Annotated in this window: 54 protein-coding genes and 1 pseudogene (2 of these 55 running past the window's edge); 27 read left to right on the plus strand and 28 right to left on the minus strand. The window is 57.8% G+C overall.

The features are described 5' to 3' along the window. The 8 genes in view from GOW48_RS12695 to GOW48_RS12730 are tightly spaced (at most 36 nt apart) and all read left to right on the plus strand, a layout consistent with a single transcriptional unit that may run on beyond the window. A protein-coding gene (locus tag GOW48_RS12695; protein WP_170754283.1) for a sulfatase-like hydrolase/transferase crosses the window boundary here: on the plus strand, positions 1 to 17 show its 3' portion. Its footprint begins 1,597 nt before the window's first position; the window shows 17 of its 1,614 coding nt (coding positions 1,598-1,614); the start codon falls outside the window, past its left edge; the stop codon is at positions 15 to 17. Then, the gene (locus GOW48_RS12700) at positions 14 to 916 is read left to right on the plus strand and encodes a lysylphosphatidylglycerol synthase transmembrane domain-containing protein (RefSeq protein WP_170754285.1); all 903 of its coding nucleotides are present in this window, start codon (positions 14 to 16) and stop codon (positions 914 to 916) included. The genes GOW48_RS12695 and GOW48_RS12700 overlap by 4 nt, the downstream gene beginning before the upstream one ends. Continuing rightward, on the plus strand, positions 913 to 1,986 hold the full coding sequence (locus tag GOW48_RS12705) for a glycosyltransferase family 4 protein (RefSeq protein WP_174821891.1): 1,074 nt from the start codon (positions 913 to 915) through the stop codon (positions 1,984 to 1,986). The genes GOW48_RS12700 and GOW48_RS12705 overlap by 4 nt, the downstream gene beginning before the upstream one ends. 12 nt (positions 1,987 to 1,998) lie before the next feature. Further along, positions 1,999 to 2,394, plus strand: coding sequence for a 6-pyruvoyl trahydropterin synthase family protein (locus tag GOW48_RS12710; RefSeq protein WP_170754287.1), 396 nt, complete (start codon positions 1,999 to 2,001; stop codon positions 2,392 to 2,394). Then, a complete protein-coding gene (locus GOW48_RS12715) occupies positions 2,378 to 3,157 on the plus strand; it encodes a methyltransferase domain-containing protein (RefSeq protein WP_170754289.1) in 780 nt (259 codons plus the stop codon). The genes GOW48_RS12710 and GOW48_RS12715 overlap by 17 nt, the downstream gene beginning before the upstream one ends. Positions 3,158 to 3,193: 36 nt before the next feature. After that, on the plus strand, positions 3,194 to 4,015 hold the full coding sequence (locus tag GOW48_RS12720) for a RibD family protein (RefSeq protein WP_170355214.1): 822 nt from the start codon (positions 3,194 to 3,196) through the stop codon (positions 4,013 to 4,015). Positions 4,016 to 4,039: 24 nt separating this feature from the next. Beyond that, complete coding sequence (locus GOW48_RS12725; RefSeq protein WP_170754291.1) at positions 4,040 to 5,020, plus strand: zinc-dependent alcohol dehydrogenase; 981 nt, start codon at positions 4,040 to 4,042, stop codon at positions 5,018 to 5,020. Next, the gene (locus tag GOW48_RS12730) at positions 5,017 to 5,838 is read left to right on the plus strand and encodes an inositol monophosphatase family protein (protein WP_170754293.1); all 822 of its coding nucleotides are present in this window, start codon (positions 5,017 to 5,019) and stop codon (positions 5,836 to 5,838) included. The genes GOW48_RS12725 and GOW48_RS12730 overlap by 4 nt, the downstream gene beginning before the upstream one ends. Before the next feature lie 29 nt (positions 5,839 to 5,867). On the opposite strand, the gene GOW48_RS12735 is transcribed toward GOW48_RS12730, so the two are convergent. Next, entirely contained in the window at positions 5,868 to 6,767 is a 900-nt protein-coding gene (locus tag GOW48_RS12735) for a LysR family transcriptional regulator (RefSeq protein ID WP_170754295.1), read from the minus strand. A 112-nt stretch (positions 6,768 to 6,879) separates the two neighbouring features. Between GOW48_RS12735 and GOW48_RS12740 the strand changes: the two genes are divergently transcribed. Together GOW48_RS12740 and GOW48_RS12745 are read left to right on the plus strand one after the other, a co-directional pair. After that, positions 6,880 to 7,500, plus strand: coding sequence for a glutathione S-transferase family protein (locus tag GOW48_RS12740; protein ID WP_170754297.1), 621 nt, complete (start codon positions 6,880 to 6,882; stop codon positions 7,498 to 7,500). An 80-nt stretch (positions 7,501 to 7,580) separates the two neighbouring features. Further along, complete coding sequence (locus GOW48_RS12745) at positions 7,581 to 9,209, plus strand: FAD-binding oxidoreductase (RefSeq protein ID WP_170754299.1); 1,629 nt, start codon at positions 7,581 to 7,583, stop codon at positions 9,207 to 9,209. 9 nt (positions 9,210 to 9,218) lie between these two features. Here GOW48_RS12745 and GOW48_RS12750 read toward each other — a convergent pair whose 3' ends face one another. From GOW48_RS12750 to GOW48_RS12835, 18 genes are all read right to left on the minus strand, one after another. After that, a complete protein-coding gene (locus tag GOW48_RS12750; protein WP_170754300.1) occupies positions 9,219 to 10,127 on the minus strand; it encodes a carbon-nitrogen hydrolase family protein in 909 nt (302 codons plus the stop codon). A gap of 78 nt (positions 10,128 to 10,205) precedes the next feature. Next, on the minus strand, positions 10,206 to 10,619 hold the full coding sequence (locus tag GOW48_RS12755; RefSeq protein ID WP_170754302.1) for a GFA family protein: 414 nt from the start codon (positions 10,617 to 10,619) through the stop codon (positions 10,206 to 10,208). Between the two features lie 28 nt (positions 10,620 to 10,647). Continuing rightward, positions 10,648 to 11,358, minus strand: coding sequence for a glutathione S-transferase family protein (locus GOW48_RS12760; protein WP_170754304.1), 711 nt, complete (start codon positions 11,356 to 11,358; stop codon positions 10,648 to 10,650). Beyond that, positions 11,355 to 12,536, minus strand: a complete 1,182-nt coding sequence (locus tag GOW48_RS12765; protein WP_170754306.1) for a CaiB/BaiF CoA transferase family protein — start codon at positions 12,534 to 12,536, stop codon at positions 11,355 to 11,357. The genes GOW48_RS12760 and GOW48_RS12765 overlap by 4 nt, the downstream gene beginning before the upstream one ends. Before the next feature lie 88 nt (positions 12,537 to 12,624). Continuing rightward, positions 12,625 to 13,530, minus strand: coding sequence for a LysR substrate-binding domain-containing protein (locus GOW48_RS12770; RefSeq protein ID WP_170754308.1), 906 nt, complete (start codon positions 13,528 to 13,530; stop codon positions 12,625 to 12,627). 382 nt (positions 13,531 to 13,912) lie between these two features. Continuing rightward, positions 13,913 to 15,442, minus strand: coding sequence for an enoyl-CoA hydratase-related protein (locus GOW48_RS12775; protein ID WP_234900849.1), 1,530 nt, complete (start codon positions 15,440 to 15,442; stop codon positions 13,913 to 13,915). 48 nt (positions 15,443 to 15,490) lie between these two features. Then, the gene (locus GOW48_RS12780; RefSeq protein ID WP_170754312.1) at positions 15,491 to 16,411 is read right to left on the minus strand and encodes a helix-turn-helix transcriptional regulator; all 921 of its coding nucleotides are present in this window, start codon (positions 16,409 to 16,411) and stop codon (positions 15,491 to 15,493) included. Between the two features lie 64 nt (positions 16,412 to 16,475). Further along, positions 16,476 to 16,922 carry an acyl-CoA thioesterase gene (locus GOW48_RS12785; protein WP_170754314.1) on the minus strand — a complete coding sequence of 149 codons (447 nt, stop codon included), beginning with the start codon at positions 16,920 to 16,922 and terminating at the stop codon, positions 16,476 to 16,478. Next, positions 16,922 to 18,112 carry a benzoyl-CoA 2,3-epoxidase subunit BoxA gene (boxA, locus tag GOW48_RS12790; protein ID WP_170754316.1) on the minus strand — a complete coding sequence of 397 codons (1,191 nt, stop codon included), beginning with the start codon at positions 18,110 to 18,112 and terminating at the stop codon, positions 16,922 to 16,924. The genes GOW48_RS12785 and boxA overlap by 1 nt, the downstream gene beginning before the upstream one ends. Then, positions 18,109 to 18,276, minus strand: coding sequence for a hypothetical protein (locus tag GOW48_RS12795; RefSeq protein ID WP_170754318.1), 168 nt, complete (start codon positions 18,274 to 18,276; stop codon positions 18,109 to 18,111). The genes boxA and GOW48_RS12795 overlap by 4 nt, the downstream gene beginning before the upstream one ends. Before the next feature lie 80 nt (positions 18,277 to 18,356). After that, positions 18,357 to 19,808: a benzoyl-CoA 2,3-epoxidase subunit BoxB gene (gene boxB / locus GOW48_RS12800; protein ID WP_170754320.1), complete on the minus strand. Its 1,452-nt coding sequence runs from the start codon at positions 19,806 to 19,808 to the stop codon at positions 18,357 to 18,359. A 33-nt stretch (positions 19,809 to 19,841) separates the two neighbouring features. Continuing rightward, complete coding sequence (gene boxC, locus GOW48_RS12805) at positions 19,842 to 21,500, minus strand: 2,3-epoxybenzoyl-CoA dihydrolase (RefSeq protein ID WP_170754322.1); 1,659 nt, start codon at positions 21,498 to 21,500, stop codon at positions 19,842 to 19,844. An 80-nt stretch (positions 21,501 to 21,580) separates the two neighbouring features. After that, complete coding sequence (locus tag GOW48_RS12810; RefSeq protein WP_170754323.1) at positions 21,581 to 22,033, minus strand: DUF309 domain-containing protein; 453 nt, start codon at positions 22,031 to 22,033, stop codon at positions 21,581 to 21,583. Beyond that, positions 22,030 to 22,848: an alpha/beta fold hydrolase gene (locus tag GOW48_RS12815; protein ID WP_170754325.1), complete on the minus strand. Its 819-nt coding sequence runs from the start codon at positions 22,846 to 22,848 to the stop codon at positions 22,030 to 22,032. Before GOW48_RS12815 ends, GOW48_RS12810 begins: the two co-directional genes overlap by 4 nt. Next, positions 22,845 to 24,383, minus strand: coding sequence for a benzoate-CoA ligase family protein (locus GOW48_RS12820; protein ID WP_170754327.1), 1,539 nt, complete (start codon positions 24,381 to 24,383; stop codon positions 22,845 to 22,847). Before GOW48_RS12820 ends, GOW48_RS12815 begins: the two co-directional genes overlap by 4 nt. A gap of 228 nt (positions 24,384 to 24,611) precedes the next feature. Continuing rightward, the gene (locus GOW48_RS12825; RefSeq protein WP_170754329.1) at positions 24,612 to 26,108 is read right to left on the minus strand and encodes a TRAP transporter large permease; all 1,497 of its coding nucleotides are present in this window, start codon (positions 26,106 to 26,108) and stop codon (positions 24,612 to 24,614) included. Next, positions 26,105 to 26,665: a TRAP transporter small permease gene (locus GOW48_RS12830; protein ID WP_170355236.1), complete on the minus strand. Its 561-nt coding sequence runs from the start codon at positions 26,663 to 26,665 to the stop codon at positions 26,105 to 26,107. Before GOW48_RS12830 ends, GOW48_RS12825 begins: the two co-directional genes overlap by 4 nt. 82 nt (positions 26,666 to 26,747) lie before the next feature. After that, entirely contained in the window at positions 26,748 to 27,776 is a 1,029-nt protein-coding gene (locus tag GOW48_RS12835) for a TRAP transporter substrate-binding protein (protein WP_170355237.1), read from the minus strand. A gap of 249 nt (positions 27,777 to 28,025) precedes the next feature. Between GOW48_RS12835 and pobA the strand changes: the two genes are divergently transcribed. The 6 genes from pobA to GOW48_RS12865 are packed head-to-tail and all read left to right on the plus strand — an operon-like array spanning position 28,026 to position 32,859. Continuing rightward, positions 28,026 to 29,195, plus strand: a complete 1,170-nt coding sequence (gene pobA, locus GOW48_RS12840; RefSeq protein ID WP_170754331.1) for a 4-hydroxybenzoate 3-monooxygenase — start codon at positions 28,026 to 28,028, stop codon at positions 29,193 to 29,195. Between the two features lie 2 nt (positions 29,196 to 29,197). Beyond that, positions 29,198 to 29,602, plus strand: a complete 405-nt coding sequence (gene pcaC / locus GOW48_RS12845) for a 4-carboxymuconolactone decarboxylase (protein WP_170754333.1) — start codon at positions 29,198 to 29,200, stop codon at positions 29,600 to 29,602. Further along, positions 29,599 to 30,315, plus strand: a complete 717-nt coding sequence (gene pcaH / locus GOW48_RS12850) for a protocatechuate 3,4-dioxygenase subunit beta (RefSeq protein ID WP_170754336.1) — start codon at positions 29,599 to 29,601, stop codon at positions 30,313 to 30,315. The genes pcaC and pcaH overlap by 4 nt, the downstream gene beginning before the upstream one ends. Positions 30,316 to 30,317: 2 nt before the next feature. Next, positions 30,318 to 30,917 carry a protocatechuate 3,4-dioxygenase subunit alpha gene (gene pcaG / locus GOW48_RS12855; RefSeq protein WP_170754338.1) on the plus strand — a complete coding sequence of 200 codons (600 nt, stop codon included), beginning with the start codon at positions 30,318 to 30,320 and terminating at the stop codon, positions 30,915 to 30,917. After that, complete coding sequence (locus GOW48_RS12860; protein WP_170754340.1) at positions 30,910 to 31,761, plus strand: 3-oxoadipate:acetyl-CoA acetyltransferase; 852 nt, start codon at positions 30,910 to 30,912, stop codon at positions 31,759 to 31,761. The genes pcaG and GOW48_RS12860 overlap by 8 nt, the downstream gene beginning before the upstream one ends. 36 nt (positions 31,762 to 31,797) lie before the next feature. Then, positions 31,798 to 32,859 (plus strand): 3-carboxy-cis,cis-muconate cycloisomerase, encoded by a 1,062-nt coding sequence (locus GOW48_RS12865; RefSeq protein ID WP_170754342.1) that lies wholly within the window; start codon positions 31,798 to 31,800, stop codon positions 32,857 to 32,859. Between the two features lie 192 nt (positions 32,860 to 33,051). Here GOW48_RS12865 and GOW48_RS12870 read toward each other — a convergent pair whose 3' ends face one another. The 7 genes from GOW48_RS12870 to GOW48_RS12900 form a co-directional block, all read right to left on the minus strand. Then, positions 33,052 to 34,107, minus strand: a complete 1,056-nt coding sequence (locus GOW48_RS12870; protein WP_170754344.1) for an ABC transporter ATP-binding protein — start codon at positions 34,105 to 34,107, stop codon at positions 33,052 to 33,054. After that, complete coding sequence (locus GOW48_RS12875; RefSeq protein WP_331251809.1) at positions 34,107 to 35,354, minus strand: MGH1-like glycoside hydrolase domain-containing protein; 1,248 nt, start codon at positions 35,352 to 35,354, stop codon at positions 34,107 to 34,109. Before GOW48_RS12875 ends, GOW48_RS12870 begins: the two co-directional genes overlap by 1 nt. Before the next feature lie 5 nt (positions 35,355 to 35,359). After that, a complete protein-coding gene (locus GOW48_RS12880) occupies positions 35,360 to 36,568 on the minus strand; it encodes a carbohydrate ABC transporter permease (RefSeq protein WP_170754348.1) in 1,209 nt (402 codons plus the stop codon). Next, entirely contained in the window at positions 36,568 to 37,800 is a 1,233-nt protein-coding gene (locus GOW48_RS12885) for a carbohydrate ABC transporter permease (RefSeq protein ID WP_170754350.1), read from the minus strand. The genes GOW48_RS12880 and GOW48_RS12885 overlap by 1 nt, the downstream gene beginning before the upstream one ends. 65 nt (positions 37,801 to 37,865) lie before the next feature. Then, entirely contained in the window at positions 37,866 to 39,221 is a 1,356-nt protein-coding gene (locus GOW48_RS12890; RefSeq protein WP_170754352.1) for an ABC transporter substrate-binding protein, read from the minus strand. Beyond that, positions 39,218 to 40,372 carry a LacI family DNA-binding transcriptional regulator gene (locus GOW48_RS12895; RefSeq protein WP_234899482.1) on the minus strand — a complete coding sequence of 385 codons (1,155 nt, stop codon included), beginning with the start codon at positions 40,370 to 40,372 and terminating at the stop codon, positions 39,218 to 39,220. Before GOW48_RS12895 ends, GOW48_RS12890 begins: the two co-directional genes overlap by 4 nt. Positions 40,373 to 41,440: 1,068 nt before the next feature. Then, complete coding sequence (locus GOW48_RS12900) at positions 41,441 to 42,718, minus strand: replication initiation protein (RefSeq protein ID WP_170754354.1); 1,278 nt, start codon at positions 42,716 to 42,718, stop codon at positions 41,441 to 41,443. Positions 42,719 to 43,299: 581 nt separating this feature from the next. On the opposite strand from GOW48_RS12900, the gene GOW48_RS12905 reads away from it, so the two are divergent. Continuing rightward, on the plus strand, positions 43,300 to 44,685 hold the full coding sequence (locus GOW48_RS12905; protein ID WP_170754356.1) for an AAA family ATPase: 1,386 nt from the start codon (positions 43,300 to 43,302) through the stop codon (positions 44,683 to 44,685). A 229-nt stretch (positions 44,686 to 44,914) separates the two neighbouring features. Further along, complete coding sequence (locus GOW48_RS12910) at positions 44,915 to 45,745, plus strand: ParB/RepB/Spo0J family partition protein (RefSeq protein WP_331251808.1); 831 nt, start codon at positions 44,915 to 44,917, stop codon at positions 45,743 to 45,745. 663 nt (positions 45,746 to 46,408) lie between these two features. On the opposite strand, the pseudogene GOW48_RS12915 reads toward GOW48_RS12910, so the two are convergent. Then, a pseudogene (locus GOW48_RS12915) lies at positions 46,409 to 46,648 on the minus strand (3-hydroxyacyl-CoA dehydrogenase NAD-binding domain-containing protein); the annotation flags it as partial. On the opposite strand from GOW48_RS12915, the gene GOW48_RS22725 reads away from it, so the two are divergent. Further along, positions 46,623 to 47,594 carry an AraC family transcriptional regulator gene (locus GOW48_RS22725; RefSeq protein ID WP_170754360.1) on the plus strand — a complete coding sequence of 324 codons (972 nt, stop codon included), beginning with the start codon at positions 46,623 to 46,625 and terminating at the stop codon, positions 47,592 to 47,594. The pseudogene GOW48_RS12915 and the gene GOW48_RS22725 sit on opposite strands and share 26 nt — an antisense overlap. 7 nt (positions 47,595 to 47,601) lie before the next feature. Here the strand turns inward: GOW48_RS22725 and GOW48_RS12925 are convergent, their stop codons facing one another. Continuing rightward, positions 47,602 to 48,489 (minus strand): LysR family transcriptional regulator, encoded by an 888-nt coding sequence (locus GOW48_RS12925; protein ID WP_170754362.1) that lies wholly within the window; start codon positions 48,487 to 48,489, stop codon positions 47,602 to 47,604. 329 nt (positions 48,490 to 48,818) lie between these two features. Here GOW48_RS12925 and GOW48_RS12930 point away from each other — a divergent pair, with 329 nt between their 5' ends. From GOW48_RS12930 to GOW48_RS12965, 8 genes are all read left to right on the plus strand, one after another. After that, a complete protein-coding gene (locus tag GOW48_RS12930) occupies positions 48,819 to 50,921 on the plus strand; it encodes a 3-hydroxyacyl-CoA dehydrogenase NAD-binding domain-containing protein (RefSeq protein WP_170754364.1) in 2,103 nt (700 codons plus the stop codon). A gap of 3 nt (positions 50,922 to 50,924) precedes the next feature. Then, positions 50,925 to 52,103, plus strand: a complete 1,179-nt coding sequence (locus GOW48_RS12935) for an acetyl-CoA C-acyltransferase (RefSeq protein WP_170754366.1) — start codon at positions 50,925 to 50,927, stop codon at positions 52,101 to 52,103. Positions 52,104 to 52,116: 13 nt separating this feature from the next. After that, complete coding sequence (locus GOW48_RS12940; protein ID WP_170754368.1) at positions 52,117 to 53,313, plus strand: acyl-CoA dehydrogenase family protein; 1,197 nt, start codon at positions 52,117 to 52,119, stop codon at positions 53,311 to 53,313. Between the two features lie 13 nt (positions 53,314 to 53,326). Then, positions 53,327 to 54,448, plus strand: a complete 1,122-nt coding sequence (locus GOW48_RS12945) for an acyl-CoA dehydrogenase family protein (protein WP_170754370.1) — start codon at positions 53,327 to 53,329, stop codon at positions 54,446 to 54,448. 2 nt (positions 54,449 to 54,450) lie between these two features. Then, positions 54,451 to 54,876: a PaaI family thioesterase gene (locus GOW48_RS12950; RefSeq protein ID WP_170754372.1), complete on the plus strand. Its 426-nt coding sequence runs from the start codon at positions 54,451 to 54,453 to the stop codon at positions 54,874 to 54,876. Beyond that, entirely contained in the window at positions 54,873 to 55,661 is a 789-nt protein-coding gene (locus GOW48_RS12955; RefSeq protein WP_170754374.1) for an oxepin-CoA hydrolase, alternative type, read from the plus strand. The genes GOW48_RS12950 and GOW48_RS12955 overlap by 4 nt, the downstream gene beginning before the upstream one ends. A 2-nt stretch (positions 55,662 to 55,663) precedes the next feature. Further along, positions 55,664 to 56,668: an NAD(P)H-dependent flavin oxidoreductase gene (locus GOW48_RS12960; protein ID WP_234899483.1), complete on the plus strand. Its 1,005-nt coding sequence runs from the start codon at positions 55,664 to 55,666 to the stop codon at positions 56,666 to 56,668. Positions 56,669 to 56,785: 117 nt separating this feature from the next. Then, positions 56,786 to 57,350, plus strand: partial view of an SDR family NAD(P)-dependent oxidoreductase gene (locus GOW48_RS12965; RefSeq protein WP_170754378.1) — the 5' portion only. Its footprint extends 137 nt past the window's final position; the window shows 565 of its 702 coding nt (coding positions 1-565); its start codon is at positions 56,786 to 56,788; its stop codon lies beyond the right edge, outside the window.

Consider the following 57,350-nt stretch of genomic DNA (forward strand, 5'->3'; position numbering starts at 1 on the left):
CGGGGGAACCGAGATGAGTGCCCGCCTGTTTCGCCTGTTCGGATCACTTGCGCTGTTGGGCGTCGTGTTGTGGTGGAGCGCGGCCGGAGAGGTCTGGGAAAGACTGCGCGAAGCTCAGCCGTTCTGGATTGTGATAGCAATCCTTGCCTTGAATTGCAGCACCCTATCAATGGCACGGCGATGGCAGCTAACCGCGCGGGCGTTGGAGCTGAAGATGACTTTCCGCGCAGCGCTAAAGGAATATTATCTAGCTCTTCTCGCCAATTCGCTGTTACCCGGTGGTGTCGTTGGCGATGTCAGCCGTGCAATCCGAACACGCCAGCATGGCGACCTGAAACGCGCAGCGCAATCCGTCGTGGCCGAGCGGCTTATGGGCCAGGTGGCTCTGTTTGCGGTCCTTTTTGCCGGTCTGTCCGTTAGTTTGTTGTGGCCGGGTGGAATCGAATGGCCCAGCGGGACAGGATGGATGCTGGGAGCTGGCGTTGCCCTGTCTTTCGGTGTGTTGATCTGGCTGGCGTCGGCTCAAAAGACAGCCCGTTTTACGAAGTTCTGCCTTGTGCTGATGGTCCGCCCAGAGATTTCGGCTCATGCCATGACGGCCGCTGCTCTGTTGATCTTCGGCCTCTATGCATGCGCCCGTGCTACTGGAACAGAACTATCGATTGAGGCAAGCGTGACAGTTCTGCCCTTGGTCTTGTGCGCCATGCTGGTTCCGTTGTCGATCGCCGGTTGGGGATGGAGAGAAGGCGCCGCCGCCGCGCTATTTCCCATACTCGGGGCATCGCCCGAAGCTGGGATCGCGATGGGTATCTGTTATGGTGCTGTGATGCTGTTGGCCGCCCTTCCTGCGGTTGCTTTTGTTTTTATGCTCTCCGAAGCTGAGTTGAACACAAATCCCTTGGAAAACGCATCATGAGCGCCGTTTTTGCGATACCCGGAGACAAAGACCAGCGCACCGGCGGTTATATCTATGATGCGACCGTATTGGATTTGTTGAACCAAATCGGCTGCCCAACCGCGCATCTGGAACTGCCCGGCAGTTTTCCGAATGCACCTGCGCATGACATGGAAACTGCGCTGAATGCTCTGCGGGCCGTTCCTGCCTCTACCCCGGTTATCGTGGACGGTTTGGCTCTGGGCGCCATGCCACCCGAAGGTGTCGCCAGTATTGCCGCACCTGTGATCGCGCTTGTCCACCATCCGCTTGGGCTGGAAACCGGAACAGATCCCGCCCGCGCACAGGATTTGATCCGCAACGAGGCCGCAGTGCTGGAACATGTCGCCCATGTCATCGTGACCAGCACCCATATCGGGGAGACGCTTTGGGCCGATTTCGGTGTGTCCCCTGATCGGATCACTGTGGCAAGCCCCGGCTTCCTGCGCCCCATGACTGGTTCAGCACCTGTTTCACCACCGCTGATCCTGAGTGTTGGATTATTGTCATCGCGCAAGGGCCACGACGTTCTGATCTCTGCTTTGGCGCAAATTGCCGACCTGCCTTGGCAAGCGGAAATTGTCGGCCGCCCGCAAGACCCAAACTATACAGCAGAATTACAATCACAGATCTCGAATGCAGGGTTAGCTAATCGTATCCAACTAAGGGGCGAGGTCGATGGTGCCGCCATCGAGGATGCATACCGACGCGCAAGTATGTTCGCTCTGGCCACACGATACGAAGGCTACGGTATGGTCCTGAGCGAGGCGATGCTGCACGGTCTGCCGGTTGTTTCCTGCGCAGTCGGCGCGGTCCCCGAAACGGTTGGCTATGCCGGGCGTCTTGTGCCCGCCGATCAACCGGATGCCTTTGCAGCCGAATTGCGCACCCTGCTGGAAGACCCGGATCAGTTGGCGAAAGCTGCGCAGGCTTCACTGGAACAGTCGGCAGGGTTGCCGAGCTGGCACGACACAACCCGGCATTTCGCCGATGTCATCAAACGGGTGGCCGAGTCACTTGCGCCGCCTTTCCCCTTTGGACCCACGAAATGAACTGGACTGCCTATGTTTGCTGTTGAAGTCCGCGACCATGTAATGATCGCGCATTCCCTACCCTCTCCTGTTTTTGGCCCCGCGCAAGGGATGCACGGCGCGACCTTCGTGGTGGATGCGGCGTTTTACACCGAAGATCTGGATGAAAACGGTCTGGTCGTTGATATCGGCTTGGCCACCGAGGCTCTGGCCAACACGCTTGCCCCGCTGCGCTACGCCAATCTGGACGAAGTCCCCGCGTTCAAGGGCAAGATCACAACGACCGAGTTTCTTTGCTATCACATTTGGGATCAACTCAAGGCGGTCGCAAAAACCAGCGGATTGGGCGACAATGGCCGCGTCAAACGCATTCGGGTGCAGCTGCACGAAAGCCATGTGGCGCGTGGGTGGCATGAAGCAGACATCTGAAACCAGCTTTGAACCGGATTGGCTGAATCTTCGGGAACCAGCCGATCACCGGGCCCGCGATCCAAAACTGCTCGCTAGTGCCGCAAGCTGCGTTCAAGATGGGTCCATTGTACTGGATCTGGGCAGTGGCACCGGATCAACGGCCCGGGCATTTGTTCAAGCAGGGTTCGGCAAGATGCGTTGGCGCTTTTTCGACAACGACGCGACCCTGTTGCGTATTGCAAGTGATCGCCATCCCGAAGCCGAATGCGTCGTCGGCAATCTCGGTGACGTAAAAAATCTGCCGCTCGGGGACGTCGGCCTGATCACGGCTTCGGCCTTGTTCGATCTTATGCCCGAAAGCTGGATCAATGCTCTGATCCTCCGTGCAGCCGAAGCGGACATACCAATCTACACGGCCCTGAACTACGATGGCCAAATGAGCTGGACGCCCAACGACGAACGTGACTGTGTCGTCACTCGGGCGTTCAACTGGCACCAGACGAACGACAAAGGTTTGGGACCAGCGCTGGGGCCGTTATCCGGGTCACGGTTTGCGGAATTGAGCGAAATAGTGGGCTACACTGTTGCTTCCGCACAAAGCCCGTGGCGGTTGGGGCCGCAAGAGACTCAACTGCATGACGCAGTTTTAGACGGAATCGCGCAGGCAGCCCACGAGGCGGGCGAGAAACACGCCCTCGATTGGGGAATAGACAGGCGGGGCGCGGTCGCAGAAACGCTTGGGACGATTGGGCACACTGACCACTTATCGGTACCACGATGACAGTCGCTCAACTCTATACAGAATGCGGAGAAACCAATGCACGACATTGACGTAACACCCAGGGTTTGGGACCGCATTCTTGCCGTTCGAGCGGGTCATGGTTGTCTGTGCGATCCGGATTGGACGGAAGGCGAAAAGCGGGCCATCTCTGTCTATGGAGCGTTAGCACAGCCGAATCCCTCGGGTCAGGTGATCGGGCAGATCGGGCAATCACTGGACGGACGGATTGCAACTGTTTCGGGCGATGCCAAAGACATCTCTGGTCGTGAAGGGCTGGTACATTTACACCGTCTACGGGCTTTGTCGGATGCGGTTGTGATCGGCGTTAAAACTGCACTGCATGACAACCCACGCCTCACCGTTCGCCTCGTAAAAGGACAAAATCCGGTCCGCGTGATCATTGACCCAAACGGGAGGATGCCAAACGATATCGGTCTGATGCAGGACATGAACGCCCGGTGCATAGTCATCCAATCGGTAGATGCACCGCGTCCTGACCATATCGAAGTGGTCAAGTTGCCCCGCACCCATTGGATTTCGCCGGCACAAATCCTGAGCGCCTTGCGTCAGCGTGGATTGAAACGCGTCTTGATCGAAGGTGGCGGCATCACGATTGCTCAGTTTCTTGAAGCAGGGCTGCTGACCCGGCTGCATGTCGCGGTTGCACCCCTATTGATTGGGGCCGGACCACAAGGGCTGACCACATCACCGGTCGCTAGCCTGGCGCAGGCCCTTCGGCCTAAGACGGACGTCTATGGTTTGGGTACTGACGTGCTGTTTGACTGCACACTGGAACCTCGACATGAACAAGTGGCTACCTACCCCTTACCCTGCCGGACCGCTGCTCATGCGTCCTAACGCGAATAAGTTGAACTATAAACAATGACCGCCAACCCAGAACCGCCAACACGGGCTTTATGGATTACTAAAGCCGCTAGCACTGAAATACGCGAAACGGACATCCTTGATGGCCCGGACCATATACAAGTGTCCACCCTGTTCTCGGGCATCAGCCGGGGCACCGAACGGCTTGTGTTTCACGGTCAGGTACCGCGCAGCGAACATGACACCATGCGTGCGCCGTTTCAGCAAGGCGATTTCACCTTCCCCGTCAAATATGGCTACTCGGCTGTTGGCACCGTTCAATCCGGACCGCGTGAGGGTGAGACTGTATTCGCGCTATATCCCCACCAGACACGGTTCAGCATACCCTCACATGCGGCCATTTCGATCAATCCATCCGTTCCTCCTGCCCGCGCCGTGTTGGCGGCCAATATGGAAACAGCATTGAACATCATGTGGGACGCGGGCGTTTGCGCAGGCAGCAAAGTGACCATTGTTGGCGGCGGTGTTGTCGGCGCGCTGACCGGATACCTGTGTGCCAGAACGCCCGGAACCGAGGTTTGCATAGTGGACATCGACCCGGACAAGGCCGCGCTTGCCGGACAGTTGGGTTGTGCTTTTGCCACCCCCGAAAACGTGCCCGAAGACGCAGACATGGTCATCCACACCTCAGCCACCTCAAGCGGATTGGCGACAGCAATAAACGCTGCCGGTGTCGAAGCAACAATCATCGAAGCCAGTTGGTATGGTGATCACCTCACGACCGTGCCGCTTGGTGCCCAGTTCCATCAAAGGCGGTTGCGGATCATCAGCAGCCAAGTCGGTCGTATCCCCGCACATATGGGAGCGCGCTGGGACTACAAAAAGCGGCTAACCAAGGCGGTTGACCTGTTGGCAGACCCAGTTCTGGACGTATTGATTTCGGGTGAAACTGATTTCGCAGATCTTCCCGAGAACTACGGGTCTATTCTGGAAGATCCATCGACCCTCTGCCATAGAATACGGTATTCCAACAGATGACGTTGCCGCAGGAAGTTACTCCTTGGCTGTCGCCCAAGGCGTCTGAACACATGCAAGCGATGGCACGGGCCGCGCTTTGCGCCGGGGCCGGGTTGCAACAAGCCTTCAAGACCCGCGACACGCTAAACATTTCGCAAAAATCCAAAGGCGATTTCGTATCCGACGCAGATCGCACGGCAGAAGCGGAAATCAATCTGCACCTGACCGCGACCTATCCCAAGTATGGTTGGCTCGGTGAAGAGACTGGCACGCGCGCGGGCATCGGAACGGCTTTGCAATGGGTGGTGGATCCGTTGGACGGGACGACGAATTTCCTCAAGGGTATTCCCCATTGGGCCATATCCATAGCGTTATGTGATGGCGACGATGTACTGGCTGCGTTGATCTACGATCCCCAGAAAGCCGAAATGTTCACAGCCGAACGCAGCTGCGGCGCATTTTTGAACGGGCGACAGATAACGGTCAGCGGCGAAGGTGATCTGACCGCAGCTTTGTTTGCCACTGGCGTCCCTGCCGGGGGGCGTGTGACCTATCTGAAACCTGCCCTTCAGGACCTTGAACGACTTATGCCAGAGTGTGCCGGTATTCGCAGAAACGGCGCTGCGGCCCTTGATCTTGCCTATGTCGCCGTCGGGCGGCTTGAAGGGTACTGGGAGCGGAACCTGGGCCCGTGGGACATTGCTGCAGGAATTCTGTTGGTACAGGAAGCCAAAGGGGTCGTGCAGCCGCTTTGGCCGGATCAAGACATCTTCTCGTCAGGCTCTTTTCTGGCAAGTAACGCAGCCTTGGCAAATACGTTCCGCAAGTTCATTGTCTGAGATGACCTTAGACAAATCCCCCCGCCTGGTCACGCGCCTGCGTTTGTGATGAGGTCGTCGTTTGCAAGGTGGTCGATCAGGTGCCGGACGCGGGTCGTCATACGGCGATTTTGCGGGAAAAGAGCGGCGACGACATAAGGTGCCACACGGTAAGTAGAAAACAGTTCGATCAAAGCACCCGACCTGAGAGCCTCAGCTACTGTGTAAGCAGGACATCGTGCGATCGCCACACCATCCATCGCAAGACGCGCCGAAGCTGCGGGGGCATTGGCGCGCAACCGTCCGCTTACCGGAACCGCCACATCTTCGCCTTTGATATCGAACCGCCACAGCCCGGGCTCGGACATGTTCCCGTCAAGAATGCAGTCATGTGTCGCCAGGGCGCGTGGGTCTGTCGGCGTGCCTGCGCGGTCCAGATACGCGGGGGATGCGCATACGATTAAAGGCATTTGCCCCAGTTGACGCACTTTCAGTGAACTGTCGCGCATCGGACCTATCCGGATAGCGAGGTCCAGACCCTCATCAATGATCGACACCCTGCGGTCGGACAGGTTCAGGTCAATCTCGACCTCGGGGTGCTGTGTTGCAAAGGCCGCAAGTGACGGCGCAAGCCGCACCGAGCCAAAGCCGGTCGGCGCAGAAATCCGGATTACGCCGCGCAGTGATTTCTGGGCGTTTCGGACTGTTTCCTCAAGTTCGTCAAACCCATCCAGCAGCGGTTCGCACATTGCCAGATACGTCGCACCCGCATCTGTCAGGGATACGCTGCGTGTCGTACGGTTCAAAAGCTGCACGCCCAATGCCTCTTCCAGATCAGCAACATATTTGCTGACCAGTCGAGATGAACGCCCCATCCGCTGCGCCGCCAACGTGAAAGAGGCATTTTTTGCCACCAGCGCGAATGCGCGCATTCGATCAATCTTGTCCATTTCATTGCGCCCTTTCAGGGCCTAATTATTCGCAAAACCTGACAATTATCATCCAACTTCGCAAGAGTTATCTGTCCGTCAGACACAGCTTATGAATGACAGGAGCCAACAGATGTCCAACGCAGTTCGTATCCACCATTTCCCGAAATCAGGTCACGCGCATCGTGCTTTGGTCTTCGCCCAGCTCGCAGGAATTGCGCACGAGGCCATCTTTGTTGATCTGGCTGCCGGAGAGCACAAGACACCAGAATTTCTGGACATGAACCCAAACGGTCAAGTGCCGGTCTTGCAAGATGGCGATGTCGTCGTATCGGATTCGAACGCAATTCTGGTCTACCTTGCCCGGAAATATGCGTCTGACTGGATGCCCAGCGATCCAGTCGGAGAAGCTGCTGTCCAGAAATGGTTGACCCTTGCCGCAGGTGAAATTGCATTTGGGTCATGTGCTGCACGTTTGATTACAGTCTTTGGTGCTCCGTTGGATGCTGATTTTGCCGCGGCCACCGCAGACAAGGCAATGAAAAAGCTAGAAAATGGCCTTGAGGGGCGTGATTGGCTGGTTGGCGACCGCCCGACCATTGCAGATGTAGCTGGCTATTCCTACACCGCCCACGCGCCCGAGGGGAATGTCTCGCTTGACCCTTACCCGAACGTACGGGCCTGGATCGCGCGTTTCGAGGCCCTGGATGGCTTTGAACCGATGCCCTCCACCGCTGCGGGCCTCGTGGCCTGAACCAAACCTGCCCGAAACTTGAGTGTAAAGAGCTTCGGGCAAGGGTTCCCAGTGTTGGGAAATAAAGAAGGAGTGAACCGATGGTCGACGCAGATACCCCATTCCATGCCGGTGAACTGGCCGCACAAAAACGCGCGGGCGCGGATAATATTGCCACCATCGGAACACGCTATATACGCGACTTCATGCCCGAACAGCACCGTACGTTCTATCAGGCGCAACCGTTTCTCGTCGTCGCCTCAGATGACTTGGAAGGTCAGGTCTGGGCAACAATCATCGAAGGGCCTGATGGGTTCATCGGGTCTCCTGATCCGGAACGCCTGACGTTGGATACACAAGTTGACCCGCTGGATCCTCTGGCACACTGCCTGCAGGAAGAGACCGATATTGGGGTGGTCGGGATCGAACTGGCCACAAGACGCCGCAACCGTCTTAGCGGCCGGACCCGACGTTCGGACCAAGGGCTGATCATAGACATTCGCCAAACGTTCGGAAACTGCCCGCAGTACATCAATGAACGCGATTGGTGGCGCGCGCCGAGAACCGTGCCCACAGAAGCCCAAGAATCCGACCATCTCAGCCCCGGCCAAATCGCTCGCATCCGTGCCGCTGACACGCTTTTCCTAGGGTCCGGTCATCACGCCCCGCAAAAGGCGGCCTCGGATGGGTACGACGCTTCGCATAGAGGCGGCGAGCCGGGGTTCGTGCGCGTGATCAGCCCAACCCGGTTGCGCATACCGGATTATTCCGGGAACAACTTTTTCAACACGATTGGAAATCTGCTGCAGGACCCCCGTGTCGGATTGTTGTTTGTCGATTTCGCAACCGGTGGACTTTTGCATCTGACCGGGCGCGCCAAGATCGACTGGGCGCCCGAAGAAGCGCGTGATCCAAACATTTTGCGCATGATCGACGTTACGATCGACGCGGTGATTGAACGGACCGAGGCACTTTCGTTACGTTGGTCAACGGACCCTGCCCCGTCGCAAAACCTGACCGTAGTCGACAAGAAATCCGAGGCCGAGGGGATCACATCGTTCCACCTCGCTCCGGCCGAGGGCGATACTCTGTCACCCTTTCAAGCCGGGCAGCATTTGCCGATCGCCCTCGAAATACCTGCGCATGATGTAAAGATACGTCGGTCTTATTCCCTGTCGGGCAAACCCGGTGAAGACACTTACCGGATCACTGTAAAGCGCGAGCCAGGTGGGGCTGCATCGCAATTCCTACACGACAGCATCAAAATAGGAGACACGATCGAAGCCCGCCCTCCGGCTGGTGATTTTCTGATACCTGATTCAACACGCCCTTTGGTTCTGGTCAGCGTGGGTGTTGGTTTGACACCAATGATGGCCATGCTGCATCGGTTGGCGCAACAGAATACCGGACGCCAGGTATGGTTCGTGCATGGCGCACGCAACGGTCGTCACCATGCACTGTCCCAAGAAACAGACCGCCTGATCTCGGCGACCCGCGGCGCACGGAAACGCGTGTTTTTCAGCCAGCCCGAAAGCAGCGATCTGGTTGGTCGTGATTTCGACGCAGAAGGCCGTATCACGGCCGCAGAGGTTCTGGCGCTCGATGCCGGTGCGGATGCGCTTTACATGCTTTGCGGTCCCGCCGGATTCGTGACTGATCTGAAGTCAGGTTTAGAAGCTGCCGGAATAGACGGAAGCCAAATCCACTATGAAACCTTCGGCTCTGCCTGACCGCTGCCGTTAGTCCAACCGCTGTTTGCTATGGTTGAGGCTAAGGATGTCGCGACGGCTGTAATGCCCTGCCGGGTCCAGTTTCAGATGTGCGGCGATAACCTGATCCACATCGATCTCAGCATAGAGCGTGATCTCTTCGCCCGTGACTGGGCCCGCAATCAATTTGCCACCGGGTGCCGCGATCATGCTACCGCCGTCGTTGATGACATCGCGCCCCTCGGTTACGTGTTTTCGCAAGGGGAAGCTGTCAGGAATGTCACTGCTGCGCAGCAGACCCGAAACCGAAACAACATAAACTCGCCCCTCCATCGCGATGAATTGTGTGATGTGGTCGGTTACGTCCAGATCACCTGGCCATGTTGCGATATGCAACTGTTCTCCCTGCTGGTACAGCGCTTGCCGGGCCAGAGGCTGCCAGTTTTCATAGCAATTCAAACCGCCGACCCGGATGCCTTTCCAATCCTGAACAGCCAGACCATGCCCATCCCCATCGGCCCATAGCAGCCTTTCGTGAAACGTCGGCTTGAGCTTGCGATGCACATTCACGACACCCTTGTCGGGCAGGATTGTCACCAACGAGGCATAAACCGAACCGCCCGAACCAGCCCGTTCAACGATCCCGGTCATGACGGCAACGCCAAGGTCAGTTGCCTCGGCACAGATCGCAGCAATCTCGGGGCCGTCGGTCGTAATCGCGGACTTCAGATAGGCCACATGCCCGATCTTCAGCAGCTCGTCATTATGGGCCACGCTCGGGGCGCGCAGCCATACGGGATAGCCGGACAAAAACACCTCGGGGAAGACAACCAATTCGGCCCCACTGGATGCGGTATCCCGCAGCAGGGCGATCAGCTTGTCCGTGCTGGCCTGTGGATCAAGAAAGACCGGAGCGGCCTGAACAGCGGCAACTTTCATAAGGCAATGTCCTGCTCGTTTTAACTATGACCCGCGCATGATCTCATCAGGCACGGGCCAGGGTGTCAAATCAGACGTTTAACCCGGATTGGCCGGCGCTTTGTCCATATCATCCGAAACCGGGCCCCAGGGTTGCGCAGAATTGCACCAGATCTGGATCGAGGGCTTGACCCATGAACTGTCCTGCAACGTCCCGGCCTTTACCGCCGCAAGGTCACCAAAGGCCGGCATCTCGGTCGACAGGGGCGAGCCGCAATTGCCGCAGAAATTACGGGTCACCGGCTGCCCGGATGCCCCGTTCATCACATAGGTCCTGCGGCTGTCACCCTCGAATGCGATCGACGCGGTCGGCACCAGCACATTGGTCGAATAGGCCGAGCCGCTTTGCCGCTGGCAATCCGGACAATGGCAGACGACCATCATGGCAGGCTCATCGGCGCTGGAACTATAGGTGACCTGTCCGCACAGGCAGCTTCCTTCGATCTTGGGCATTGGTGTCTCCTTGCTGATGGTTCTGGTTTTATTGGGATTTCTCTTTTGTTGGCATCAGGTGGGCGGCCGATTGATTGAACAGGGTTTCGTTCTGCTGCGCCGTGGCTTTGCCCGTGAACTGAGCGTTTTTGTGCAGGTTGATCGCATCACGAACGGCAGGGCGTGCCTTGATCCGTTGACGCCAGGCGGCAACGTTTGGAAAAGCATCCAGTGAAACGCCCAAAGGTTTCGCGATGAAGGCCCACGGAAAACACATCATATCTACGATCGTATAGCGGTCGAACATATACTCGCGCCCCTCAAGCCGGTTCTCTAGGACCGCCAGAGACCGTTCGAACTCGCCCTTGTATCGCTTGTGGGAATAGGGCTGGTCCTTCGGCGCATAGTTCACAAAGTGGCTCAGTTGACCGCCCATCGGACCCTGATTGGCTGCCTGCCAGAACAGCCATTCGGTAAAGGCGATCCGCTCGCGTGGGGTTTCGGGGCCGAATTGGCCGCTGCGATCTGCCAGGTGCAACATGATGGCGCCGCTTTCGAAAACACTCAGCGGGCCACCGTCTGCGTCATGGTCCAGAATGGCCGGCATCCTGGCGTTTGGGCTGATTGCCAGAAAGTCGGGTTGGAACTGGTCGCCACCGCGCAGGTTCATAAGAATGGTGCGATGATCCAAACCAGTTTCGGCCAGCATGATCGCGACTTTCCAACCGTTCGGTGTGGGGGAGTAATAGAAGTCAATCATGATGCATCCGCCAGAGGGTTTGGGGTCAGGCTCGCGCGGACCTCGGCAGTGTGTTCGCCCAGTTCCGGCGCGGGGCGCAAGTCGGTCGCCGGAGTACCATGAAACACGGCAGCCGGCCGGGTCTGCCGCAGGCGACCGGCAGTCGGGTGGTCATATTCGACGAACATACCATTGGCCTCGAGCTGCGGATGTTGGCGCATCTCGCGTCGTGTCAGGACAGGGGCACAGGGGACACCCGCCTCTTCCAATGCAGTCAACAACGTGTCACGGTCAAGGTCACGCACCATCTCTTGCGTCAAGTCCAGCCGCGCGTCCCGGTTGATGTCGCGCAACTCGGTCGTTTTAAAGCGTTCGTCGTCGATGATATCAGGGCGACCTGTGGCATGGGCCAGAGCCTCCCAATGTTTGTTCTGCATGATCGAAATACTGAGGTATCCGCCTTTCACCTCATAGATCAAATCATGGAAAGACTGGCTGGCCTCAACCTCCATCTCATCGCCCACAAAGGTGTGGCCGTTCATGTCCGAGGCCCAGAGGAAAGCCGCCACTGTGTCCAGCATCGACAGCGTGACCTTCTGGCCCTTTCCTGTGCGTTCGCGGGCAAACAGCGCGGCGGTCACCGCCTGACTGGCCTGTACCGCCGTCAGCTTGTCGGGCAGGATCGTGCGGACCAGACGCGGACGCTCCTCGTCCGATCCGGCCTGAACCGTGGTCAGCGCCGATAACGCCTGTATCAGCGGGTCATAGACAGGCTTATTGGCCAAAGGTCCGTCGAACCCGAACCCGGAAATGGACATATAGACCAGCCGGGGGTTGAGCACACTCAGCACTTCATAGCTAAGCCCAAGACGATCCACGACACCGGGGCGGAAATTCTGGATAAACACGTCGGCGTCCTGCACCAGCGTCTTGATCATGGCGATATCATCGGGATTTTTCAGATCGGCCACCACCGAGCGTTTGTTGCGGTTATTGTTCAGGTAAGAGGCCGAATGTCCCCCTCGGCGAGTCGCCACGTGACGGGTAAAGTCGCCGTCGGCGCGTTCGATCTTGATTACATCGGCTCCCTGATCGGCAAGGATCATCGTGCTCATGGGGCCGGAGACAACGGCGGTCAGATCAATGACCCTAATGCCCGACAGGGGGCCGTTGCGCTGAATGTCACTGTGCTGGGCCATCGCCAAACTCCTGCAAACCTTAGTTTGAACCTAGGTTGCGAAGGAACAGGTTTGTACTGCAAAAACCTCAGCAAGAGTTGAAAAAAATTCAATTCCTTTGCGTCAGCAACCAGTCATGGAACCGCTTGACATCGGACCGCATGGCACCATCGGGCCGCGCAACATAATAGCCGATATTGTCGGCGTCGGGCAGATCAAAAGGCGCGCACAGAACGCCAGCCGAAAGCAAAGAATCCACCAGCGGTCTGCGGCCCAACGCAATACCCAAACCGTCCTGTGCCGCCTGAATCGTCAATTCATAGGTTTCAAGACTATACCGCTGATTGGCCGCCGGAGGTTGAAACCCCCGCGCCTGGCACCAGTGATCCCATTCTGCATCCACGGTCGTATTTGCCAAAACCCGCTGGGTTTTCAAAACTTCCGCCAGCGCCATACCCCCAATCGTCTGAGCAAACGCAGGCGACATCACGGGCACGATGACTTCGCGCATAAGCGGAGTTACAACCGTTTGAGGCCACTCGCCCATTCCCCGCCGGATTGCCAGATCAACATTTTCCCGTTCTAGATCAACCACACGTGTTGTGGTGACCAAATTGACCTCAAGATCGGGGTGGCTACGTTCAAGATCGGAAAGCCTCGGCAACAGCCAGCCGGCTGCAAAAGACGGCGTCAGAGTCAAAGATATCCGCTTGCGCCCCGGCATCGAACGGATGGCCTCGGTCGCGCGCAGTATCTCGGACATCGGCCCTTTGATCTGATCAAAAAACTGTGCGCCATCGGCGGTCAGAAACAGACGTCCCTTGCGGTTTTCGACCAACCGGACCCCCAGTTCGGATTCAAGCGACTTGACCTGGTGGCTGATAGACGACGCCGAAACTTGCAAGCGTTCCGCTGCCTTGACGGCGCTGCCGGTCAAAGCAACTTCGTAGAAGGATTTCAGCCCACCAAAAGGCGGGAAATAATCATGTGGAATGCGCGGTCTGAACTTGGACATGGCGACATCTTAGCCCTCGTTCGGGAGATGAACAGCCAGAACAGATCAAATCCCTTTCGCACAGTTTATGACTATCTCATACAGTGTTTAGCAAACCAGAAAACGCTGTTTGGTTGATGACTCCGTGACGCCTAATCACTCGCGTCGTATTACCTTTCCGGGCGTTTAACCTTGTTCCTATGCGAATGCACAGAACATCGGCACAAGCAGTGAATTCCGGCGTCTGGGGATCGACCTGAAAAACGGGCCTATTTCTCTCAAAACTGGCGAATTCAGAAAGCCCACTCCGGGCTCAAGCCGCTGTTTTGACATCTCTTCCTCAGTTCATGAGAACTCTTCTTCCAACAATCCCGAACGTCTGATCTTTTCTAAACAGATAAGTTTAACTGTGGGTCTCTAAGTGTAACTTGGTCGGAAACCGGTCAGACAGGCAGAAGTTGTTTTCCACGCAACATCGCAGGGAAGGGCTGGGTTCCCAAACCAAACTGTCTTCGTTCGCATAGGTATCCAGACGCGCCAAGATAGCTTCAGCCCCGATCGTATCCGCATAAAACATCAACCCACCACGCCACCGTGGGAAGCCACAGCTTCTTACGGTAACAAGATCAATACTTCGAGCGGATAAGGCAATTCCTTCGTCAAGCAGACCAACCGCTTCGTTGATCATCGCACATAGCAGCCTGTCCCTGATCTCCTCTTCAGAATAGTCACAGCGGGTGATCCCTGCGAAATGTGCTTCCTCCAATGCCAGGTCGGCCACGATCGGGTCGTCAACCTTCCCACCCCCGCCGGGATATCGATACCAGCCTGCTCCGACCTTTTTGCCCAGCTTGCCCAGCTCGAGCATCCGGTCCGCGATGGGAATATATCGGCGGTTCGGGTCGCGCGGGGCGTTTTCGCGACGATTGGCTAGAGCAGTGTCCACACCGGTCAGGTCCTGCGCCTCGTACGGACCCATGGTAAAGCCGAATTCGACCATGGCCTCGTCCACCTCCCACGGGGTCGAGCCATCCATCAGCACCGTATCCGCCGCTTCGTGGTACCGCGCGAGAATGCGATTTGCGATGTGGCTAGTGCTGGGGGCGTCCTGCCCACGCACAGCGCGTTCCGTAAAGAAGATATGGCGCAGGGCGCGGGCTTGTGCGCCTTGCCGCAGGTCCAGAAACGCCGCGCGTTCCTGGGCCATTGCGTCCGACAAAGGGGTTGTGGCGGACAGGGCCACCAGATCAATCGCCCGAGGCGGCGCGATCTGGTGGGGCATCCGCTGCGTGACATCGGCGCGCGCGGCCGCAATCGCCGTATCATCTGCGGCGGGCCGGTCCCGTAATCCGGGCGGTAAAGACAGCTCCAGCGCGCCTATATCCAAATGTTGCGCAACATCCACCGGATCCTCTGCGATACCATCCACCAGCCCCAAGGCTTCGGCCTGTTCAGCGGTGAGGGGCTTGCCGGTTGCAATCAAATCAACCGCAGCCGCAATCCCGATCAAGCGCGGCATGCGTTGCGTTCCGCCCGCGCCGGGCACCACGCCCAGCGTCACCTCGGGCAGGCCAATCCGGATACCCGGCGCCGCGATCCGATAGCGGCAGGCCAGCGCCAGTTCGCACCCACCGCCCAACGCAACCCCCGTGATCGCCGCAACCCAAGGCACGTCCGAGGCCTCGATCCCATGCAAAATTTCCGGCAAATGCGGCGCAACTGGCGGCGCGTCAAACTCTCGCGCATCCGCACCCGCAGCAAATGCGCGCTGCGATCCATGCAGTACCACCCGCGACAGACCTTTCTGTGCCTGAACCCAAGCCAACGCATCCCACAGGCCCTGGCGAACGCTGAGACCGATGGCATTCACAGGCGGGTTGTTCAGCCTGACAAACCCGACGGCCCCCTGACGCCAGACATCCACGGCCATCATCGGCTCCTTCTGCGTTATAGTTCACTTATGTGCGGATATAGACCTAGGTCACGCATCCAACAGCTTTTGCGTCCGGATCATCGTCACCAATTCATCCAGCGACTGGTCCAGCGCCCGCCCCGACGTGTCCAGCATGAACCGCGCCCGCGCATAAAGAACCTCGCGGCTGGCCAGGATCGAGGTCAGCTGCTCCATCGCGTCGGCATTGCCCGCCATGGGCCGCTCATCACCCTGCGCGCGCACCCGGTCCATATGCTCCTGCGGCGAGGCCTTCAGCCAAATCGTATGGAAACTGGACAGCAACTTGTTGAGCGTCTCGGGCTCGGACACGATGCCACCGGCCACGGCCAGGATCACGCGGTCATAGTTTTCGATGACCCGATCCAAAGACCCGGCCTCAAGCTTGCGATAGCCTTCCTGCCCGTAAAGGGCGAGGATCTCGTCAATCGGCATTCCGCCATGCAGGGCGATTTCTTTGTTCAGCTCCAAAAACGGCGCATCCAGTTGTTCAGCCGCAAGTTTACCAAGCGTCGATTTCCCCGCACCGCGCAAGCCAATCAGACAGACGCGCTGTGCCCTTCCACCCTGATCGCTGCCCGGCGAGAGCGCCTGCAACACCTGATCACGTGTTTCGCTATCGGCGGCAGAGAACAATTCGGCCACGCGCAGGCTGGTGGAGTTCCACGGATCTTCGGCACCCACGAACCACTCGATCCGGTGATCCAACGAATGCGCCACACGTTGCAGCAACCCGATCGAAATATTCCCCGTCCCGGATTCAAGCTGCGCCAGATAGCGCTGTGACACGCCCGAGCTTTCGGACAGAACCCGACGAGAAATGCCTTTGCGTTCACGCGCGCTGCGGACCCGTTCGCCCACCTGCACCATCAGCGCCAAGATGCTGCGTTCGATCTCGGAATCTGTGTCAATCTGGGTCGACACCCCGCTGAAGGTTGTAATTTCCGCCATGTTTCGCAATTCCGAATGTGTATAATAATGCACAATACGTTCGCCGGACCAAAAAGGAAAACGGTTATGTCCCGGTCTGCTCCGCGTCACGCAAAAACGGAGCCAACAGGTCTTGGATATCCTGCGGAGGTTGGCGTTTTTCAAACGCGTCTGCCACGATGAAGACGCTGACGGTCTGGGCCGAAAAGCACAGTTGGCCATCCTGTTCGCCATCGACGCGAAACGTGATGGAGGATGTGCCCAACCGGCTGGGCCATACGTGACAAGCCAGCGTGTGCCGGGGCGTGACCGGGGCTTTGAAATCCATTTCAAGCCGGACGAAGGGCGTGCCGACATTGCGGTCCAGTTCCAGCTGATACCAGCCCTGACCCAGATGCTCTTCCCACCAGGCGTTGATCGCATCCAGCGTGAACCATGGCAGGCGCCCGGTATAGGCGATGCGCGCCGGGTCGCAATCGCCCCATGTCACCCGGATATCATGTCGATAGGCCGAGGCTGGCCGGGCCGACATCAATAGGTCTCCACGTGGTACCGACCAGCGTCGCGCATCTGATCCCGCCGCGCGGTCCAGTCCTGTCCAACGCCCGCCGAGATTTCAGTCAGAGCTTGCTCGACCCCGTCCTCCATATCCCGCAGGCCGCAGATATAGACATAGCTGTTGGGATCTTGCAGCAGATCGGCGACGATGTCCCGTTTGGCCAGCATCCTGTCCTGAACATATTCCTTGTCCTGACCCTCTTGCCGGCTGAATACCAGATGCTGATCCAACAGCGTCTTGGGCACTTTCTGCAAAGGCCCGAAATAGGGCAGGCTGTCAGGCGTTCTCGCCCCGAAGAACATCGTCATACCACCGTGGATCGTGCCCACCTTGCGCTGACGGCGCATGGTAAAGGCGCGCATCGGGGCCGAGCCGGTGCCGGTGCAGATCATCAGGATACGCGCATCCGGGTCGTCGGGTAGCAGGAAGGTCGACCCGAACGGGCCGGTGACATTGACCGCATCACCCTTTTTCAGATCACAGACATAGTTCGAGCAAACGCCGCCCTCTTCGCGTTTGACGGTCAGTGAGACGTTGTTGAAACCGGGTCGTTCGCCATCGCGCGGGCTGGACACGGAGTAAAGCCGCGGAAGGTGCGGCTGCCCTTCGCCGGTGGTGCCGGGCGGGATGATCCCGATCGACTGACCTTCCAGAACCGGCATCGGGTGGCCCTGAAAATCCAGAATGATATGGCGCACGTCACTGTCCGAGGACGCCTCGGTCAGGCGGTAGTTGCCCTGCACAACGGCCTGAACAGGTTTGCCCAAGTTGTACAGATTGATCGTGGGTTTCGACGCCGTGGCCGGGGCCTTGGATTTGCCCCCCGCACCCTTATGGGCATCGGCCAGCAACGCGGCCATCGCATCATCCAGCGCCTCAATCCCGGTGTCGGCGTCATCCGAGCCCAGATCCTCCTGTTCCGGCAACTCCTCCCACTCATATTGCTGTTCGAGGCTGTAGGGCTCGGTCACCACGCGCCATTCGTCGATTGATCCGGTCGGGCAGACCGGGATGCAGTCCATGCAGAAATTGCACAGGTCCGCGTTTACAACCACGTTGTTGTCGTCATGTTCGATAGCCTGTTCGGGGCAGGTCATCTCGCAGGTGTAACAACGGATACAGATTTCCGGGTCGATCAGGTGCTGTTTGATGGGTTTGTTCATGATTTATGCCGTCGCTGGATAAGGGCGGGAAGGGTCATGGCGTCGATAAGTGTTGCGCAGATGCCGGTGCAGGTGTCACAGCCAAGACAACGCCCCCGGATCACCGAGTGATTGGGCTGTACCTCGGCCTTGTCTACGCTGAGTGCGGAGCGTTCCGCTGGCATTATCCATATCCTTCCCGCGTTGGCTGGCAAGATGCGGCGGGCAGTGGAGATCCCCACCGCCCTGCCAAACAGGCCCAAAATCAGGCCATGTGCAGTTTCACATATTCGAAATCGCCGGGCTTGTTATCGATCCCAACCTTCGGGGCCGAGATCCAGCCTGCGTATTTGCCGGGCTCATAGCACGGCACCATAAGCGACTGGATATAAGCCCCATCTTCTTTGGAAGGCAGCCATTTGTCGGCATTCGCGGCCCACTCCGCCTCAGAGATGATATCACCTTCGGGATTGGCCTTAATCGCGGCAAAGACGCCGATCTGGCGGTGGAACGCCTCGTCTGGCAGGGCCAAGTTGAACTCGATCCCGGCTTTCTGGATGATCTTGTTCCAGCGCCCGACACCGCCCGAGGCATCTCGGACATAGTCGTCGCGCAACCGCATGTTGATCGCGGTCAGTGCAGGCACGTCCTGAGTCACGATCGCCCCATCAACGATGGATTTCACCGCATAGGTGTCGCTTTGCAGCATGTGGTCGTCGTCGATACGGTTCTCCATATACCGGCCCTTGATACCCGCGTTGAAGGCGTTGGCGGCATTGGTCGAGACCTCCTGCCCGAACAAGTCCAGCGACAGCGAATAGTGCAGGTTCAGCTTTTTCTGGATCGTCGGCAGGTCGATCACGCCCAGATCGCGGACCTTGCCGATATCGTAGGGGTCGGTCAAACCGGCCTCGTTCATCGCCTCGCAGGTGCGTTGCACGATACGGCTGACACCTGTTTCGCCCACGAACATATGGTGGGCCTCTTCGGTCAGCATAAAGCGGCATGTCCGGCTGAGCGGATCAAACCCAGATTGCGCAAGGCTTTCCAGCTGCATTTTGCCGTCACGGTCGGTGAAATAGGTGAACATGAAGAAGGACAGCCAATCGGGTGTTTCTTCGTTAAAGGCGCCCAGCATCCGCGGCGCTTCTTCGGAGCCCGAGGACCGGATCAGCAGGTCATCCGCCTCTTCCCGGCCGTCCTTGCCAAAGTATTTCTGCAGCAGATAAACCATCGCCCACAGGTGGCGGCCTTCTTCCACGTTGACCTGAAACAGGTTCCGCATGTCATAAAGCGATGGCGCAGTCAGACCCAAGAACCGCTGCTGTTCGACCGAGCCCGGCTCGGTATCGCCCTGAATGACAATCAGACGTTTAAGCATGTTGCGGTATTCGCCCGGCACCTCCTGCCATGCTTTCTCACCCTTATGCTCACCCATTGGAATGATGCGCTCTTCGACCTGCGGGGCCAGCAAAACGCCCCAACGGTATTCCGGCATTTTCACATAGTCGAACTTGGCCCAGCCTTTGGGGTCAACACTGACGGCAGTGCGCAGATAGACCATGGATTCCTGAAAGTTCTGTGGGATCAGCCTGTTCCACCAGTCGATATAGCCGGGATGCCATTTCTCAAGCGCTTTCAGTACCTTGCGGTCCTGACTCAGGCCGACATTGTTGGGGATCTGAGTGTCGTAACTTACGTTGATGACGTCTAGCATATCTTTCTCCTGATGAAGCTCGGACGGAACCTGTCACACACGTTCCATGTCATATTCGCCGCGCAACCCGGTGCCGTACCGTTGCAACGCGCCATCGGGACCCACTGCATTGGGACGGTTGAAAATCCAGTTCTGCCATGCGGTCAGGCGGCCAAAGATGCGGGTTTCCATGGTTTCGGGGCCCGCGAAACGCAGGTTCGCTTCCATCCCGGTCATTGCATCGGGGCTGAATGAGGCGCGCTCTTCCTCGAAGATGCGGATCTCGTCTTCCCAGTCGATGTCATCCAGGATCATCGTCACAAGGCCCAGCTTGTCGGCAGCTTCGGCATCCAGCGAGGTGTTTTTATGGTCTTCCATCTGGCCCGCCGCATCGGGCGTGCCGTAGAACCGGGTTTCAAGCCGGGTCAGGTCATTGCCCATGGGCAAAGGTCCAAAATTCGCATCAGTCAGAGTGACCGTCGCCAAGGGACGATTGTCGCCTTCGAACTCGTCTTCCATCATATATGTGCGATCCACCGCCCACAGGATTTCGGCCAGAATACCGGTAAAGCACGAGCCATGTTCGACCAGCGCTGACATCGACCGTGATGTGACGTCGATCCGTTTCATTAGGCGCTTCCAATACTGCAGCACCTCGTTGGCCAACCAGTGGTCACGGTTGGCCAACAACAGCGCCTCATGCGCCTGGAACAGCTCGGGGTCGCCTTGGGTGCGGAAGACCAGAAGCCCCAACTCCATCTCATTCAGGCGCAGGTGCAGGATGGCGTCGTCCAGTTCGCGCGCCAGCCGCAACAGATAGGCCTGATCCCCCTGCGCCGTGAACGCGGCCATGTCCTGCGGCGCGTCGGCATCCGGGCCACTGATCGTCACGGTCGCCTTGCGGGCATCCCGATCAACAGCCACCTCAATCAGGCTATACGTGACCGAGCCATCTTCGCCGACCGTCTTGTCCAACGGACCCAAAGCAACCCCAGTGGCATCCGGCTTGGGCATCGCGGCGGCGAATTCGCGGGCACGTTCTTGCACCGTGGCGTCGAACTTGGAGTTCGGCACGACCTCATCCACCAGACGCCAATCCAGCGCCCGCTTGCCTTTGACCCCTTCTTCGGTCGAGCAGAACACATCGGCCAGATCGCGCCGCACCTTGCGTTTATCCGTCACTCGCGTCAGCCCACCAGTTCCGGGTAGAACCGCCAACAGAGGCACCTCGGGCAGCGCGACCGAGGATGTGCTGTCATCGGTCAGCATGATGTGATTGCAGGCCAGCGCCAGCTCATAACCACCCCCGGCGCAGGCGCCTTTGACGGCAGCAATATATTTCTGGCCACTGTCTTTTTCGGCGGCTTCGTAGGTGTTGCGCGTCTCATTGGTGAATTTGCAGAAGTTCACCTTGTGGCTGTGGGCAGCCCCCCCGAGCATCCGGATATTTGCACCCGCGCAGAACACCCGGTCCTTACCGGATTGCATGACGACCACTTTCACCTCGGGATGTTCAAAGCGCATCCGTTGCACGATATCAGCCAGTTCGATATCGACGCCCAGATCGTAAGAGTTCAGCTTGAGTTGATACCCCTCGAACAGCCCCTGATCTTCGTCGACATCCATAATCAGGTTCGCAACCGGCCCATCATATTCCACCCGCCAATGGCGATACTGCGATGGATCGGTCTGAAAATTGATGACCTTGGTCATGTGCAACTCCTACGTTCAGTCATGCAGGATAGTGCGCTGCATGTATCGAGTAAAGGAATGAGTGCAAAATAACGCATCCTTTAGATGCATTTTTTGCCAGCTCTGCTCTCTTCGTCTACTTTTTTGTGCATTATTTTGCACATTCCACCATTCAAACCCAGAACAGCCCCTCCTGCCCGGTCCACCGCCTCGCAAGCCAGATCATCGGATAGGGTCATTAGCCGCGCCATCGCGCGAGGCTGCCCCATCCGGCCTTTAAGACAGGCGTTTGCGTATTGAATAACCGCCTGCACCATCAGACGTTCTGGCGAATTGGGCGGGCAGGCCAGCCAGACGGCCTCAAGCACCTCATGCGCCTCCCAAAAATACCCTTCGTTCAGAAAGGCCAATCCGCTGGTCCAGGCAGATGTACCCACTAGATCCGACGGCGCAACATCCGACAGGCCGGTTTTCAGCGGGTCAAACAGACCTTCGGGGTGACGCGCTGTCTGACCCGGTACGTAAGCGTGCGGAGGCCAACAGTCGCTGGTCATGCCATTTCAGGCATTGCCTGTTCCAACCGCTCAAGCCGGGCGGTGAACTCTGCGATTGCTGTCAGGGTTGCTGTGGGTTGATCAAACTGAGGGGCGTGTCGACAATTGTCCAGTATGGCTGTTTCGACTGGAGCATAGCTGCGGGTTTCAACCTCGGCAATCTGAGCCAGTGTGCCATACTGATCATCACGCCCCTGAATCGCAAGCGTCGGAATGCGCAGGTAGTCGATAACATCCGCCACGTTCCAATTGCGGAAACCGGGGTCCAGCCACGCATCACACCAGCCATTAAACGTCGCCGCCGGGTCGCGGTGATAAGACGCCAGCCGCCCAGCCAGATCGCCGGTATCGAACGCCCCCCGTGCGGCGGCAATCGAGGCCAACCCCGTCTCTTCGGTAAAGAAATGCGGCGCCATCAGGATTAGCCCCCGCACCCGCTGGTCCGAGACCGAACCCGCATAGATCGCCGCAATCGTCGCACCGTCGGAATGGCCCAGCAGAACCGCCCGCTGAATACCAGCCTGATCCAGAACGGGACCCAGAACCTGCTGCGCTTCGACGGTCATGTAGTCCAGAGGACGCGGCAATTCTGCTGGACCGGACTGGCCGTAGCCCGAGCGGGAATAGGCCAGAACACCAAAGCCGGTTGCCGCCGAAATCTCGGCCGGGAAATCCCGCCACATCGCTAAACACCCCAGCCCTTCGTGCAGCATCACGATGGTCGGCGCATCCTGTGGCGCAGGGCCCCAGGTGCCGTATTCCAGTTCCGTGCCATTCACATCCATGCGGCCCGAGCCGCCATCCTGCCAGATCATGCGGTTTCCCTCAGTTTGAAACGTTGGATTTTGCCGGTTGCAGTTTTGGGCAGATCGTCCACCACCTCGACCCAGCGCGGATATTTCCACTTGCCAATCCGGTCTTGGACAAAGTCCTTCAGATCCCCGATCGCATCCGCGCTTTGACCATCTTTCAGAACGACAAAAGCGCGGGGCTTGTCCAAGCCTTGTTCGTCGGCATGGGCTACAATCGCGGCCTCAAGGATGGCGGGGTGTTCGATCAGCGTCTGTTCAATCTCGAACGGGCTGACCCAGATGCCGGACACCTTGAACATGTCATCCGTGCGCCCGCAATAGATATAGCGACCCTCCGGCGTGCGCTCGTATTTGTCACCGGTCCGGGTCCATTCACCTTCGAAGGTGGTACGCGATTTATCGCGTCGGTTCCAATAGCTTTCGGCCGAGGACGGGCCCCGCACCAGCAGCTCGCCCACCTCGCCATCCGCCACGTCCTGATCAGCTTCGTCGACCAGACGCACGTCATAGCCGGGCACCGCTGTGCCCGAGGTTCCGTAGACGATGTCACCGGGCCGGTTTGACAGGAAGATATGCAGCATCTCGGTCGAGCCCACGCCATCCACAATCTGCGCACCCATGTTCTTTTCCCATGCCTCACCCACCTCGCGGGGCAGCGCCTCGCCAGCCGAGGTGCACAGGCGCAGATTGGGTTCGCTTTGTAGATCGCCCGCCTCGAACCGTGCGTTCATCGCGGCAAAGAAAGTCGGCACGCCGCAAAAGAGCGTCGGCTTGTGGACGGCGATGATCTGGAACGCCACATCCGGCGTTGGGCGGCCACCCAGCAGGATCGTCGTTGCCCCAACCGACAGCGGAAAGGTCAGCCCGTTGCCCAACCCATAGGCAAAGAACAGCTTGGCGACGGAAAAGACCACGTCATCCTCACGGATACCCAGCACCTGCGCCCCGAATGTATCGGCGGTGGCCCGAAGGCTGGACTGCACATGGCGCACACCTTTCGGCAGACCCGTCGAGCCCGAGGAATAGAGCCAGAACGCGGCCTCATCACTGTCCGAGGTGACGGTTTCCACTGGCGTGGCCCCATCCATGAACGCCTCAAGGCTGGTGGTGCCATCGGGCGCGTCGCCTATAACGATCACCTGCCGCAGATTTGTATTGCCTTGGACCGCAGGTGCGACTGTGGCCCACATCTCGGCCGATACGATCAGGACGGTCGCGCGGCTATCGTTCAGGGTCGCGGCATAGACCGGCGCGGATAGCAATGTATTGATCGGCACCGGAATGGCTCCGGCCTTGATCGCGCCCCAGAACAGGATCGGAAATTCGATCTGGTCCAGCACAACCATCGCCACACGTTCTTCGCGGCGCACGTCATGTCGCGCCAGCGCGCCCGCAAACCGCGCGCTTTCCTCGGCCAGGGCGCGATAGGTCAGCGTGCGTTGCTGCCCGTCGGCCTCGTGAAAGGCCACTTTGTCGCCGCGCCCTTCGCGCAGGTGACGATCCACAAACCAAAGGGCTGAATTCTGGTTTTCTGACACGGGTTCCTCCTCCCCTCGACAGGCCAGCGGCTGCTTGCCGGAAAAACAATCACCCTGATGTGCGACCCATCTCCCCTATGGGACGCCACGTTGGGGGATCATTCGAATCGAGGTTTTTGGAAAATTCCGCCCCGACGCCTGAAATATGCGTTATAATGCACATCTCCCGGATATGTTTGCAACAGTGTTTTTTGCGTTTGTGCATTTTCTTGCACAAATCGGCGCAGATCAGCCAAATGGGATCAGGAATAGGGTGATCGCCGGGAACAGCACCAAAAGGACAACACGCAGGATGTCAGATCCGACAAAGAACAGCACGGCCTTGTAGGTCTCGGTCATACGGGTTTCACGGTCCATCGTGTTGATCACAAACAGATTCATCCCGACTGGAGGCGTAATCAACCCGACCTCAACCACGATCAACACAAGGATACCGAACCAAATGGCTGTGCGCTCTTCGGCGATGCGGTCGGCCATGCCTTGTGTGACTCGGATACCGATCTCTTTCTGCAAATCGCGACTGATCTCGGCCCCTGAGGCAATCAGGACCTCGACCTCGGCGCGGATGTCGGGGGCAATGTCGGCGGCTCCGGCCAGAGCAGCGCGGGCTGCATCATGTTGCATCGCGATCAGGTCGACCAAGCCGAAATCCAGCACGGATATGACCGGGTAGAAGATGGGAATCGTCAACAGGATCATGCTGAGGCTGTCCATCACGCAGCCCAGGATCAGGTAAAACACCAGGATCAGAGCCAGAATTGCCCAGGGGCTGAAGCCCTGACTCAGCACGAAACTCGCCAGTTCCTGCGGCACATTCGTCAGCGCCAGAAACCCGTTATAAAACCCTGCGCCCAGAATGATGAAAAAGATCATCGCGGTGGATTTGGCTGTGGTGGTGAAGCTGTCTTTCAGCGTCGACCATGTCAGCCCGCCATTCGCAAGCGCAATAAGTCCGGTTCCAGCCGCACCCACAGCAGCGCCTTCTGTGGGCGTGAACCACCCCGCATAAATGCCGCCGACGACGCCGCCAAAGACAACCAGCACGGGCCAGACGTCTAGCAGCAACCGAAACCGTTCACGGTAAGGCACGGCAGGACGGGTTCCGGCGCTGTCTGGGTAAAGGCGCACATAGACTGAAACCGCAACCACATAGCCCAAAGCCGCCAGAACTCCGGGGATGAATGCGGCCAGAAACAGCTTGGCGATATTCTGTTCGGTCAGGATCGCGTAGATCACCAACACGACTGAAGGCGGGATCAGAATGCCCAGTGTCCCCCCGGCGGCCAACGTGGCGGTCGAGAAGCCGCCGGCATAGCCATACCGACGTAACTCAGGCAGTGCCACGCGCCCCATCGTGGCCGCCGTCGCCAGCGACGATCCGCAGATCGCCCCGAACCCAGCGCAAGCTCCGATCGCGGCCATGGCGACACCGCCCCGGCGATGGCCCAAAAAGCCCTCGGCAGCCTTAAACAAGGCCGTCGACATCCCGCCCAGCGTGGCAAAATAACCCATCAGCAGGAACATCGGCACAATCGACAGGGAATAGCTGGAGAAGGTCGTGTAGGTCTCGGATTTCAGCCGGCCCAACGGGATATTCAGGTTGCCGGTGACAGTCACGATCCCGATCAGACCGGTGACGAACATGGCCAACCCGATCGGAACGCGGGCGAAAATCAACAAAAGCAGCGCGGGAAAGGACAGCAACCCGATGGCGAGATCGCTCACGGCAGGATTTCCTTTCCTGTCGCGCATTCGCGGATGCGAATGCCCGCCATATAAAGACCGACGACTGCGGCCACCACGGCCGCGCAAAAGCTGGCGGCATAACCCCACCAGACAGGGAATTGCAGGATAAACGTATTCTCACCAAACCGCAGCTTCGCCATCATGCCCCCAAACAACTGCACTGCGATCAGTACCAGAACGGCGGCAAAGACCACCTCGGCCAACATGCGCAAGATACGGTCAACCCGAGGCGATAGTTTCGAGGTGAAAATATCCACGACCGCATGACCCGAATTCAGCTGACAGAGCGGCAGGAAGGCAAAGATGGCAAAGGCCACGCCCGCCTCGACAATCTCAAAATCGCCATTGATAGGCCCGACACCCAGCCCCAGAGCCCATTCGGAAAAGCCCGGCGCAACCTGCCCGATCCACCCATGCAGCAATGTATTGAGGGACCGGCCCAGAACCGAGATACAGATCAACAGGATCAAAGCCGTCAGAACAGCGCCGCCCAGCAATGCCATGCCGCGCGCCAGCTTTTCTATCGTTTGGTGCATGTCCCCTCCACCAACGGTGCCGATGCAGATTTTGGAATAATTGCCGCGCGGCGTTCGGAATACGCCGCGCGGAAGGTCCGGCTTAGCTGCCGTACTCGTTCATCAACGCTTTGGCCCGATCGATCAGGGCCTGACCGTCAATGCCCTTTTCGTTCATCTCGGACAGCCAGGTGTCATAGACAGGCTGTGCGGCCTCGGCCCAGGCGGCGGATTGTTCAGCGTCCAGAGTCACCACGTTGTTCCCGCGATCCAGCGCGATTTCACGCGCGGGTTCGTCATAGGCCTGCTGGACTTCGCCTGCGAACATGGAGAACTCCAGACCCGAGTTGTCGTCGATGACGGCCTTCAGATCATCCGGCAGTGCGGCGTACTTGTCCTTGTTCATGGCAAGAACGAAGGTCACGGTGTACATCATCGGCCCGGTGAATTCGGTGTGATTTTCCACCAGTTCCGGCACTTTCAGCGCTTTGGTCACTTCCCACGGAATGGTCGTGCCGTCGATCACACCCTTGGACAGCGCCTCGGGCACCGCGGGCACAGGCATACCCACCGGGGTCGCGCCCAACGTGCTGAGCAAGGCGTTGACCTGACGCGAGGCGCCACGGATTTTCATGCCGTTGAAATCGTCTGGCGTCAGAACCTCTTTATTGGCATGGATCATGCCGGGGCCGTGGACCCAGCCACCCAGAACCTTCACGTCCGAAAACTCACGCGCGGCGATGTCTTCTTCCAGCAAGGTCCAGAACGCGGCCGAAGCGGGCTTGGCGTCATTCACCAGGAAGGGCAGTTCGAACACTTCGGTCGACGGGAAGCGGCCCGGCGTATAGCCGATGACGTTCCAGGTCATGTCGATCACGCCGTCGATCACCTGATCCAGCAGTTCCGGCGGCTTGCCGCCCAGTTGCATCGAAGGATAGCGGGTGATTTCGATACGTCCGCCCGAATCCTCTTCGATCTTATCAGCCCAGACGTCGATGATTTTCGATGGGATCGTCGCCTGCGCAGGTAAGAAGCTTTGCAGGTTGAATTCATATTCGGCAGCCGTTGCTGCCGTCCCCATGCTTAGGGCCAAAGCCCCTAACGCCCCGATCAGCGTGCGTTTAATCTTCATTGGTTCCTCCTCCTCTGCGCGATGCGTCGCGATGCAATTTAATGCATAACATGCATAATATCGCAACTTTTTTTGCAAACCCGCTTATCATCAGTCCAGCGTCCTAGGTCCGATACGGGGCGGTATCCAGTCATCGCATGGGATCATGTATGGCCCCCTTATGCTTTTATCGCAACGGTATGGCCGCATCCGTGCGTTGCGAAACCTCTTGCACAATGCAATCCTGCACACCGGGGACAGGAGGATAAGATGCGGACGCAAGTTCTTGTGATCGGCGGTGGGCCGTCGGGTTTGCTGTTGTCACAGCTTCTGGCAACGCAGGGAATCGAAAGCATCGTTCTGGAGCGTCGGACCAAGGACTATGTGCTGGGCCGCATCCGCGCCGGCGTGCTGGAGCAGGGCTTTGTCGACCTGATGGATCAGGCAGGCGTCAGCGCGCGCCTGCACGCTGAGGCAATTGAACATAGCGGCACGTTGATCGCGGTCGAAGACGACTGCTTCCGGGTCGACTTCCAACACCACACCGGCACCCCGGTTCTGGTTTACGGCCAGACCGAAGTGACCCGCGACCTCTATGACGCGCGCGAGGCCGCAGGTGGCGCGATGATCTTCAACGCCGAAAACGTCACCATTCATGACGCTGAAACCGACGCCCCCTATGTGACCTTCACCACTGATGGTCAGGATCAGCGTATCGATGCGGATTTCGTCGCGGGCTGCGACGGATTTCACGGGGTCAGCCGCCAAACCATCCCGCTGTCAGTCCGGCGCGAATACGAAAAGATCTATCCCTTCGGCTGGCTGGGCATTCTGTCCGAAACCCCGCCTGTGCATCACGAACTGATCTATGCCTCGTCCCATCGCGGCTTTGCGCTTTGCTCGATACGCAACGAGGCGCTCAGCCGATACTACATCCAATGCTCCCTGTCCGATCACCCTGAAGACTGGACCGATGCCGCCTTTTGGGCCGAGCTGAAACGCCGCATTCCACAGGAATATGCTGATCGCCTTGTAACCGGCCCGTCGATCGAAAAGTCCATCGCGCCACTGCGCTCCTTCGTGACTGAACCGATGCGATGGGGGCGGCTGTTTCTGTGTGGGGATGCCGCGCATATCGTGCCCCCAACCGGGGCCAAGGGGCTGAACACGGCGGCCTCGGACGTGCACTACCTGTTTCAGGGCTTGAAGGACTACTACCAAGACGGGTCTGAGGCCGGGATCGACGCCTATTCGCAAAACGCTCTGGCGCGGGTTTGGAAGGCCGAGCGGTTCAGCTGGTGGTTTTCAACGCTGCTGCACCGCTTTCCCGACCAGTCCGAATTTGACCTCAAGATGCAACGGGCCGAGATTGACTTTCTGCGCAGCAACGAAGCCGCGCAAAAAGCGATGGCCGAGAACTATGTGGGGCTGCCGTATTGAAGATGACCGACGAAAAGGGGAACGGGATGGATCGCCATGCAACCGGCATGTCCGTGCGCCGCAAGGTTCTGGGCGACGCCCATGTAGATCGCGCCGAGGCGCGCAAAACCGCCTTTGACGCGCCGTTTCAGGACATGATCACCGAAACTGCGTGGGGCACGCTGTGGGCGGACGACACGATCACCCCGCGCGAGCGGTCTATGATTACGCTGGCACTGCTGGCCGCGACGCGGAACTTTGACGAGATCCCCATGCATGTGCGCGCCTGCGCCAATACCGGGGCGTCGAAAGACGATATCCTTCAGGCGTTCCTGCACGCCGCCGTCTATGCCGGCGTTCCCTGCGCCAATCGGGCCATTGCCCTTGCCAAACAAACCTTTTCCGAGATGGAGGACATGGCGGAATGACCCAGCTTTTCCCACGCGACAGGGCCTGGCATCCGCAAGCCTTGGACCCCAACTACAAGACCAGCGTGACGCGGTCTCCGAGACAGCCGCTTTTGTCTCTGGAAGGAACCACTAGCGAGCTGTCCGGCCCGACCTTTGGCCATGGTGACATCGACCCGCTGGACAATGACCTGCTGCGCAATTTCGCGACAACCGGCGATCCGGTGGGCGAGCGTATCCTGCTGCACGGACGGGTGCTGGATGAAAACGCCCGCCCGGTGCCCAATACTCTGGTCGAGATATGGCAAGCCAATGCCGGAGGGCGGTATCGACACAAGAAAGATACCTATCTGGCCGCTATCGACCCGAATTTCGGCGGCTGTGGGCGAACGCTGACCGATGATCTGGGTTACTACCAGTTTCGCACCGTCAAACCCGGCGCTTACCCTTGGCGCAACTGGGTCAGCAGTTGGCGGCCTGCGCATATTCACGTGTCAGTCTTCGGGACCAGCTTTGCGCAGCGCCTGATCACGCAGCTTTACTTTGAAGGCGACCCGCTGATTGCCAAATGTCCGATCATCAACACGATCCCCAACCCGCGCGCGATTGACCAACTGGTGGCCGCGCTGGATATCAACGCCTCCGTCCCTTTCGATTGTCTTGCTTACAAGTTCGACATCGTGCTGCGCGGGCAGCGGTCGACCTATTTCGAAAACCGGCCCGAGGGGAACTGACCATGGTGCAAAAGCTGGACTATCTCAAGGAAACGCCCTCACAGACTGCGGGGCCCTATGTGCATATCGGGCTGGCCCCCGGAGACGCCGGGTTCGATATCTACCGGCACGAGTTAGGCCGTGACATCGCGGGGCCAGACGCGTCAGGGACGAAGATCACTGTGCGCGGTATGGTACGCGACGGAACCGGCGCGCCGGTCAAGGATGTACTGATCGAAACATGGCAGGCGGATGCAAATGGTGTTTATCCCGATCAGGGCTCTGTTGATCCGGGCTTTCGTGGCTGGGGCCGTGTGATACCAGATTTCGACACGGGTGAATGGGCGTTCGACACGATCAAACCGGGCGCTGCTAAAGACCAAACCGGCGCAGTAATGGCACCACATATCAACTTGTGGCTCGTTGCACGTGGGATCAATCTAGGCCTCAACACGCGGCTTTATTTCCACGATGAAATGGCGGCAAATGCGTCGGATCCGGTGCTGAACCTGATTGAGCAGCCCGTGCGCAGGCAAACTCTTATCGCGGAACAGGTGGAAGGCGGCTACCGGTTCGATATTCAATTGCAAGGCCCTTCAGAAACGGTGTTTTTCGATGTCTGATCCTGTCTCACAAACCCCCTGCATCATCTGTGTGGCGATCACCGGATCGGTGCCCACCAAGGCCGATAACCCGGCCGTTCCCATCAGCGTGCCGGAGCAGATCGAAAGCACTCATGAAGCTTTCGAGGCCGGAGCCTCTATCGCTCATTGCCATGTGCGGGACGCTGAGGGCAAACCCACCTCGGACCCCGACCTGTTCGCAGCGCTGAAGGAGGGAATCGAAACGCACTGCCCCGGCATGATTGTGCAGCTTTCAACCGGGGGGCGGTCCGGCGCGGGCAAAGCGCGCGGGGGCATGTTGCCGCTGTCCCCGGATATGGCCTCGCTTTCGGTGGGATCGAACAACTTTCCGACGCGCGTTTATGAAAACCCGCCCGATCTGGTGAACTGGTTGGCCAGTGAGATGGTAACCTACGGCGTCAAACCCGAGATCGAGGCTTTTGACCTGTCGCATATCCTGCAAGCGGCCCGGATGCACCGCGAGGGGCAATTGCCCGATACGCCCTATGTCCAATTCGTCATGGGGGTCCGCAATGCCATGCCCGTGGATCGAGATGTATTCGACTTCTACGTCAAAACCGTGCACCGCCTGTTCGGAGACGTCCCGTGGTGCGCCGCCGGGATCGGGGCTGGGCAGATCAAGCTGAACGAATGGTCCATCGCGGCGGGCGGGCATGTGCGCACGGGGCTGGAGGACAACGTGCGTTTGGATCGCGACACGCTTGCCCCGTCCAATGCAGCGCTGGTGCAGAGAGCCGTCGATCTGTGCCACGCCCACGACCGCCCAGTTGCGAGTGTAGACCAGGCGCGCGCCATTCTGGGCCTGCGCCCGGCTGCGGCCTAACGTTAGGCCGGACGACCCAAAATAAGGACGTAGACTATGACCGATCTGTTCTCGCACCCCTGGTTTTCGGGCCTGTTCGGAGATGCCGAGACACAAGAGATCTGGTCGGCGGAGCGGTCACTTACCCATATGCTGGCCTTCGAGGCCGCCTATTCGCGCGGGTTGGGTGCAATCGGAAGAATCCCCGCCGAGCAAGCGGACGCTGCTGCCGCATGGATTGAACAGGCCGTGCCCGGAATGGATACCTTGCGCGCTGGCACCATGGCGGATGGGCTGCCTGTACCGGCTCTGGTTCAGGCCCTTAGATCGGATGCAGGCCCATTGGCCCCGGCCATTCACACCGGAACAACATCCCAAGACGTGATGGACACGGCCTTGGCGTTGACCCTGCGCGAGACCAGCAACCTGCTGCAAACGCGCCTGTCGCAGCTGTCGGACATGTTGGGCGATCTGAGTGAACAGTTTAGTGAACGCAAAATCATGGGGCGCACGCGGATGCAAGCAGCCCTGCCCGTCACCGTCGGCCACCGGATCGGAACCTGGCGCAGCCCTTTACATGCCTTTCACCATAGTATCGAAGACATTCGCCCTAAGATCGAGCGCGTTCAGCTAGGCGGCCCTGTTGGCGATGGCCAGACGATTGGGACCGCGCGGCGGGATTTGGCGACCCATATTGCCAACTCTTTGGGGTTGCATGACGTGGATCATGGTTGGCAGACCGACCGCAACGGTTTGGTTGATTATGCCAATCTGTTGTCGCGGATCTCAGGCTCGCTTGGGAAAATCGGGCAGGATATTTGCCTGATGGCCCAAGAGGGCGTGGACGAGATCACGCTGTCCGGCGGCGGGACATCTTCGGCCATGCCTCACAAACAGAACCCCATTCTGGCCGAACTGCTGGTAACCTTGGCTCGGTTCAACGCAACACAGATATCGGGAATGCATCACGCATTGGTGCATGAACAGGAACGATCCGGCAGCGCTTGGGCGTTGGAATGGATGATCTTACCGATTATGGCGCAGACCACGGCTCGGTCACTCACTGCGGCGACCACACTGTGCTCTCAGATCGTTTCTATTGGTGTCGCGCCCGCCTGACGCCGCTCTGCATATTGACTTGATCCCTGCACCGCTTGGATTCAACCATCAGAACTATTTTTGGGGGGCCTAGCAAAGTTGCGACCACTCCACTCCATTTTTTCGACAAGCTCATGAAACTATGCTTTGGAAGCGATGGCCTTTGCAAAACATAGGCAACGATCAGACTAAACCTTGAAAGGTATCCCCCTTTTAATTTGCGCTGATCGCCTGTCCTGACCCATCGAAGAACTGCAGTTTCTCAGGCGCGAAAAGAAGGCCAACCTGCATTCCGGCCTTTATCTGCGTATCCCCGCCAAGGCGAACCGTCACCTTCTCATCAAATCCGCAGTCGACGATAACGAACATGTCGGCCCCAAGGTATTCGACAACCTCGACCACGCCATCACTATTCCCCGCACCAGATTCAACAACGCTGATATGTTCAGGACGGATACCCAACCGGGTCGCGTCACCTGTTCGGTCAAATGGGCCAATGCCACCATTTTCCAGACGAAACCGGTCCCCCGCCACAGAGCAAGGCAACACGTTCATCTTTGGGCTGCCAATGAACTGCGCGACAAAAAGGTTGGCGGGGCGTTCGTACAACTCGCGCGGAGTGCCAACCTGCGCGATCTTGCCGAATTCCAGCACCACGATGCGATCGGCCAGAGTCATCGCTTCGACCTGATCATGGGTTACATAGATCATGGTTCGGTTCAGACTTTGGTGCAGTTTCGCGATTTCATAGCGCATTTCGACCCGCAGAGCGGCATCAAGATTGGACAAGGGCTCGTCGAACAGGAACGCAGTAGGGTCGCGCACGATCGACCGGCCGATCGCGACACGCTGTCGTTGGCCGCCGGAAAGATCCTTGGGGCGGCGCTCCAGATAAGGATCCAATTTGAGAACCTCGGCAGCCTTTCCCACACGTTCAGCTATTTCAGGTTTCGACACGCCCGCAACTTTCAACGAAAAACCCATGTTTTCGGCCACGGTAAGGTGAGGGTATAGCGCATAGGACTGAAACACCATCGTCAGCCCCCTCTTGGAGGGCGGATGGTCGGTTACGTCATCGCCATTGATCAGAAGCGATCCGCGCGAGATATCCTCGAGCCCACCGATCATCCGCAACAATGTGGACTTGCCGCAACCAGACGGCCCCACGAAAACGACAAACTCACCGTCTTGGATTTCCAGGTCGATGCCCTTGATCACCTGAACTTCGCCGAACCATTTCTCGACGGCTTTAAGCTGGATACTCCCCATCAGTTCTTCCCCGCCCAATGCAGCCAAACCGCAGCCGTCCAAGTGAAAGAATTGCCTCCTGCCGGGCCTCCGGTAAGAGGGTCGAAATACTCGGCAAATCCATGGCCCGCGATAAGCCGGGCTGTTTTCAGACGCAAGGCTTCGGCTTCAACCCCATGGCCCATCTCGGCCAGTCCGAAACCTGTCAGCATGTTCATGAATGCCCATGTCGGGCCGCGCCAGTAGCGGCGTTCGTCAAACTTGGGCATTTGCGGGTCATAGCTTGGAATGGGGTGTGGGACAGTAGTCAGAACCGTCTTGACCCGCTCAAGCATCCGGTCAGAGTCAATGCCCGCATACCAACACAAGTAGCTGGCGTTCGAGACGCTGTCCGCCCATTCACCGGTATGCGCATCGCGCGAATCAAACGCACCAAGCGCGTCATTCCAAAGCGAACGTGCGCCGGTTTCCAGTATGTCCACATCCTCACTGAGCCCTTCCGCCTTTAACCCCAGACCGTTGCTGATAGCCAACAGATCGCGGGCGGCGCGCAAGGTCGTGAAACTCATGGTTGGATCGGCCACACGGAATGGATTCAATGCCAGCAGTTTCTCCTGATCCCAGCCAACCTCGCGCCCGATGTTCACCAGTTTGATGTAACGGTCGTAATCGTATTTTGTCGGTCGGTCCGCGCTGTTCACGTGGCTGGTGTCACGGCGCTGATATTCACCCACATCCGAGGCATCAATCGCCGCCATCGTATTGTCCCAATCTGGCGCGTTGTCTCGCCCGGCCTCCCATGGATGCGTCGTGCAAACTGCACCGTGATCGTCCAGCCGCCATGCCATGATCCAGCGATGCCAGGCCAGCATTTTGGGAAATAGCGCGCGCATCCTCTCTGCCCCAATGGTCGGGTCTATGTCCAAAACCCGCCGGGCCATTGTGGCGGCCAGTGGTGGTTGGATAATGCCCGAAGATGGGATGGGTCCGGTGCCGCCCCAAACATCCGGGCCCGGAAAGTAACCCGGATCGGGCTTGTGAAACAAGATATGCGGAACCATGCCATCCGCCCATTGGCCCGAGAACAGCGTTTCAAGTTCGGTCCAGGCGCGCGTGATGTCGAACTCGGCAAAACCCAGCGCGGCAATCGCGCTGTCCCAGTTCCACTGATAGGGGTAAAGGCCGCTGGTGGGGATGGTATAGCCACCGCGATCATTGGCGATCAGAATGTTGCGGGCCGATTCACTTGGGGTCGTATAGTAGTTCATGTCAGTCATCCTTTGACCGAGCCTGCCGTCAGGCCCTTGGTCATGAAACGTTCAAGCCCCAGAAACAGGGCCATGATCGGAACGGTGGCAATCACCGCACCGGCCATCAGGTGTTGGCGTGGAATTTCCGAGGAATTCAGCATCGTGACACCTCGGGTCAGGGTGAATTTCGACGGGTCATCCAGCAGCATGAAGGCCAGCAGGAACTCGTTCCAGGCGATCATGAAGACGTAAAGCGAGACCGAGGCCAGTGCCGGCAGGCTAAGCGGCAAGGTGATCTTCCAGATCACTGCCAGCCGCGACAGGCCGTCCATCAGACCCGCCTCTTCGACCTCGGTCGGCAGGCCCCGGAAATAGCCTTGCAGCATGTATAGGGCGACCGGGATCGTCGTGACCGGGTAGATCATAACGATCCCCAGGATCGAGTTGCGCAGGCCCGTCAGCGAGAACGCGATGTAGATCGGCAGCGCCAACACGATCATCGGCACCATGTAGATCAGCAGGATTGAGCGCGAGAAGGCCTTTTGGCCTTTGAACCGGAACCGCGCGACTGCATAGGCACCGGGTACACTGAAGGCCAGCGTGATGAACACTGTCAGGACCGAGACATAGAAGGATGTCCACAGGTAGGTGCCGAAATTGAAGTCGCGGAACAGCTCGGTATAGCTGCGGAACAACGCACTGCCCTGCGACAGGTCGACCGAGAAATCCAACGGGTTCTGCAAAAGCGCCTGTTGCGATTTCAAGCTGGTCATAACCATGACGTAGAAAGGGATGACAACAATGGCGGTGAAAAAGATACAGCCAAAGCCAGTGCAGAACCGGATCACGGCATCCTCGAATTCGTGCCGTGTGAGTTCCCCAAACGGCGTGTCCCGCAATATCGCGGTAAGCGACAGGTGCGTCACGACAGCCATAGCAAAAACGGTCACCAACAAAGCCTGCAGGGACGTTTCAGAGCCGATCAGAACGGGACCAAAGCGCGTCAGGGCCGACAGTCCTAACATGGTCGTCAGACCAAGCCGCGCCATAGCGTGTCGTTCGGGGTAACGCACATAGATCAACCCGGCTACAGCGCCCCAAAGAAGGCAGAGCAAAACCTGCGGTCGAAACGCTGCTCCTGTCGAGAAGGACATGGTAATGGCGACGGTGGTCGCAATCACAACCAGCCAGAGCGCGCCCAAGGCTGGACCAGTCAAATAGCCTTTGCGCATCACAGGCCCTCCTCTCGGCTGATGAAACGGAAGAAGACAAAGCTGAAGGCGATCAGGCACATCAGGATCACCACGGCCACCGCCGCCCCTGCCCCGATATTGGAAATCGCAAAGGCCTGTTCATAGACGTTCACGGTCAGCGTACGAGTCCCCGCGTTGCCGCCGGTCAGCAGGAAAATGTCGTCGAACTTGTTGAACGTCCAGATAAAGCGCAGCAGGAACAGCACCGACAGGATGCCCAGCAGTTGCGGGATGCTCAGCAGCCAAAACTTCTGAAACGGTGACGCCCCATCCATATCTGCCGCTTCATACATGCTAGAGTCGATGGATTGCATTCGCGCCAAAATGAACAGGAAGGACAGCGGAAAATAGCGCCAGATCTCGAACACTGTCACCATGATCAGGGCCAGAGGACGTTCGCCGAAAAAATTGATAGGTTCACTGCTCAGCCCCATTTGCACAAGCAGCGCATTGGCAGAGCCTGAGAACGGATCAAACAGCGTAACCCAAGTAAAGGCGACGGCAATGACCGGGGCCACGTAGGGGAACAGGTAAAGACCCCGTATGATCCCTTGCCCTTTGAAACTTTTGTTCAGCAACAGGGCTGCGAACAATCCCATCACCAGCGCCCCGATCGTGCCGAACACCGTGTAGAACAGCGTGACCCACAAAACGCCCCAGAACTCATCTCCGTCAAAAACGCGGGCGAAGTTTTCGAGGCTGAACTCGAAATTGGTCAGAACGCTTGGGCCACTTCCAGTTATGCTGGGTTCGGACCCTTCGATCAGATCTTCGAAAGTATCCGGGTCACCTTCCAGCGTGACCGGAATGCGAACACGTTCGCGATAGCCACCTTCGAGAGTGCCGAAATCACAGAACAAATCCTGCCCGTCCAGCACGCAAGGGGCCAAGACCTCGCCCGCGGTCACGCCATCCGGCAAAACGTCGGTTAAGGTGACACCGGTGACAGCAATATCCTGACTGGAGTTTCGCACGCGGTATTCAATCCGCAAATCATCACCTGATCCGCGCAAGCTCTCGCGCACAACGGGTGCGGGCGGCCGCAGATCGGACAAGGTGAACGGCTTGAAACTGATCCAGAAGATCGCCAGCAAAGGCAGGATCACGACAAGCGATACGCTGATTACGGTCGGGGAAAGCAACGCCCAGGCCAGACGCGCCTCGCGTTTGGCTAGCGCCCCGGTTCCGGTCGGTGGGGTGGCCGAAGACATAAGGGACCTCAGAGGTTTAGGTGTAGCGGCGCGCACGCCGCTACTAGTGCCGGTCAAGCAGGAGTTTACTGGACCTTGGCAAGCTCATCATTCATCGCGGCCACGGCAGCCGCGGCGTCGATTTCATCATCGATATACTGGCGCACAACCCGGTTGATGGCCTGACTGTTGATCATCTTGGAGGCCAGCGAAAGCTGCCCTTCGGCCACGCCCCAACGCTGCGCCACATCCAATCCGCCGACAATCTCATCTATCATCGCCTGATCATAAAGATCACCCAGCGGCGCCTTGCGGTCGACGCCTACAGGCAATTCTGCCCAGGCTTCGGCAAAAGCGGTCGGGTTTTCGGCGTTACCGCGACGAACCGGGAACTTACCCTCGGGCGCGATTGACAAGGTTTGGGTGTACCCGTCATCCATGGCGTATTTCACAAACTCCATCGCCGCGTCCGTGTCGGCGTCATTGGTGATCCCAAAATACCGAACATCGCCCCAAGCTGCCCCATCCGGGTTGGAGGGGCCTGAGAAATTGGTGACAATCCCTGTTTTCGACGCCAAATCGCGCGAGGTCGGATCATCGTTGATTGTTGGCGGCGCGCTGTCGCGCAGACCGGCCAACTCGTCCAGAATGAAGGGCGACCAGATGATCATCGCGGCTTTGCCATCAAAATACAGCTCGCGCGATTGCTTCCAGAACAACTCACCCGGAGGCGACGCTTTTGAAATCGCCTTGTAGAAGTCCAAGACCTCGGTTGTCTTCGCTTCGTCCAGAGGCTGGAACCCATCCGGGCCGACCGGGCTGACGCCATTGGCAAGGAACACGTGCTCCAGCACCTGGCTCATGAAGTTCTCGTCCACCTTGGTTGCGGCAACAAAACCATACATCTCGGGCGGGTTGTGCAGCTTGTCCAGCGCGGCCAAGACATTTGCATAGGAACTGGGCGCCTCAAGTCCGGCCTCGTCAAACAAGTCCTTGCGATAGACAATCATCTGCGTCCAGCCATCCACCGGCACCGACGCGGTTTCGCCATTGAACGCAGCCATCGCCAAAGCACCCGGAGCGAATGTGCCAGCACCCAGTTCTTCGATCACCTCGGTCGCGGCTTCGGTGTCCAGAATACCAGCCTCGGCCCAAGGCAGAGCGTATTGCAAAGTGTGATAGACCACGTCCGGCAGGTCCCCGGCGGCAAATGCGGCAGTAGCGCGCGTTCCCAGATCGCTTTCGGTGACCGGGATCACCTCGACTGTGGTGCCGGTTTCGACTTTGAACTGATCGGCCATCTCTTGTTGCTTGGCCAAACGCTCGGGCTGTTCCTCTGTGGTCCAGAACCGGATCGTGTCCGCTTGCGCCGACAACGCGGTCAGCGCACAGGCGAGCGACGTTCCAAGCAACAGCCGGGACGCTTTGGATTTCAGTCTCATGTTAGATCTCCCCGTTTTTGGTTTGTTAGATATTGTCGTTTCTGCGCCAGTTCTTCTGGCGTCAGTCTTGGCGGGCCGTCCGAACCACCCGTAACAAGGGTGGCATCAACCAGTTCTTGTAATGTCGAGGGGTCAGCCCCTTGGATTTGCTGGATCAACAAGGTTGCCAACCGTTGCCCTGCCTTGCGCGAATCCACCGAGAAGGTTGTCAGCGCCGGGCGGGCGTATTGGCATTCCGGTACGCCGTCATAGCCAATCACCGAAATATCGCGCCCAATTTCGAAACCCTGATCCTGCGCATCCGCGCAGAACCCCAGAGCAGCCAGATCGGTCGCAAACACAATCGCTGTCGGAGGACATTCCAGCGCCATCAGCGCCCGCCCCTGCGACGCACCGTCTTCGCGCGTGCGTGCGCCCTCACGGATTAAATCCGTGTCCAAAGGCAGGCCAGCAGCCTGCATACCCTCGGCATAGCCGTCACGGCGCAGATGTGCGTAGTTGAACTTGGGGTCGCTTCCAACAAAGCCGATACGCGAATGCCCAAATTCGTTCAGCCGCAAAACGGCGTTGCGCATTGCACTTTCCCCCGCAATGTCGAACCACGAGGTTTCGTCCCACTTGTTCGGCTGCCCATAGCCCGTGCGCCCGTAAAGGATATGCGGAACGTCGAGGCTACGCAGCAAACCGATGCGCGCATCCTTCACTGCTGTTCGCGGTAGAATGAATCCGTCTGCCTTGCGCTCCTGGTAAAGTCGGCTGAGCACTTTCAGCGTGTCTTTCTCGGATGTGGCCGTAGAGATGGTCATGGTCCAGTCGAGACTGCTCGCCGCTTGGCAGGCTCCGGCCAGAAAGTCCTGCAAGAAGGGATTGTGCTGATCCGGCTCTTCGCTGTTCAGCACCATCGCAATAGCCCGAACCTGCCCGGTTCGGATCGCCTGCGCGTGACTGAGCGGTCGATACCCCAAGGCCCGCGCGGCCTTTTCAACCCGCGCACGCGTAACCGGAGAAATATCGGAGTACCCGTTGAGCGCCCGTGAAACCGTGCTCTTGGACAAGCCAAGATGTGCGGCCAACTCGTCCAGCTTAACTCGGCCGGACACAGTCATCTGGCTGGAATGGTTGATTAGCGGATATGAAAGATTCGTAGTCATTAAGGCTATTTCAATGCACCGAAACCGGTTTCGGCAACAAAAAAGTTAAAAAAAGTGCAAACTGTCTATTTTTTGGAAGTTTTGAGGATTGTCTTGGCAATTCTTGCAGCGCACGAGAGACCAGTACACTTGTAAGCAATCACATCCACTAACGAACCATCAAAAGTAGTGTGCTTGTTAGCGCTAAAACCAATACGGCCTTTGAAGACTTGAGGCCACACTAATTCTCTGCCCAGTTCAGGCATTATTCAAACGCGCGAACAAGTTGGTTGTGCCACGATCAAACATGTTTTAGAAAGTGGGACACTTTACAAATATCCAGTAGCTTCGCGCTTGCTTTGTTAAAGTATCTTCTTTGAAGCTACCCGACAGAAATGCCTACCTTCACGGCAAGATCCGAAATACCCAGTAGGACTTCGATAAGTATCACCAGAATCTGTTACAGACTTTTGGCTATTGACGGCGTCAGATACCGCGGATGAATGACTTTCGGTAAAACCAGCCGAAGGCCAGTTCTTGGATTTCTTCAAAGGTACGCAGAATCCAAAAGGGCGTGATCCTTTTTGCGGTAGTTTTCTATATCCGGTACGGAATTTCTTGCCAGGATCTGGAAGAAGTCATGGCCTGCTGCGGTATCTCAGTTGTCCACAACACGGCAAACTGATTGGTTGCTCGGTACTTTGGCGAATTCGCCAGGACAGTTCCGTGACTCAAAGCTTGGCAACAAAACCAGCGAAAACGGGTTTGTTTTGGAGTCATAGGGCTCTTTTAAACCAGCAAGTCAGTAATAGTCGCTTCGCGCTATGCGCTCATTATCCTACCTTTTTGCGTATTACCTTTCAACACACCAAACGAAAAGTTTTCGTCGCGCATCCCAATTCTTCCCAGTAAGCTACAATTGGCATTTTGATCAGCCAACGTTGTGCAATTACATATATTCTCAAAGGCAGGAGAAACTTCCTTGCTAAGGATATGCGGGTGATGAACAAATTGTGGCTCTAATGCCGTGCGAGCGTCGAATTGCTCAATATAGTACTGCAAAACACTATTGAGATACCAAAGATCCTATTACGCATCTTTCGAAACCGGCATGAACGCTTCAGGCTCAAGATCTTCCCAAAACTCAAAAATCTTAGAGGCATTCAACCCGGACCGCCAACCATGTGTCCGGAAGTGCTCTCGATCAAGTTCATTTTCCAACCCTGCCATGAACAGACGCTTATCAGCATCTCTTTGCGTAGGGTTTCGCCGCGAAACCAACTTCTCAACAATAGCGAACATACGTGAACGTTCCGAACGCTCGGCAGCTCTTTTTGCGTATGCCTGATCCTCCTCATACTTTTCCAGGCGCCGCAGCCGAGCAGCCTCTTTGGCTTCGGGCGAAGGTTCAACGTCGTTCTCAGGTGAGTTTGATTGGTAATCGTCCCGTAGAGCCGCTGAAAGATACCCCAACGCAGATTTCACACTCCCCTGCCCGCTTACATATTCGAGTTTCTGCTGTACGTAGTCTTCACCGTGCTCCGCGATCCACTGACGAGCTAACCGGTCAGACACGCCTTGCTTTAGCAACTTCTTATAAACCGGCAAATTTCGAACCCCATCACTGTCGTCAATTTGGAACATTGCCTTTTGGGGGTTACCTTTAATCCTGAACCTAATATCGGTGACTGTACGACCTTTCTTTTGAAAATCCGCCTCAACCAGAATATCCGAGCTCTTGTTTACCTCTGCCACAGCCGGCTTGATAATCTTTGCGTTCAGATGCTTGAAACTACTGTAGTAGTCGCTTCCATCAACGCCCATCAACTTCCTAAAAACATCCAACGACCACCATCCAGTCGAACCGGTTCTAACAAACCTGTAACAGTTTTCATAAAGCGCCAGTCCATGACCAGAACTGAAGTTCTTCTGAATTTGCACGTTAATCAAAGCGTAAATCTTGGGGTCGTAGAGTTTTTGAGCCAGGGCTGGTGAATAGGCATATTCACAGACACCGCCCTTCAGCTTTGCAAAACTTAAAAGAGACGAAACTCCCCACTCTTGACGGCCCTTTTCATCAAGCATGTCCCACTCGGCTACAGTTTCAGCCAAAGCTCGAAGGCTTGATCGCAATGTATCAAAATCGTTTGAGTTGTACCCAACCATCATCGCTAGTGTTCGCGCATCAATTGTATGGGTTGTCGCAGACGTCAATGCATCATAGGCGTTGAGCAAAAGTACATTCGACAACTTACGCTGCAATAGCGTCAACTTACCGCTGATGTGTATAGCAGCGACGTTCTTTTTGACTGCTTCACGGCGCAACGCACCCGAGAGACGGTCGAGGTTCAATTTTGTTTCTGGCATGATTCTGCCTGACTGCTCTTTATTGTGACATTTGACACGAAAGGTACCTTCGGAGCAAACAATTTTGGGTGCCTAAATACGGGATGACCCTTATCCTGCAGACGGGTACCCAAAGACATTGCATCCGAACTTATCCACAGAAACCTCTGTATATTGACCACACCTCCGTAACCACGAGCCAGCGCCGATACATTTTTTTGCTTTTTCCAGAGCCTAAAAGGCGGGTTTCCCCACATCCTGCGAATCGGGCCCTTTCCCACCGAATTCTGTTACCAATCGACCTGCATACGGGTACCTTTGATACCGAAGATTGGTCCCTTAACAACCGTAACTAGGTACCCAATACGCAGTATATTATTGTTTTACAGAGGTTTTCTAATGGCAAAGATTCTAAATATCTAAAATTAAATAAACGATTTGTTGCGTTGTTCTATTCGTTTTTTTATCCAGAACAGACCTCCAAGGCGCTCTATCCATGTTTTTTGTGGAAAACCCCGACTCACAGGATAGCGCCTACGTAAAATGTTCGCTAAGTTCGGCGATATACGCTCTAATAGCGAACATACTGTGAGGCACACACAATGAGCAAACCGACGCAACCTCCCCTGCCCCCCTACTTTAACCTAGATCCAGAGCAAGCGGCAGGGAAACTTCCAGACCCTATTGGAACCACGCGGTTTGCCAAGGCGGCAACATTTTGCGCTAAGGGGAGGGAAGATCTGGCACTAAGAGGTTACGCTCCAGACGGAGAAAAACGCCTTCGCCGTTTTTCTATTTGGGAAATAACAAAGTACCTAATTCCGGTAGCTCCTGCGCATTTAAGACGTGTATTGAAGGCCAATCCGGAACTTCCGCAAGGAGAAGGTGAGGCCGGCTCCAAATGGTTTACTCTTGAAGAAGTTATAAGTCTCAGAAAACACTTTGCGGCAGGCGGAGTTAGTACGAAAGAATACCTGCCTTATCGTCCGGAAGGATTGCCTGCAAAAGTTGTGGCTGTCGCAAATTTCAAAGGAGGCGTTGGTAAAACGTCTACCGCCGCGCATTTGGCAATGTCTGCTGCGTTAGACGGCTACAAGGTGCTGGTTGTTGATTTGGACAGTCAAGGATCCATGACCTCTATCTTGGGCGGACGCGTAGCAGATGAGTGGCAAACAGTTTTCCCTTTGATAGCAAAAGATTACGCGCGTGCGGTACAGGAAGAGAACCGTGTGCGAAGCGCTGCAGGACAGCCAGAAATAGCCTTGGATGAAACTCTAGAAGAGGCGATGAAAACCTCCCCAAAAGACGTAATTCAAAAAACACATTGGCCAAACATTGACCTTATCGGAGCGCAGTTGAACCTCTACTGGGCCGAGTTTCAGATACCTGTGTGGCGAATGGGACTTCGGAGTTGGCCGTTGTGGGATGGCTTGACAAATTTCTTAGAGGACGAGGGGGTTCTGAATGACTACGATATTGTCTTTCTCGATACCCCTCCTGCACTTGGGTACCTTACAATCAACGCTCTTGCAGCCGCTGACATTCTTTTGGTGCCGTTGGGGGCCTCGTTCCTTGAATTTGATTCAACAGGCAGATTCTTCGATATGCTCTATACGACTTTCGCCAGTATAGAGGACGGAGAGAATGCGGCCTTGAGGGCCGCAGGTCTACCGGAATTGAAATTTGAGTGGGACGTTGTTCGGGCCATCATAACCAGGTTTGACGCCAGCCAGCAAACAGACATGGCGAATGTCATCCAAGCTTATTTTGGTGACTTTATGAATGCTTACCGGCAGGATTTTACTGCGCTTGTCGGGCAGGCGGGCGAGCAAGTCAACGGCATCTATGAAGCGGATTACAGAGACTTCAACCGGGAAACCTACGTCAGAGGGCGGGAAACGTTTGATCGCACATACGCAGAATTCAAAGAAGTCCTGATCGGTTGCTGGTGGCGCGACGCAAACATGGGAGGTGAGAGCAATGGCTAAACGCAGAAGACTTTCGGTGCCGGACACTAAGGAGCTCAAGGAGATCGAGGAAGGTTTCGCCGCGAAACCATCGTTGAACCCATTTGAGGGTTCGGGTGTCACGCCCCCAATAGCGCAAGTTGCTGCAGAAGCTGCCATGCTAAACGGTATGACGTCCGTCACTGATCGGGCTGCTTTGGCGAAAGATCAAGGTGACGCGTCCAAATGGCGCGCAGCTCAGGACGCCGGATTGGTCGCTGAAGAGCTGCCTATCGAAGCGATTGATCCTGACTTCATTCGTCGCGACCGTATGGCCGAGGACGAAGAGGCGATGGCCGAGTTGCTAGAATCGCTACGGGAAAACGGATTGAGAACGCCAATTGAGGTGACGCAAAGCGGCGAAGGCTATGGGCTGATTTCCGGCTTTCGACGACTGGTGGCCTTCCGTCGTCTATCTCAAACGGAGCCGCGGTTTGCCAAAATCCCGGCATTTGTGCGCCAAGCTGGAACGGGGCAGGGAGCCTACGTTTCGATGGTCGAAGAGAATGAACTGAGGGCGAATCTTAGCCCATACGAACGAGGTCGCATTGCCGTGTTGGCTGCGGGGCAGGGGGTTTTTTCTTCGACCGAGGAGGCGGTGGATGTTTTGTTTGCAGCAGCTTCTAAAGCCAAGCGCTCGAAAGTCAGAAGTTTTGCCCTCGTGCACGAAGCATTGGGGGACGTTTTACGATACCCCATTGATTTGACAGAGAAAATAGGATTGTCCCTTGCGGCTGCATTGCGTTCGGGCGCTCAGACGGAGCTTCGGAATGCCTTGGTCGCTTCTGAGCCGAGTGATGCGAAGTCAGAATGGGCTGTTCTAAACGCAGCACTAAAATCATTGAACCAACCCGGCAAAATCAAGTCGCGGGGAGGTAGGCCTCAGAAAGTGCAAAAACTGACTTCTGTCGCGTTGTCCGGTGGAGGCAACGTGGTCGGCGAATTGTCGGCCAATGAAGTGCGTATCCGCATTCAGATTGAAAACGTTTCAGTCGAGGAAGCTCAGGCGTTGCTTGAAAAGATTGCTAGCAGTCTGGCCTAGGTCACGTTCCATTCTGTAAGCCTTGGGTTCGAAGGTTGGCTGTGCTCTGTCTTCGTTGAGAGAGAACAGAGCGCAGCTACTTCAACTGGCATGAAATGATCAGGTTTTAGCTGCACCGAAAAGCTGGGCGTGGAGTGTCAACGTTTAAGTGGCGAAGAGATTTGCAGGTACGCTGGCCGTCTTCCGAGAAAAAAGTTTTCGAATAGCCATTCCGGAAATACCAAACCTGGAAGCTAAATGGTCCTGCGGTTTGATCGGAGTTGCTCGGAAGTCTACGATCGATGCCTGAGTCACAAGCAAGAGCCGTACTACGGATTATGAAGTGTACCTGCCGAGGTGAAAAGCAGGGCTATTGATTACTGCGCGCATTTCAGAAGACAGAAAAAGTTAACAAGACAAGGTTGCTAGTTGTGGTGAACCAAAAGACAGCTAGGGTTAAAGAGCCTAACATCACCATACACCTGTAACACGGCTTCAAAGCAGTGCTCAAAAGCTGTAAATAATGGGCAGTAAAGGCAATGCTCTGTTAAAAAAATGTGTCGTAAACTTCTTTGAGGACCAACGTCGGCGACATGATTTGCAACAAATCTCCAGAAACGCATAGCTTTGCAGAGCCCACACCACAACGCCTTCGGCATCATAGGTGATCGGAAGCTTAGTGGCGCCGACGAACCCGTCGGAAACCCCCGCGCGCACCGCGATCTTGCCAAGCCTCTTGGCCAGCGCAAAACCCGTTGCCGTCACATCCGGGGCTGTGGTATTACCCACCACAACTTCGAGCAGTCGCATCACATGGGCGGGCGAGAAGAAATGCAACCCGATCACATCAGCAGGCCGGCCTATCATCTGCGCAATCGCGTTCAGATTCAGATATGAGGTGTTCGAAGCCAAAATAGCGCCCGGGTTCGGCGTTTGTGCCGAAGATTGCCTGGAGGAAACGGGTCTGACCCTGTTCGAATTGTACGATTCCGCGACAAAGGTGACGATCGGGCAGGAATTGACGGCGATCGAGAATTCCCTGCGTCACAAACCCTATGAACCCGGTCTGGGCATCGGAATTGGCCGCCGCATCCGGCCCGAAACACTGGGGATCTGGGGTTATGCCCTGTTGTCCATCCCGACCTTCCGCGCCAGCCTGTCAACTGCGATGGACTATGCGCGCCTGTCTTTCATGATCGCACGGATGGACCTGCTCGAGCAGGGCGACGAGGCGCTGATCACCTTCGGTACATCGCCGTTGCCGCAAAACCTGCGAAAATTCCCACTGGAGCGGCACCTGACCGTTCTGTTCAACTTTGCCTCTGTCTTATTGCCTGAAAGTCTTGCGGCGAAGACGACGTTTCGCACCATGGAATATGACGCAGGTTTTGCCACCGCATTGAACCGGGAACTTGGGCTGGTTGTCGAATCCAGCAACCAGATGAATACGGTGGTGATTCCCCGGTCATTGCTGGATTTGCCCCTGCCGCAACATGATCCCGAGAAGCTGGTCATGTGCCTCAAGCAATGCGAGGCGCTTCAGGGCAGCCGCACGCAGAACACCTGGACGGCGCAGGTTCAGGATGCGATTCTGTCGGATATCTCGAACGCGCCGACGATCAAATCGGTGGCTCAGACCCTAAAGACCAGCGATCGGACGCTGGCCCGTCGGTTGGCCGAGGAAGGGTCAAGTCTTCGTACCATTCTTGTCCGGGTCCGGCTGGCTATCGCGCATGAGTTGCTGACGACCACTAACCTGAGCGTATCCAAGGTCGCCTGGCGCGCGGGCTATGCCGAACCGTCAAGCTTCGTGCGCGCGTTCACGAAGGAGTACGGATATACGCCGGGCAAAGCAGGGCGGAATATTTAAGTGGGTATCAGCTGAACTGTGCCTTCTGGGTGGCGAAGCACAGTGCCAGATAATCATACACCGCGCGAATACTGGGGTTTTCGTGCAATTCGGGGTGCGCGGTCAGCCAGATCTCCATTTCGATCAGAGGTTCTTTCTCCAGAACGCGCACAAGGTCATGATGGCGCGCGGCGTGAAAGCTGTAGATCGGGCCAATGCCCAAATTGGCGCGAACGGCCCGTATCACCCCTAGAACATTGCGCAGGCGCAGCGCCGTATTGCCATGGCGGGTGACGGCGTCGACTTCGGAAGCGAACCTGCGCGACCCTTCGATGGCGATGGTGCGATGATCGGACAGATCGGCAATGGTCTGTGGGGCACCGAACTTTTCGACATAGGTCACCGACGCGTAATAGCCGACTTTCATCACGCCTACTTTCTTGGCGATCAGTTCTTTCTGGGTCGGGCGTACAAGCCGGATCGCCACATCCGAATTCCGGTTGAGAAGGTCGGTCAAACGATTGTCAGTGACCATTTCTATTGAAATTTCGGGGTAGGCTGTAACAAACTCGGGCAGTTGATCGATAAGCCAGGCATTTGTGACGGCCTCGGTTGCGGAAATCCGCACGGTGCCCCCCAGAATGTCTTCGCCTTCCCAGGCGTTGCTTTCGATTTTCTTGGAGGTCAACTGCATCTGCTGAGCGATGGCCTGCAGGCGCTTGCCAGCCTCGGTCACTTTGAAATGCCGCGGGCCACGCACCAGAAGCTGAGCGCCCAGCTGTTCTTCCAGTGCCGCGATGTGGCGACTGAGCGTAGGCTGACTGATCCGCAGACCGATTGCGGCCTGTGTCAGACTGCCGACCTCGACAGTTGCCAGAAAATCACGGACGCCGTTCCAGTCCAGCGGTTCATTCATCGGTGCTCCGATCGCTATTGCGCCCGTTTGAAACTGCAAAAAACCACTGCAAGATGTCAGAGAGTGCAGGGGCGCAACAGCTCAATATGCTATTCATTTTTGAATGAATACTATACTTAAGCGGCAATTTCCTGTCAAAAAAGAATATGCATCATGTTTTAGATGATCCGTCAGCGGGTTGAGCAACCATAGGTGGAGACGAGAGGACCACCAATGGTATTGCGGATGCAGCCGACACCCGACGCTACACAGGCCGGGTTGTGGCGGACGACCAATTCCTCCCAAATGATCGCACAAGCGAAACGAGCACAGCAAGGAATCATGACAGTATGACGCGCCCCATTAGCCTGGAATACAACGGCGAGGTTGCCGTCATTCAATCCGACAATCCGCCCGTGAATGCCTTGTCGCATGCGGTTCGGTCCGGGCTGCAGGACGCCTTTTTACAAGTGATTTCAGAGGGTAAGGCCCGGGCGATTGTTCTGATCTGCGAGGGCCGCAGTTTCTTTGCCGGCGCCGATATCCGGGAATTCGGCGGCCCGATGCTAGAGCCGGTTTTGCCAGATCTGATCAATCAGATTGAGTCCTGTCCGATCCCTGTTGTGTCGGCGATTCACGGCACTGCCCTTGGTGGCGGCCTCGAAGTGGCGATGGGCACACATTACCGCGTGACGGCCGACTCGGGCCAGTTGGGTTTGCCCGAGGTTAATCTGGGGCTTTTGCCGGGCGCGGGCGGCACGCAACGCCTGCCGCGTTTGGTGCCGATGGATGAGGCGGCTGGCATGATTACCGGTGGTCGGCCGATCAGGGCGCAAAAGGCGATTGAGATCGGGCTGGTCGACAAGGTGGTGCCCCTGGCCGATTTGCGGGCTGAGGCGCTGGCTTTTGCGCAGGCTTTGATCCGCGACGGGAAAAGCCCCAGACCCACCAGCGCAAATGACTGCGATCAGATGAATGCGAACCGGTTTGCGGTCCTGTCCGACAAGGTGCGAAAATCGGCGCGCGGATCGGTTGCGCCATTAAAATGCCTTGAGGCGCTTGAGGCCGCCATGCTGTTGCCCTTCGATGAAGGTCTGGCGAAAGAACGGGCGCTGTTTCTGGATCTTGTGCAAAGCGATCAGCGCGCGGCCTTGACCCATGCATTCTTTGCCGAACGGCAGGTGGGCAAGCTACCGGAAATCAAAGGGGTCAGCCCCAGGGACATTGCCACTGTCGGGGTTGTTGGTGGCGGCACGATGGGGGCGGGCATCACTGTATGCTCTCTTTTGTCCGGCCTTGACGTGACACTGATCGAACGCGACGCCGAGTCCGTTGATCGGGCAACCTCAACCGTTTCAAAGCTGCTGATGGGAGCCGTGAAGCGTGGCAAGCTCAGCCAGCAGGCCTGTGACGCGATCCTGTCCGGCAGCTTCCGGGCCTCGACCGACTATACGGATCTGGCGCAGGCTGATCTGGTGATCGAGGCCGTGTTTGAAAGCATGGAGGTCAAGAAAGAGATTTTTGGCACGCTGGATCAGGTCTGCCGTCAGGGCGCTATTTTGGCATCGAACACCTCATATCTGGATCTGAACGCGATTGCGCAGATGACAGGCCGGCCTGCTAATGTGATCGGGTTGCATTTCTTCTCACCCGCCCATGTGATGCGACTGCTCGAAGTTGTAGTGGGTAATGCCACAGCCCCGGATGTGACGGCGACGGGTTTTGCGCTGGCCAAGAGGCTTGGCAAGATCGCGGTGCGCGCGGGGGTCTGTGACGGGTTCATCGGTAACCGCATCCTGTCGCAGTATCAAAAGGCGAACAACGCCACGGTTCTGGCCGGGGCCAGCCCGTTTGACGTCGACGCGGCGCTGACCGGGTTTGGTCTGGCGATGGGGCCTTTTGCCGTGGGCGATCTGGCGGGGCTGGATATCGGCTGGGCCAACCGCAAACGTCCGGCCCCCACGCGCGACCCCGGAGAGGTCTATCCCGAATTCGCCGACCGCCTGTGCGAGATGGGCCGCTTTGGCCGCAAGACGGGCCGGGGGTTTTACATCTATGACGACGCAGCGCCCAATGGCCGCCCCGACCCCGAGGTTGAAGAGATAATCGCCGAAGAGCGCGCGGAAAAGGGCATTGCTCCACGTGCGATCGACGCGTCAGAGATCGTGGAACGCTATATGGCAGCGATGGTGAATGAGGCCGCGCGGATTGTCGAAGAAGGCATCGCGCTGCGGCCGCTGGACGTGGATGTGACCTTGCTAAACGGCTACGGCTTTCCACGCTGGCGCGGTGGGCCAATGCAGTATGCCGACACCGTTGGTATTTCCAAAATCCTGTCTGATATTAACCGCTTTACCGAAGACGACCCGCGTTTCTGGCAGGCGGCCCCTTTACTGGAACGTCTTGCGCAAGAGGATCGTTCCTTCGCTAGCCTGAACACCCAAGGAGAGTAGCCGATGAAACAAGCTGTCATCGTATCCACCGCCCGCACTGGGCTTGCCAAGTCTTATCGCGGGGCGTTCAACGAAACGCACGGCGCGACCATGGGCGGCCATGTCATCGAACATGCGGTCAAACGCGCCGGTATCGACGGGGCCATGGTCGAAGACGTATTCATGGGCTGTGGCTATCCCGAAGGCTGGACCGGGGCCAATATCGGGCGCCAGTCCGTGCTGCGCGCAGGGTTGCCAGTGACGACCTCGGCCAGCACCGTGAACAGGTTCTGTTCCTCGGGCCTGCAAACGGTGGCCATGGCCGCTCATGCCATCGTGATGGAGGGGGCCCAGGCCGCGATTGGTGCCGGTGTTGAAAGCATCAGCCAGATGCCTCCGACCCGCCCGCCGCAATCGCGCGAGGCGTGGCTGGAGGCGCATAAGCCCGACGTCTACATGGCGATGATCGAAACGGCGGATGTGGTCGCCAAACGCTATGGTATCAGCCGCGAGGCGCAGGACGAACTGGCGTTGGAAAGTCAGAAACGCACGGCTGCGGCGCAGGCCGCCGGCAAGCTGGATGACGAGATCGTTCCGATCACCGTCACGCAGGCGTTCAAGGACAAGGAAACCGGCGAGGTGACCCGCAAAGATGTGACCTTTGCGATGGATGACTGCAACCGCCCCGACACCACGCTTGAGGGCCTGTCCAGCCTGGCCCCGGTGCGCGGCGACGGGCAGTTTATCACCGCAGGCAATGCAAGCCAGCTGTCGGATGGGGCGGCGGCGCTGGTCCTGTTGGACAGAGATGTTGCAGCCCGCGAAGGGGTGGAGCCCCTGGGCGCGTTCAAGGGTTTTGTGGTTGCGGGATGTGAGCCAGACGAGATGGGGATTGGCCCGGTCTTTGCGGTACCGCGCCTGTTGGAGCGTCATGGGCTCAAGGTCTCGGATATCGACCTTTGGGAGTTGAACGAAGCCTTCGCCAGCCAGGCACTGTATTGCCGGGACCGGTTGGAGATTGATCCGGCGATCTGCAACGTCAATGGTGGTTCGATCTCGATCGGGCACCCCTTTGGTATGACCGGGGCGCGCATGACGGGCCATCTGCTGATCGAGGGTAAGCGCCGTGGCGCAAAGCTGGGCATTGTGACCATGTGCATCGGCGGCGGAATGGGTGCCGCGGGCCTGTTCGAGATCTTCTAACAAAGGCGCTGCAATGGATCTGACTTACAGCACCAAAGACGAGGCTTTTCGCGCCGAAATCCGCGCCTGGCTGAAAGATACCCTGCCCAAAGACCTGTCCGAAAAGGTACGTCTGGGCAAACGCCTGAGCAAAGCTGACATTGAACTGTGGCACAGCTTGTTGAACGCTCGGGGGTGGCTGGCGCCAAACTGGCCACGTGCCTATGGCGGATGTGAATGGAACGCCGTGCAGCGGCATATCTTTGAAGAGGAATGTTGTCTGGCCCATGCGCCGCGCAACCTGCCTTTTGGTCTGAGTATGCTGGCCCCGGTGCTGCTGGCCTTTGGGTCCGAGGCGCAACGTCAGCGTTTCTTGCCGCGTATTCTGGATGGTCAGGATTGGTGGTGCCAGGGCTATTCCGAACCGGGAGCGGGGTCGGATCTGGCGGCAGTCAAGACACGGGCTGTGCGGGAGGACGATCACTATGTGGTCAACGGACAAAAGACCTGGACCACGCTGGGCCAGCACGCCAACTGGATTTTCTGTCTGGTGCGCACCGACCCCGATGCCATAAAGCAAGAAGGGATTTCCTTTCTGCTGATCGACATGAACACGCCGGGCGTCACTGTCCGTCCGATTGTTCTGATCGACGGCGAGGCCGAGGTGAATGAGGTGTTCTTCGACGATGTCCGCGTGCCCGTCGAAAACCTTGTGGGCGAGGAAAACAAGGGTTGGACCTATGCCAAATACCTGCTGACCCATGAACGCACCAATATTGCGGGCGTCGGGTTTTCGAATGCCGCGCTGGCGACGTTGAAAAAAGTGGCTGGTCAGGTGCAGTCAGGCGGGCGGCCGCTGGCCGACACGCAGTTGTTCGCGGCGCGTATGGCGCAGGTTGAAATCGACCTGATGGCAATGGCTATGACCAATCTGCGGATGGTGTCTGCGGCGGCCAGCGGCAAGGCACCGGGGGCCGAAAGCTCGATGCTCAAGATCAAGGGGACGGTAATCCGGCAAGAGCTGACCTCGTTGTTGCGCCGCGCCAACGGACCTGACGCGCAGCCATTTCAGAGCGATTTCCTGAACGGCGGCCACAACGCCGAAGAACTTGGCCCGGAACACGCCGCCGGGGCGGGGCCGAACTATCTGAACATGCGCAAATTGTCGATCTTTGGTGGCTCGAACGAGGTGCAGCGCACGATCATCACCAAGTCGATCCTGGAACTGTAACGGAGCCCGTCAGATGGATTTCAATCATACCGAAGAACGGGTCATGCTGCGCGACACGCTGCAGCGGTTTCTGGGGGACAGCTATACGCACGACCATCGTCGCGCGGTGATCGCCTTGGAGCGGGCCTATGATGAAACGGTTTTCAGCGCACTGGCCGAACTGGGCGTTCTGGGGGCCTTGTTCACTGAAGAGCAGGGCGGTTTTGGGGGCCACGGGTTTGACCTGTCCGTGGTGTTCGAGGAACTGGGCCGCGCAGGTGTGATCGAGCCGCTGCTGTCCGCCCTTCTGTCGGGCAGCATATTGGCGGGGATGGGCCGTGACGAACTGGTGGCAGAGATCATCACGGGCGAGCAGATCATCGCTCTGGCCCATGGTGAGACGGACGCGCGCTACGACCTGAACCATGTCGCGACCACCGCGCAGGCGCAGGGCGACGAACGGGTGCTGACCGGGACCAAGACCAATGTGCTGTTTGGCGCGCAGGCCGGACATCTGATCGTCAGCGCCCGCGAAAGCGGCGATGTCTGGGACGAGGCCGGGATATCCCTGTTTCTGGTCCCGATTGACGCTGAGGGTCTAACAGTGGTCGATCATCCCAATCTGGACGGCACTTCGGGCGCGACCGTGACGCTGCAGCAGGTGCGTTTGGACCCCGCCGCGCGTCTGGGGCAAGCAGGTGCGGGTTTTGCGGCAATCGAAGCTGCGGTGGCCCGCGCCCTGACCGCGCTGAGCGCCGAGGCGCTTGGTGCGATGGAGGTCGCCCGCGATCTGACGGTTGCTTATCTGAAAGAGCGCAAGCAATTCGGTGTTCCGATTGGCAAGTTTCAGGCCCTCCAGCACCGAATGGCCGATATGCTGATCGAGATCGAGCAGGTCCGCTCGGGCGTCATTCTGGCCGCCGGTCATCTGGACGGGCCCCGCCCCGAGCGGGAGCGCCATGTCAGCGCCTTCAAGAACCTGGCGGGACGGGTGGCAGCCCTGGTCGCGGAAGAGTGTATTCAGATGCATGGAGGGATCGGGATGACGGACGAATATGCTCTGTCACACTATGCGCGTCGGCTGACCATGATCGACCATCAGTTCGGCGACGTGGACCATCACCTGATGCGGTTCACCGCGTTCGGCGCGGAATAATCATGGCGGATACCGAATTGAAACGCTGGCCGCTGAAACTGGCGCAAACGCTAGGGTATTCAGTGGGGTTTAACCGCGAAACCCAACAGGCCTTTTGCGGGTTGGAGATGGGTGATCTGCACCGGAACCCACGCGGGACCATTCATGGGGGCATAATGGAAACGATGCTGGACACGGTTGGAGGGTTAACGGCCAGCCTGTCCGAAGACCCAGACTCGGTGATGCCTGCTCTGACCATGACGCTGACGATCAACTACGTGTCCGCAGTGGCCTCGGGGCGGTTGCGCGCTGTGGGGCGGGTGACGGGTGGCGGCCGTAAGAGCAAGTTCGTCGATTGCGAATTGCGCGACGAGGCGGACGCGCTGATCGCGACTTCGACCGGTGTGTTCAAACTATTGCCCGACCAGCGGGCCGGAGGAGGCAAATGACTGATAATGTCAAAACCGAGCGGCGGGGCCATGCGCTGATCATCTGGAACTGCAACGCCGCTATGCGCAACGCGCTGACGCCTGCCTATTATGACGGGGTGATTTCCGGGGTGCAGGAGGCCGCCGCTGATGATGGCGTCGCGGCAATCGTTCTGGCCGGTGAGGGTGATTTCTTTTGCGCCGGGGGTGACCTGAACGCGCTGCAGGAACGTCGCGCCCTGACCTATGAACAACGGCAGGACAAGATCGACAAGCTAGGCGATGTTATTCGCAGCCTGCGTACCAGTCCAAAGCCCGTTGTCGCCGCGGTTGAAGGCGGCGCAGCGGGGGCGGGTGTTTCCATTGCAATGGCCTGCGACATGATCGTGGCGGCCGAGCAGGCGAAGTTCACACTGGCTTATGTTCGCGCCGGGCTGGTGCCCGACGGGGCCGTCACCTATGCGCTCAGCCGGGCTCTGCCCCGTGCCACGCTGGCGCGTATGGCGATGATGGCCGAGCCGCTCGGGGCCAGCCGACTGTTGGATCTGGGCGTGATCACCGAAACCACCCCCGCGGGCGAAGCGCTGGCGCGCGCCTGCGCGCTGGCCGATCGCTTGTATCAGTTTCCCCCGCAGGCACTGGCCGAGATCAAGCAGTTGCTGAATGCCGCCGAGTCCTCGGATTTCGAAAGCCACCTGACACGCGAGCGGGACGCCATGGCGCAGGCTCTTGGCGGGGATGAGGCCCTGACCGGCATCACCGCGTTTCTGAACAAAAAAGCCCCGATTTTCCGCGAAGGAGATTGAAATTGGCCCAGACTGCCACCCGACCAAAAATGTTTGATACCCCAGTGACCCGCACCTACGGCACCAGACTGCCCGTGGTCGCCGGTGGCCTGCAATGGCTGGCCAATGCCGACTATGTCTCTGCGGCGGGCAAGGCGGGGATCCTCTCGTTCATCACAGCCGCCTCGTTCCCCGAGACCGGCGATCTGCGCTCGGAGATCCGCCGATGCCGCGACATGTGCGAAGGCGCGCCGTTTGGGGTCAACGTTTCGATGATCCCGAAGCTGGTGCCAGGTGAAAAGACCGAAGACATCTTTCGCCTGATCGCCGACGAAGGCGTGCGGTTTGTCGAAACATCCGGGCGCAGCCCCGAGGCATTCATGCCGATCCTCAAGGATGCGGGGATTGTCACCCTGCACAAGGTGCCGTCGCTGCGCTATGCGGTTAAGGCGGAACAGGTGGGCGTCGACATGGTCTCGATCGTGGGGGCGGAATGCGGCGGGCATCCGGGCCTGGATATGGTCGGCAGCATGGTCAATGCCGGTCTGGCGGGCGAACGCCTGACGATCCCGTGGCTGGTGGGCGGTGGGTTCGGCCACGGCAAACAGGTGACTGCGGCGCTGGCGATGGGCGCCTCGGGTGTGGTCATGGGCACGCGTTTTCTGGTGGCCGAAGAGTTGCAGGCCCATCCCGGTTACAAGCAGGCGCTGATCGACGCGTCCGAACTAGATACGGCCCTGACCATGCAATCGGTGCGCAACACCGTGCGCAGTCTGCGTAACGAAACCACCGCCATCGTGTCGCAGCTGGAGCGTGACAATCCCGACATCGGTATCGGCGGCCTGATGGAACATGTCGCGGGCAAGATCGGTCGGAAGGCCTATGAAACGGGGGACGTGTCGCGTGGGATTTTGTCGGCGGGCCATGCGTTGGGATTTGTCGACCGGGTCGAGCCTTTTGCAGCCATCGTTGATCGGCTTGAGGCCGAAGCCCTTGGCGCGTTGTCGCATCTGGGTGCGGTTGCCTGAGCACGCGCATCCAGCATTCACATGTGAATAATAAGAATATGAATTTGGGCGTTACTGCCTGATTTTGAATTTAACTAAAGTCAAGTTCAAGACAGGACTGACGGAGGGAGGAAGGCGATGCCTTCAGCGGAAAATCAAAAGCCGGTCGCCTTGGCAATCGGGGCGGGGGACGGGATCGGGGCGGCGTTTGCGCGCCGGTTTGCCCGGGCCGGGTATCGCGTGGTCATCGCGCGACGGGATGCAGAGAAATCCGCCGCGCTGGTGGCCGAGCTGGCCGCCGAAGGGCATGAGTTGCACGCCTTTTCGCTGGATGCGCGAGACGAAGATCAGGTTGTGGGCTTTTTCGACAAGGTCGAGGCCGAGATGGGCCCGATCGAGGTGGCACTTTACAATGCCGGATCGAACTCGCCCTTTCCGTTTCTGGAAACCAAATCCACCATGTTCCGCAAAATTTGGGAACTGGCCTGTTTCGGCGGTTTCCTGACCATGCGCGAGGCCGCCTCTCGCATGGTGCCGCGCGGCAAGGGGACGATCCGCCGCCATCAGGATCTGCACGAGATCTACGGTCAGGCCCCGGTCGCAGTCGATGTGGCGCGCGCATATTTCCTGCGGATGGCGCAGAAAGCCGCGCGACAGGTCATGACCGGCGCGCCTTATCTGCTGGGTGAGACATTCACTCTGG

Origin of the sequence: Ruegeria lacuscaerulensis (assembly GCF_013033355.1) — a bacterium.
Lineage (GTDB): Bacteria > Pseudomonadota > Alphaproteobacteria > Rhodobacterales > Rhodobacteraceae > Ruegeria > Ruegeria lacuscaerulensis_A.

Bases quoted from the DNA above. Each gene is read 5' to 3' on its own strand.
- GOW48_RS12930 (WP_170754364.1), top strand. From the start codon at position 48,819: ATGACGCGCCCCATTAGCCTGGAATACAACGGCGAGGTTGCCGTCATT.
- pobA (WP_170754331.1), top strand. From the start codon at position 28,026: ATGCGGACGCAAGTTCTTGTGATCGGCGGTGGGCCGTCGGGTTTGCTG.
- GOW48_RS12955 (WP_170754374.1), top strand. From the start codon at position 54,873: ATGACTGATAATGTCAAAACCGAGCGGCGGGGCCATGCGCTGATCATC.
- GOW48_RS12770 (WP_170754308.1), bottom strand. From the start codon at position 13,530: ATGTCCAAGTTCAGACCGCGCATTCCACATGATTATTTCCCGCCTTTT.
- boxA (WP_170754316.1), bottom strand. From the start codon at position 18,112: ATGAACAAACCCATCAAACAGCACCTGATCGACCCGGAAATCTGTATC.
- GOW48_RS12785 (WP_170754314.1), bottom strand. From the start codon at position 16,922: ATGTCGGCCCGGCCAGCCTCGGCCTATCGACATGATATCCGGGTGACA.
- GOW48_RS12890 (WP_170754352.1), bottom strand. From the start codon at position 39,221: ATGAGACTGAAATCCAAAGCGTCCCGGCTGTTGCTTGGAACGTCGCTC.
- pcaG (WP_170754338.1), top strand. From the start codon at position 30,318: ATGGTGCAAAAGCTGGACTATCTCAAGGAAACGCCCTCACAGACTGCG.
- GOW48_RS12815 (WP_170754325.1), bottom strand. From the start codon at position 22,848: ATGATCTGGCAGGATGGCGGCTCGGGCCGCATGGATGTGAATGGCACG.
- GOW48_RS12700 (WP_170754285.1), top strand. From the start codon at position 14: ATGAGTGCCCGCCTGTTTCGCCTGTTCGGATCACTTGCGCTGTTGGGC.
- GOW48_RS12935 (WP_170754366.1), top strand. From the start codon at position 50,925: ATGAAACAAGCTGTCATCGTATCCACCGCCCGCACTGGGCTTGCCAAG.
- GOW48_RS12900 (WP_170754354.1), bottom strand. From the start codon at position 42,718: ATGCCAGAAACAAAATTGAACCTCGACCGTCTCTCGGGTGCGTTGCGC.
- GOW48_RS12880 (WP_170754348.1), bottom strand. From the start codon at position 36,568: ATGCGCAAAGGCTATTTGACTGGTCCAGCCTTGGGCGCGCTCTGGCTG.
- GOW48_RS12710 (WP_170754287.1), top strand. From the start codon at position 1,999: ATGTTTGCTGTTGAAGTCCGCGACCATGTAATGATCGCGCATTCCCTA.
- GOW48_RS12720 (WP_170355214.1), top strand. From the start codon at position 3,194: ATGCACGACATTGACGTAACACCCAGGGTTTGGGACCGCATTCTTGCC.
- boxB (WP_170754320.1), bottom strand. From the start codon at position 19,808: ATGCTAGACGTCATCAACGTAAGTTACGACACTCAGATCCCCAACAAT.
- GOW48_RS12810 (WP_170754323.1), bottom strand. From the start codon at position 22,033: ATGACCAGCGACTGTTGGCCTCCGCACGCTTACGTACCGGGTCAGACA.
- GOW48_RS12775 (WP_234900849.1), bottom strand. From the start codon at position 15,442: ATGATGGCCGTGGATGTCTGGCGTCAGGGGGCCGTCGGGTTTGTCAGG.
- GOW48_RS12835 (WP_170355237.1), bottom strand. From the start codon at position 27,776: ATGAAGATTAAACGCACGCTGATCGGGGCGTTAGGGGCTTTGGCCCTA.
- GOW48_RS12730 (WP_170754293.1), top strand. From the start codon at position 5,017: ATGACGTTGCCGCAGGAAGTTACTCCTTGGCTGTCGCCCAAGGCGTCT.
- GOW48_RS12765 (WP_170754306.1), bottom strand. From the start codon at position 12,536: ATGGCCCAGCACAGTGACATTCAGCGCAACGGCCCCCTGTCGGGCATT.
- GOW48_RS12875 (WP_331251809.1), bottom strand. From the start codon at position 35,354: ATGAACTACTATACGACCCCAAGTGAATCGGCCCGCAACATTCTGATC.
- GOW48_RS12905 (WP_170754356.1), top strand. From the start codon at position 43,300: ATGAGCAAACCGACGCAACCTCCCCTGCCCCCCTACTTTAACCTAGAT.
- GOW48_RS12795 (WP_170754318.1), bottom strand. From the start codon at position 18,276: ATGCCAGCGGAACGCTCCGCACTCAGCGTAGACAAGGCCGAGGTACAG.
- GOW48_RS12865 (WP_170754342.1), top strand. From the start codon at position 31,798: ATGACCGATCTGTTCTCGCACCCCTGGTTTTCGGGCCTGTTCGGAGAT.
- GOW48_RS12745 (WP_170754299.1), top strand. From the start codon at position 7,581: ATGGTCGACGCAGATACCCCATTCCATGCCGGTGAACTGGCCGCACAA.
- GOW48_RS12940 (WP_170754368.1), top strand. From the start codon at position 52,117: ATGGATCTGACTTACAGCACCAAAGACGAGGCTTTTCGCGCCGAAATC.
- GOW48_RS12870 (WP_170754344.1), bottom strand. From the start codon at position 34,107: ATGGGGAGTATCCAGCTTAAAGCCGTCGAGAAATGGTTCGGCGAAGTT.
- boxC (WP_170754322.1), bottom strand. From the start codon at position 21,500: ATGACCAAGGTCATCAATTTTCAGACCGATCCATCGCAGTATCGCCAT.
- GOW48_RS12740 (WP_170754297.1), top strand. From the start codon at position 6,880: ATGTCCAACGCAGTTCGTATCCACCATTTCCCGAAATCAGGTCACGCG.
- GOW48_RS12925 (WP_170754362.1), bottom strand. From the start codon at position 48,489: ATGAATGAACCGCTGGACTGGAACGGCGTCCGTGATTTTCTGGCAACT.
- GOW48_RS12705 (WP_174821891.1), top strand. From the start codon at position 913: ATGAGCGCCGTTTTTGCGATACCCGGAGACAAAGACCAGCGCACCGGC.
- GOW48_RS12780 (WP_170754312.1), bottom strand. From the start codon at position 16,411: ATGGCGGAAATTACAACCTTCAGCGGGGTGTCGACCCAGATTGACACA.
- GOW48_RS12945 (WP_170754370.1), top strand. From the start codon at position 53,327: ATGGATTTCAATCATACCGAAGAACGGGTCATGCTGCGCGACACGCTG.
- GOW48_RS12755 (WP_170754302.1), bottom strand. From the start codon at position 10,619: ATGCCCAAGATCGAAGGAAGCTGCCTGTGCGGACAGGTCACCTATAGT.
- GOW48_RS12885 (WP_170754350.1), bottom strand. From the start codon at position 37,800: ATGTCTTCGGCCACCCCACCGACCGGAACCGGGGCGCTAGCCAAACGC.
- GOW48_RS12735 (WP_170754295.1), bottom strand. From the start codon at position 6,767: ATGGACAAGATTGATCGAATGCGCGCATTCGCGCTGGTGGCAAAAAAT.
- GOW48_RS12860 (WP_170754340.1), top strand. From the start codon at position 30,910: ATGTCTGATCCTGTCTCACAAACCCCCTGCATCATCTGTGTGGCGATC.
- GOW48_RS12830 (WP_170355236.1), bottom strand. From the start codon at position 26,665: ATGCACCAAACGATAGAAAAGCTGGCGCGCGGCATGGCATTGCTGGGC.
- pcaH (WP_170754336.1), top strand. From the start codon at position 29,599: ATGACCCAGCTTTTCCCACGCGACAGGGCCTGGCATCCGCAAGCCTTG.
- GOW48_RS12750 (WP_170754300.1), bottom strand. From the start codon at position 10,127: ATGAAAGTTGCCGCTGTTCAGGCCGCTCCGGTCTTTCTTGATCCACAG.
- GOW48_RS12715 (WP_170754289.1), top strand. From the start codon at position 2,378: ATGAAGCAGACATCTGAAACCAGCTTTGAACCGGATTGGCTGAATCTT.
- GOW48_RS12950 (WP_170754372.1), top strand. From the start codon at position 54,451: ATGGCGGATACCGAATTGAAACGCTGGCCGCTGAAACTGGCGCAAACG.
- GOW48_RS12895 (WP_234899482.1), bottom strand. From the start codon at position 40,372: ATGACTACGAATCTTTCATATCCGCTAATCAACCATTCCAGCCAGATG.
- pcaC (WP_170754333.1), top strand. From the start codon at position 29,198: ATGACCGACGAAAAGGGGAACGGGATGGATCGCCATGCAACCGGCATG.
- GOW48_RS12760 (WP_170754304.1), bottom strand. From the start codon at position 11,358: ATGATTGACTTCTATTACTCCCCCACACCGAACGGTTGGAAAGTCGCG.
- GOW48_RS12725 (WP_170754291.1), top strand. From the start codon at position 4,040: ATGACCGCCAACCCAGAACCGCCAACACGGGCTTTATGGATTACTAAA.